This window comes from Microbacterium meiriae, assembly GCF_040686935.1.
Classification (GTDB): Bacteria; Actinomycetota; Actinomycetes; order Actinomycetales; family Microbacteriaceae; genus Microbacterium; species Microbacterium meiriae.
In genome coordinates this window covers 1-55,335 of record NZ_JBFBMF010000005.1, presented here as the reverse complement: position 1 = coordinate 55,335, position 55,335 = coordinate 1, and the positions used below count along the sequence as shown (strand labels likewise).

Genomic DNA, 55,335 nt, shown 5'->3' with positions numbered 1-55,335 from the left:
CGCGGAGCACGGCTCCCCTCCGCTCACCGCGCTGCGGCCGCCCAAGCAGCACGTCGGACGCCGCGCGGTGGAGCTTCTCCGGGATCGGCTGCGCGAGGGGACCACCCGGCCCGCGGAGCGCGTGGAGGTCGCCCCGGCGCTGCACGTGCGCGCCAGCACGGCCCCTCCGCGTTAGGCGCGGTTGCGAGGTCGAGCGTCTCATGCCATGATCTCGGAAAGCGCTTACCAACATTCTCCTGTCAGCGCCGACAGCTTCCACCGAGAGGAACGGACCGAGATGGCACAGGCCCCCACCCGCGAGATCGGGATCATCATGAACGGCGTCTCCGGGCGCATGGGATACCGGCAGCACCTGGTGCGGTCGATCCTCGCGATCCGTGACGACGGCGGGATCGAGCTCCCCGACGGCAGCCGCGTGACCGTGCGGCCGATCCTCGTCGGACGCAGCGAGGCCAAGCTGGCCGAACTGGCGGCGAAGCACGGCATCGAGGACTGGACGACCGACCTGGATGCGGCCCTCGCCGACCCGCAGTGGGAGATCTACGCCGACTTCCTCGTCACGAAGGCCCGGGCATCCGCGATCCGGAAGGCCATCGCCGCCGGCAAGGCGATCTACACCGAGAAGCCCACGGCCGAGTCGCTCGACGAGGCTCTGGAGCTCGCCCGCCTCGCCCGCGACGCCGGTGTGAAGACCGGCGTCGTCCACGACAAGCTCTACCTCCCGGGGCTGCAGAAGCTCAAGCGCCTCATCGACTCGGGCTTCTTCGGCCGCATCCTGTCCGTCCGCGGCGAGTTCGGCTACTGGGTGTTCGAGGGCGACTGGCAGCCCGCGCAGCGCCCGAGCTGGAACTACCGCACCGAGGACGGCGGCGGCATCATCACCGACATGTTCCCGCACTGGAACTACGTGCTGGAGAACCTCTTCGGCGAGGTCAAGAGCGTCTACGCGCAGGCCGCGGTGCACATCGCCGACCGCTGGGACGAGAAGGGCGAGCACTACACGGCCACGGCCGAGGACGCCGCGTACGGCATCTTCGAGCTCGACGGCGGGGCGATCGCCGAGATCAACTCCTCGTGGACGGTGCGGGTCAACCGCGACGAGCTCGTGGAGTTCCAGGTCGACGGCACGCACGGCTCCGCGGTCGTCGGACTGTTCGGTGCGAAGATCCAGCCCCGCAACGCCACGCCCAAGCCCGTGTGGAACCCCGACCTGGAGGACAGCCACGACTACGACGCCGACTGGCAGCAGGTGCCGACGAACGACGTGTTCCAGAACGGCTTCCGGCAGCAGTGGGAGGAATACCTCACCTCGTTCGCCCTCGGGACGGACTACCCGTTCGACCTGCTCGCCGGCGCGCGCGGAGTCCAGTTCGCCGAGGCCGGACTCGCGTCCAGCGCCGCGGGACGCAAGATCGTGCTCGAGCCCCTGACCCTGGACGAGGCATGACCACCCTCCGCCTGCTCGCCGCCGACGGCCGCACCGCCGACACGGAGCTCCGCGAGGTCGCCGGTGTCACGCGGCCGGAGGGCCCGCTCCGCAGCCGGGTGGCCTACGCCGCCGCGCACGTCGTCCCGAAGGTCCACGCGGACAACACCCCGGGGCAGCCGGCCGACATCGACTGGGACGCGACCCTCGCCTTCCGCCGCAACGTGTACTCGTGGGGTCTCGGCGTCGCCGACGCGATGGACACCGCGCAGCGCAACATGGGGCTGGATGCGGCGGCGGTGCGCGAGCTCATCGCCCGCAGCGCCGAGGTCGCCCGCGAGGAGGGCGGCACGGTCGTGGTCGGGGTCAACACCGATCACGTCGACGAGGAGCGCATCCCGCTCGATCAGGTGATCGCCGCCTATCTCGAGCAGCTGCACTTCGCCGAGGAGCAGGGGGCGGGGCCGGTGCTCATGGCCTCGCGGCACCTGGCTCGGGTCGCGGAGACCGCCGACGACTATCGCCGCGTCTACCGCGACGTGCTCTCCCGCGCGTCGGCTCCCGTCGTGCTGCACTGGCTCGGCACCGCGTTCGACCCGGAGCTCGCGGGCTACTTCGCGCCCTCGTCGCCCGCCGGGAGCGGTGGTCCCGCGTGGAAGGAGGCCGCCGGGGTGCTGCTCGACATCATCGGCGAGAACCGCGCCGCTGTCGCCGGGGTGAAGATGAGCCTGCTCGACGCGGACTCCGAGGTGTGGGTGCGCGAGCGGCTGCCGGAGGGCGTGCGCATGTTCACCGGCGACGACTTCCACTACGTCGGCCTCATCGGCGGGGACAGCCTGACCGGGGCTGCCGCGCCCGAGGGGTCCGCGTCGCGCGGCCACTCGGATGCGCTGCTCGGCGCGTTCGCCGCGCTCGCCCCGGTGGCCTCCGCCGCGATCCAGGCCCTCGACGCGAACGACCCGGAGCGGTACCTCGACCTCCTCGGCCCGACGGAGGAGTTGAGTCGGCAGGTGTTCGCGGCACCGACCTACTACTACAAGACCGGGGTCGCCTTCCTGTCCTGGCTCAACGGCCATCAGCCCGCGTTCCAGATGGTCGGGGGGCTGCATTCCGCACGGAGCCTGCCGCACCTCAGCCGCATCGTCGAGCTGGCGAACGGGGCGCTCGCCCTGGAGCGGCCGGAGCTCGCCCGGGAGCGATGGCACGGCCTGCTCCGGCTGAACGGGGTGGACGCATGACCGGCCCCCGGAGCCTGGCGGCGGAGCGCGAGTCCCGGGCAGTCGGCGTCGGGACCGTGCCGCACCCGCGGCTCTCGATCAACCAGGCCACCGTGAAGCACGCGGACCTCGCCACGGCCCTGCGCGTCACGGCGGCGGCGGGGGTCGAGGCCATCGGTTTGTGGCGGGAGCCCGTGCAGGCGGTGGGTCTCGATGTCGCCGCCCGTATGCTCGCCGACTCCGGCCTGCGCTTCACGACGCACTGCCGCGGGGGCTTCTTCACGCTTCCGGCCGGTCCGGAGCGTGACGCCGCGCTCGACGACAACCGCCGGGCGATCGAGGAGGCGGCCACCCTCGCGGCAGCCGGTGCGGAGGGCTCGACCGCGGTGCTCGTCCTCGTCGCCGGCGGTCTGCCCGAGGGGTCGCGTGACCTCGTCGGGGCACGGGACCGCGTCCGCGACGCCATCGGCGCCCTCGCGGACGACGCTCGCGCCGCCGGGGTCACCCTCGCGATCGAGCCGCTGCATCCGATGTACGCCTCCGACCGTGCCGTGGTCTCCACCCTCGGTCAGGCGCTCGACATCGCCGCGGACTTCGACCCTGCCGTGGTCGGTGCCGCGGTCGACACGTTCCACATCTGGTGGGATCCGCAGGTGCTCGACCAGATCGCCAGGGCCGGACGGGAGGGGCGCATCGCCACGTACCAGGTGTGCGACTGGAAGACCCCCCTCGCCGCAGATCCCCTGCTCTCCCGGCACTATCCGGGGGACGGAGTGATCGACTTCGGCACCCTCACGCGGGCGGTGCAGGACACCGGCTACGACCGCGACATCGAGGTGGAGATCTTCCATGCCGACGTCTGGGCCGACGACCCGGCCCGTGTGGTCCGGCGCACGGCCGAGGCCTTCGCGACGGCGGTCGCCCCCCACTTGTGAGCCCCGGTGACCCCCATCCCCGGTCCCTCCGTCTCCGGCCCCTCCTTGGTCCCGGTCCCTCCGTCTCCGGTCCCTCCTTGGTCCCGGCGTGGTTCCGGAGGCACGACCCGTTCCCGGATGCACGACCCGTCCCCGGGTGTCGGTCGTCCCGACGTGCCCGGGTCGTGCATCCGTCCCGGTCCCGTCGTCGTGTGTCGGTCGTCGTGTGTCGGCCGACGGGGGGACACCTGCACGACCCGGGTCCGTGGGCACGATCAGGCCCAGGTTTCGGTCGTGCAGGCGGGACGGCGTCGTGCAGGTGGGACTCGAGGACGGGGAACGGAACGGGCCGGGACGTCCGACCGAGGAGCCCGGGGGTCAACGGGCCGGGACGTCCGACCAAGGAGATCGGGAGGACTGAGAGGATGACGGGATGACGGGGATCCGTGCGGGACTGTGCTCGGTGACGTTCCGCGCCCTGCCGCCGGAGAGGATCGTCGCGCTCGCGGCCGCCGCAGGTCTCGAGGTGATCGAGTGGGGCGGGGACGTGCATGTGCCACCGGGGGAGGTCGGCCGCGCGGCGGAGGTCGCACGGATGACCACGGATGCCGGGCTCGCCGTCGCGTCCTACGGGTCGTACTTCCGCGCCGGATCGGAGGAGTCGCTGACCGCGGTCCTCGACAGTGCCGCGGCCCTCGGAGCCGACCGCGTGCGGGTGTGGGCAGGGAGTCACGGCTCCGCGGAGGTGTCCGCGCAGGAGCGTGCCCGCGTCGTGACGCGGCTCCGCGCGGCGGCGGTCGAGGCGGCTGCCCGCGGCATCGGGCTCGCCCTGGAGTTCCACGGCGGCACGCTCGCCGACACCGCCCCGGCCACCCTCGAGCTCCTGCACGAGGTCGACCACCCGATGCTGTCGACGTACTGGCAGCCCACGGTCGGCGCCGCCGTTCCCGCGGTGCTCGAGGAGTTCCGTCGGCTCAGCCCCCATGTCTCCGCCGCTCATGTCTTCTCCTGGTGGCCGCGCACCGAACGGCACCCGCTGCGCTCGAGGTCCGCGCTCTGGACACGGTTCTTCGCGGAAGCGGCCGCCACCCCGCACCCGCCGCGTGACGCCCTGTTGGAGTTCGTGCCCGACGACGCCCCCGAGCTCCTCGCCGGTGAGGCCGCCGCCCTGCTCGGTTTCCTCGGACGGCGGCCGTGAGCGTCCCTCGAAGCGGATCCGTCCTCGTCGGTAGGCTCGGAGCATGACCCCATCCGCCACACCGGCAGAGCCGCCGACCGCGCGTCGCCCCCGTCACGCCAGGGGACCGGCGCCCACGCTGCATGACGTCGCGCTCGAGGCCGGGGTGTCGCTGGCGACCGCCTCTCGCGTGCTGAACGGTTCCGAGCGCAAGGTCGCGGCGCCCTTCCGGGAACGGGTGGAGGCCGCCGCCGAGGCCCTCGGCTACACCGCCAACGTCTCCGCGCAGGCGACCGCCCGCGGACGCTCGCCGGTGATCGCGCTCCTCGTCGCGGACATCGCCGACCCCTACTTCGGACTCATCGCATCGGGCGTCGCGCGGGGTGCCGACGAGCAGGGTCTCGTCGTAACCGTGGCCATCACCGAGCGCGACCCGGCGCGGGAGGCGCGGATCGTCCGTGCGCTGCGCGGACAGCGACCGCAGGGGCTCATCCTCGCCGCCTCGCGCACGCAGGGGGAGGGGCAGGCGGAGACCGCCCGCGAGCTCGCCGAGTTCACCCGCCTCGGGGGCCGTGTCGTCGCGTTCGGCGCGGACGGCGACGGCGACCGCCGGGTGGAGATCGACAACCGGGCCGGGGCCGCCGCGCTCGGCCGTCGGATGGCGGAACTCGGGTATCGCTCGGTGGTGCTCGTCGGGGCGGCGGAGGGCGTGCGCACCTCGGACGACCGGCTGGCGGGCTTCCGCGCCGGGTTCGCGGAGGGCGGCGGCGAGGTCGCGCAGACCGTCCGCGGAGACTTCCGCCGCGAGTCGGGGGCGACGGCGATGGCCGACGCCCTGGCAGCCGGGGTCCCCGAGGGTACCGTCGTGTTCGGCATCAGCGACGTGGTGGCCATCGGGGCGATGGCGGCCATCCGCGCGGCGGGCCGGGAGGTCGGCGCGGACATCGCCGTCTGCGGTTTCGACGACGTGCCCTCGAGTCGCGATGTGACACCGGCCCTCACCACGGTCTGCGTGCCGCTGAGCGATGCCGGGTATCAGGCCTTCCGCGCGATCGTCGACGAGGACTGGCAGCAGCCGACGCTCCCGCTCGAGGTGGTCGTGCGCGCGAGCACCCCGGGGCTCCGGGCATGACCCGCGTCGTCATCGCTCCGGACAGTTTCAAGGGCACGATCACGGCGGCGGAGGCCGCGGCAGCGCTCGCCGACGGCTGGCGGGAGGTCGAGCCGGCGGCGGACATCGTCCTCCGCCCGATGGCCGACGGCGGGGAGGGGACCGTCGCGGCGTTCGCGACGGCCGTACCGGATGCACAGCGCATGCCGGTCACCGTCGACGGCCCGGCGGGCGCTCCCGTCGAGACGTCCTGGCTGCTCCTGCCGAGCACGACCGATGCTCCCGGCGGCACGGGCGTCGTCGACATCGCCTCGACCTCAGGCATCGAGCTCCTCGACGGCCTGCGGCCCTGGGATGCCGATACGACCGGCTTCGGGCAGGCGATCGCCGCCGCCCTCGATCACGGCGTCTCGCGACTGATCCTCGGCATCGGCTCCAGCGCCTCGACCGACGGCGGCACCGGCATGCTCACCGCCCTCGGCGCGCGCTTCCTCGACGGGGACGGCCGGCCGGTCGCGAGGGGAGCCCGGGGTCTGGCGCACATCGCCACGGCGGATCTCGGCGCGCTGCGCACCGCGCCGGATGTCCGCGTGCTGACCGATGTCACGAATCCGCTCACCGGGTCTCGCGGCGCGGCGGCGGTGTTCGGTCCGCAGAAGGGGCTCACGGAGCCCGGCGACATCGCCCGGGTCGACGACGCGCTCGCCCGTCTCGCCGCCCTCCTTCCCGTCGACCCGCAGCTCCCCGGCACGGGTGCCGCCGGCGGTACGGGGGCGGCGCTCGTGCGCTGGGGCGGAATCCTCGCCCCGGGGGCGGCCGAGGTGGCCGCGCTCGTCGATCTGGCCGGGGCCGTCCGTGGCGCCGAGGCCGTGATCACCGGCGAGGGGTCGTACGACGGACAGTCGGGTGACGGGAAGGTGCCGTCCTTCCTCGCCGCGCTCGCCGTCGAGGCGGGGGCGCGTCCTCTGCTCGCCGCGGGTCGGATCGCGGACGATGCCGACGCCGGTCTGTTCACGCGGGCCGTGTCGCTGACCGCGTTGGCGGGGTCGTCCGCCGCCGCCGTGGCCGACCCCGCGCGCTGGCTTCGCGTCGCGGGCGCGGAGCTGGCCCGGTCGCGGTGACCGACCCGGAGGCCGCGCCGACGCGCGAGATCCGCGCGGGCGCGACACCGTGCGTTGACACGGCAGAACGGTCGGCATAGACTCGCAACACCGAACGGGAATGCGCTTTCCCGAATCCTTCACGAAGATGTCGAGGACCCCATGTCGTCTGCCCCCTCCGCGACCATGACCCTGGCGATCGCCGCCGACCGCCCCGAGCCTCCGGGCATCGTCCGCTGGTGGAGCCGTCACTGGCACCCGCTCGTCTTCGTGCTCGCGGTGCTCGCCCTCTGGTGGGTCTCCACGAGCCTCGGGTGGGTGCCCGCGTTCATCATCCCGTCGCCCGCCGACACCTGGGCGGCCTTCACCGACAACGCCGCCTACCTCGCGCAGAACACCTGGGTCACCACCTACGAGACCGTGATCGGGTTCGTCATCGCGGTCGTCGTCGGCGTCCTCGTCGCCGTGCTCATGGTGTACTCGCGGGGTCTGGAGCAGACGCTCTATCCGGTCATCCTCTTCGCCCAGGTCATCCCGAAGATCGCGATCGCTCCGCTGTTCGTGGTCTGGCTCGGGTTCGGCGCGGAGCCGAAGATCCTCGTGGCCGTGCTCATGGCGTTCTTCCCGGTCGTCATCTCGGGCCTCGCGGGCCTGCGCACCGTCGATCCGGAGATCCTCCAGCTCGCGTCGACCATGGGAGCGAGCCGCTTCAAGACCTTCCTCAAGGTGCGGCTGCCCGCGGCGCTGCCCGAGCTCCTCTCCGGTCTCAAGGTCGCCGCGACGCTCGCGGTCACCGGTGCCGTCGTCGGCGAGTTCGTCGGCGCGAACGAGGGCCTCGGCTACGTGATCCTCCAGGCCAACGGCAACCTCGACACCGCCATGCTCTTCGCCGCGCTCATCATCATGTCGCTGCTCGGCGTCATCCTCTTCGGCATCATCCAGATCGCCGAGCGCTTCCTCATCCCGTGGCACGCCTCCAAGCGTGACGTCGCCGCGGCCACCGTCCGACTCTGACCCCCCCTCGCCCCCACGAAAGAAGGCACTGATGAAGAAGTCAGGCACCATCCTCAGCTCGATCGCCCTCGCGTCCGCCGCGGTGCTCGCCCTCTCCGGCTGCGGAGGATCGACGACCCCGGCGAGCTCCGGCGACGGTGACGGCGGGGAGCTCACGCCCGTCACCCTCATGCTCAACTGGTACCCGTACGGCGAGCACGCGGCGTTCTACTACGGCGTCGACCAGGGCATCTTCGAGGAGCACGGCATCGACCTCACGATCAAGGCCGGCCAGGGCTCGACGAAGACCGCGCAGGCCGTCGGGCAGGGGCAGGTCGACTTCGGCTGGGCGGACACCCCGGCCGTCCTCGCGAACATCGACAAGGGCGTCGGCATCAAGAGCGTCGGCGTCTTCCTGCAGACCACGCCGTCGGCCGTGCAGGTCTTCGCCGACTCCGGCATCTCCAGCCCCGAAGACCTCAAGGGCAAGACCATCGCGGTCTCCGCGGGCGACGCCCCGACCACGACCTTCCCGATGTACCTCGAGGCCGTGGGCCTGGAGGAGGGCGATGTGACGCAGCAGAACCTCGACGCCGCGGGGAAGATCGCCGCCATGCTCTCGGGCAAGGTCGACGGCCTCATCGGCTTCGCGCACGACCAGGGTCCGACCATCGCCGACAAGAGCGGCAAGGACGTCGAGTACCTGCGCTACTCCGACGCCGGCCTGAACTTCTTCAGCAACGGCCTCATCGCGCCGACCGACACCATCGAGAACGACCCGGAGCTCGTCGAGGCCCTCGTCGCCGCGACCTCGGAGGCTTTCGAGGCCGCGCAGGAGGACCCCGAGGCCGCAGTGGCCGCGATGGAGGGCAAGGACCCGCAGATGCCGTCGCAGGAGGTCCTGCTGCACCAGTGGGAGGAGACCATCGAGCTGCTCCACACCGACGCCACCGAGGGCCAGGCTCCCGGCGCGAACGCCACCGAGGACTGGGAGTCCACGTTGGAGGTGCTGTCCGAGGCCGGGCTCATCTCGGGGGACGGCGATGTGGAGACCTACTTCGACGACGCCTTCACCCCCGGGAAGTGAGACCGATCGTCATGGACACTCACGTTCAGCAGGAACGCGGACCCGCGGCCACGAGCACCGCTCCGGCGCTCGAGGTCTCGGATCTCGCGATCACCTTCGCCTCCAAGCGGCGCCAGGTCACGGCCCTCGAGGGCGTCGACCTGCGCGTCGAGGAGGGGGAGTTCCTCTCCATCGCCGGGCCCTCGGGCTGCGGCAAGTCGACCCTCCTGAAGGCCGTCGCCGGACTCACCGCTCCGAGCCGGGGCAGCATCCGCCTGCGCGGCGACGAGGTCCGGGGTCCGCGGCAGGACATCGGCTACGTGTTCCAGCGGGCGGCGCTCCTGGAATGGCGCAGCGTTCGCGGCAACATCCTCCTGCAGGCCGAGATGCGCGGGATGGACATGCGCAAGGCCCAGGCCCGTGCCGACGAGCTCATCGAGATGACCGGTCTCACCGGCTTCGAGAAGTCGCTGCCGCACGAGCTCTCCGGCGGCATGCAGCAGCGGGTGTCGCTGTGTCGGGCGTTGCTGCACGAGCCGCGGGTGCTGCTCATGGACGAGCCCTTCGGCGCCCTCGACGCCCTCACGCGCGAGCGCATGAACGTCGAGCTCAACCGGATCTGGAGCGCCACCGGCACGACCGTGCTGCTCGTGACCCACTCGGTCGCGGAGGCCGTCTACCTCGCCAGCCGCGTCATCGTGATGGGTCCGCGCCCCGGGCGGATCCTGGAGGAGCACCGCGTCGACCTCCCGGCCCGCCGCGGCTACGCCGACGTGCTGGAGACGGAGGAGTTCCACCGCGTCTCCAGCCGCGTCCGCGAACTCCTCGGCTCCTCCACCGACGCCGACTGACCCCGTCCCGCCCCGCCCCACCCCGCCCCGTCCCGTCCGCCCTGCCCCGTCCCGTCCCGTCCGGGATCGTCCGGGATCGAAACCGCCCCTCCGCGACGTCCCCCAGGGACGTTTTCGATCCCGCGACAGGGGTGGCCCGCGGGACGGGATCTAAACCGCTCCTCCGCGGTCTCCCGCAGGGACGTTTTCGATCCCGCGACCGGGAGCGGTGGGCGGGAGACGGACGGCCGACCTGCGACAACGGGAGGACTCGTCGCCACGGCCTTGGGACGTTCGCGCACTCGGCGGATTCGCTCGACCCGGGTCGCGGGATCGATTACGTCCCTCTCCGGCGCGTGCCAGGCGCACTCTCGATCCCGCACGAGGTGTCCACCGGGGTGCGGGATCGAAAACTCCCCTCGGCGGTGGCCGAGGGGAGCGGTTTCGATCCCGCGGCACCCGCGGATCCCGCGGGGGCGGAGTCAGTCGCCGAGGGCGGCGGACACCACGGCGCGGGCTTCGGCCTGCACCGCGGCGAGGTGCTCCGGGCCGCGCAGGCTCTCGGCGTAGAGCTTGTAGACGTCCTCGGTGCCGGACGGCCGCGCGGCGAACCACGCGTGCGGGGTCTGCACCTTCAGGCCGCCGATCGCCGCACCGTTGCCGGGAGCGTGCGAGAGCTTCGCGATGATGTCCTCGCCGGCGAGGGTGGTCGCCGTCACCGATTCCGGAGACAGCTTGCCGAGCGTCGCCTTCTGCTCAGGGGTGGCCGGGGCGTCGACGCGCTGGTAGGCGGACGAACCGAAGGCGTCCTCGAGTTCCGCGTAGCGCTGCGACGGGGTCTTGCCGGTCACCGCGAGGATCTCCGCCGCGAGCAGGCAGAGGAGGATGCCGTCCTTGTCGGTCGACCACACGGAGCCGTCGTGCCGCAGGAACGAGGCCCCCGCCGACTCCTCGCCGCCGAACGCCACGGAACCGTCGAGCAGCCCGGGCACGAACCACTTGAAGCCGACCGGGACCTCCAGCAGACGCCTCCCGAGCGACTCGGCCACGCGGTCGATGATCATCGACGACACCAGCGTCTTGCCGACCGCCGCCTCGCGCGGCCAGTGCTCCCGGTGCGAGAAGAGGTAGTCGATGGCGACGGCGAGGAAGTGGTTCGGGTTCATGAGCCCGGCGTCGGGGGTGACGATGCCGTGCCGGTCCGCGTCCGCGTCGTTCCCGGTGAGGATGTCGTAGTCGCCCTTCTTCGCCACGAGCGACGCCATGGCCGACGGAGACGACGGGTCCATCCGGATCTTCTCGTCCCAGTCGAGGGTCATGAAGCGCCACGTGGGGTCGACCTCGGGATTGACGACCGTGAGGTCGATGTCGTGCATCTCGGCGATCAGCGACCAGTACTCCACCGAGGCGCCGCCCAGCGGGTCCGCGCCGATACGCACGCCGGCGCGGCGGATCGCCTCGATGTCGATGATCGACGGGAGGTCGCGCACGTAGGCGTCGCGGAAGTCGTATCCGGTGATGGCGTCCCAGTCCACGTCGGCGAAGCGCTCGCGGCGCACCTCGGCCAGGCCGCCCGCGATGAGCTGGTTGGCGCGGTCGGCGATCCAGCCGGTCGCATCCGTGTCGGCGGGACCGCCGTGGGGCGGGTTGTACTTGAAGCCGCCGTCGCGGGGCGGGTTGTGCGAGGGGGTCACGACGATGCCGTCCGCACGCCCCGGGTCGTCGGCGGCGCGGTCGCGGTTGTACGTGAGGATCGCGTGACTCAGCGCCGGGGTCGGCACCCAGGAGTCCCGGGCGTCGACGCGCACGTCCACTCCGTTCGCGAGCAGGACCTCGATGGCGCTCCGCTCTGCGGGGAGGGAGAGGGCGTGGGTGTCGCGCCCCAGGAAGAGGGGGCCGGTGATGCCCTGCGCCGCACGGTAGTCGACGATCGCCTGGGTCGTGGCGAGGATGTGGTTCTCGTTGAAGCTCTTGGTGAGCGACGAGCCGCGGTGGCCGCTGGTGCCGAACACGACCCGTTCGCTCGGGACGTCCGGGTTCGGCACGCGGTCGTAGTAGGCGGCGATCAGCTCGTCGACGTCGATCAGGTCACTTTCCTCCGCGGGGAGGCCGGCACGGCTGCTCATGCACTCAGTCTGCCCCGTGCGGCGGATGCTCGCATCCGGCTTGACATGCGGGATTGCGATGAGTCACCGAGGGATAGGCTGAACGCCGTGACTGCACGCCGCACCTACAGCTATCTCGGACCAGCCGGAACCTTCACGGAGGCGGCGCTCGACCAGGTGGCCGAGGCCAGGGGGCAGGACTGGCGGCCGGTGCACAACGTGGGCGAGGCGCTCGCGGATGTGCTCGAAGGACGCAGCGACGCGGCCATGATCGCGATCGAGAACTCCATCGAGGGCGGTGTGTCCACCACGCAGGATGCGCTGGCGACTCTGCCGGGGCTCCGGATCATCGGCGAGTACCTCGTGCGGGTGAACTTCGTCCTCGTCGCACCGCGCGGCACCACTCTCGACCAGGTCGAGGTCATCGCCGCGCACCCTGTCGCCTACGCGCAGTGCCACGGCTGGCTCGGCGAACACCTCCCGACCCACTCGCACGTGCCGGCGGCGAGCAACGTCGCCTCGGCCATCGGTGTCCTCGACGGCAGCTCGCCCGCGCAGGCCGCGATCGCCGCCCCGGGCATCGTGCAGCACTATGACGTGGACGTCCTCGCCGAGGGCATCGGCGATAACGCGGCGGCCGTGACCCGGTTCGTCCTCGTCACGCGGACCACGCGTTCGCCCGCGCCGACCGGTGCCGACAAGACCTCGTTGATCGTGGAGCTCCCGCACGACCACCCTGGGTCGCTCCTCGAGATGCTGGAGCAGTTCTCGACGCGCGGCATCAACCTCTCGCTCATCGAGTCCCGGCCGATCGGCGACGAGCTCGGCCGGTACCGGTTCGTGATCGACGCGGACGGTCACATCGAGCACGAGCGGATGGCCGACGCCCTGCTCGGGATCCGCCGCTTCAGCCCCCGCGTGGTGTTCCTCGGGTCCTATCCCCGCGCCGACCGGCAGATCGTGCAGTACCCCGACCGCTACTCGGACGAGGTCTTCATCGAGGCCCGCGACTGGCTCCGCGGCATCCTCTCCGGCGAACCCGAGGCCTGAGTCTCGCCGCGGCCCGTCCGTCGCGCACCCCCGTGTGCCGTGCGCATGCGGGATCCATCTCGCGCCTCCCCGACGCGGGCAACGCGCGGATTCCGTCCCGCAGTCCCGGAGTCCCGCAGTCCCGGAGCCCCGCAGTCCCGGAGTCCCGGAGGGATGCCGGGTGCGGGATCGAAAACGCACGCCCCCGACCCGATTCGCGCACGTTCTCCATCCCGCATCGCGCCGCATCATCAACGTGGGTTCGAGAATGCGCGTCTCCGGGCGCGGCGAGGAACCCTTTTGATCCCGGCGCCTGAGGCTGTGCGGGACGAGCGCGTCTGATCCCGGCACTCGAGCCCTTGCGGGGCAGCGTCCGGGCACACCCACGCGCAACTACCGCGTCGCTCCCGCGGTAGCGATCACTGCGGGATCAGATTCGCGCCTCTCCCCGTCGCAGGAGGCGCCTTTTCGATCCCGCACGCGTGGTGGGGTGCTCAGTGCTCCTGGAACCGCGGCCAGTCGCTGCCGGGCAGCATGCGGGAATGCAGCGCGCCCTTCGCAGAGGCGAGGCTGGGATAGGTTCCGGCCGCCGCGTCCGCTCCCGCCATGGTCACCACATAGCCGTCCTCATCGTGGCGGATGCTCCCCACCACACCGTTCGTCCCGTAGGCGACCCACAGTGCGAGTGTCTTGGTGCTCATCGTCGAACCCCTCTCTCTGCGGCCGAGGCTACGCCTCAGTGCGGCCCGGGGCCAGCCCCTTCCCGGGGAGAAGCCTTCCCGTTCGGCCCGTGACACGGACCTCAACCCCAGAGGTGGCGTCGAACGTCGAGCGCACGACGGACGCGCGCGGCGAGAACCGTTCCGCCATCGCGAAGATCGAGCTCGGTCATCCGGATCACGAGCCACCCGTGGTCTTCGAGGTCGCGTTGGCGCCGGATATCGGCCCGCCACTGATCGCGGGCCGTCCGGTGGCCGTCGCCTTCGTATTCGATGGCGATGCGGTATTCCGGATAAGCGAGGTCGACCCTGGCGAGGAAGCGTCCGCCCGTGGAGACGACGTGCTGGACGGCGGGCTCCGGCAGTCCGAGGCTCACAAGCAGCAGGCGGGTCTCCGTCTCCTTCGGGGACTCGACACCCGGGCGCGCGAGCGGCAGCGCCTCTCGGATGCGGCCGCACCCGGGGAAGCGTCCCCAGCGCACCAAGTGCCGTTCGATGCTGTCCGCGGTTGCCACAGGCCGGCCCGTCCTCAGCCCCGGATAGACATCGGACGCCGTTAGGAGGGCATCAAGCGCGACGACCATCGGCGTCGACGCGAACTCCCGTGCACACAGGAACAGTGTGCTGACCGGGTCGACCATCGGCACTCCGTTGATGTGCCACGCATCTGCCCGTCCGGGCGCGATACGGCGCCCCCGGACACCGGCCGTCCGGGGCGGTGATGTCCCGGTGGGCACAGCGACATCGAGGGGCTCGCTGGGTGACCAGCGGACGGGTGTGGGAAGGCCCCACAGCCGCAGGGCCGTACGGCCGGCGAAGGCCTGGCCCTGGCGGAGGCGCGGCAGGTAGGAGGCGACTCGATCGTCGAAGGTGGCGGGCTCCACCGTCGACCGCACGCCGGCGAACGGCCGCGAGAGGTCTCGGCTGGAGTACCTCTTCCGACCGACCCCGATGGCAGCGGCGTCACGGACGGCGAAATGAGGGCCGAGGTCAGGTGGAAGAGGGATCCGGTGTCGCATGCGTCCATGCTGTCCGTGGCGTGCCCGCCCTCCGACGGTCTCCTCTCGCTCCGTCCGGCTCCTGTGGAAAACCCGAACCTACACGGACCTGTGGCGGAGACGTCCCCGTCGAGCGGGATCAGAGATGCCCCTCCGGTGGCGGTCCGAAGCACGTTTCTGGTCCCGCGTGCTGAGGCGCGCGGCGCACATGGCGTGAGCGAGGGGGCGGCGGGTGTCAAGGGTGCGGGATCAGAAAGGCGCCGCGCAGGGCAGGCGGGGGACCGTTATCGATCCCGCACCTCGGAAGGGAACCAGGCGCCGGGGACCGTTATCGATCCCGCGACGCGACTCACGCGCCCGCGACGTGACTCACGCGCCCGGGACGCGACTCACGCGCCCGGGACCCGCGACGCGACTCACGCCCCCGCGACGAGCTCCAGCGTCTGGGCGCGCCCCGCAGCCGAGTCCTTCGGCTCCGCGTCGTAGGCTCCGGCGACGGGGGAGAGCATGACCTCGTCCACCCCGTAGGTGGTCGCGAAGGAGCGGACCTCCGCGGCGACGGACTCCCCGGTGCCGACGAACCACCGTGACCGCGCCGCCTCGACCACCTGGTCTGTCGCGGCGTCGTGCTCTGCGGAGAGGGCCTGTTCGACGGTCTCCAGTGCGACGAGCGGCTGGTTGAGCCGGAGTCGCGCCATCATCCGCAGCTGCGGGAGCGCGCGGGCCTCCGCCTCCTCCGCGGTCGGTGCCGCGACGGCGTTCACGGTGAGGAAGGTCCGCGGCTCCGGATGCTCCTCGCTCGGACGGTAGTTCGTGCGGTAGAGGTCGAGGGCGCGTTCCAGGCCCTGTCCGGAGAAGTGGTTCGCGAACACGTACGGCAGGCCGAGGGAGGCGGCGAGCTGTGCGGAGTAGTCGCTCGACCCCAGCAGCCACACCTCGGGCACTCCTGTCGCGGCGGGGGTCGCCCGCACGGTGTACTCCCCGCCGGAGGTGAAGCGCACGGTGGCGCCGTCGGCGGTGAAGAGCGCCGCGATGTCCTGCACGTGCCGGGGGAACTGCTCCACGTCGCTGGTGGTCCCGGACCCCCGGAGGAGCTGGGTGATCACGGGGTCGCTGCCGGGGGCGCGGCCGAGGCCCAGGTCGATGCGTCCGGGCGCGATGGCTTCGAGGGCGGCGAACTGCTCGGCCACGATGAGGGGCGCGTGGTTCGGGAGCATGACGCCGCCGGAGCCGAGACGGATGCGGGAGGTGCGCGTGGCGGCGGCCGCGATGAGGACCGGCGGCGTGGTCGAGGCGACCGCGGGCATGTTGTGGTGCTCGGCGAACCAGTACCGGCGGTAGCCGAGCCGGTCGGCGGTCGCGGCGAGGGAGAGGGAGGCGGAGATGGCCTCGGCGCTGGTCTGGCCGGAGCGGACCGGCACGAGGTCGAGGACGGAGAGGGCGACGTCGTTCATCTCCGGATGCAACCTCGGCCGCCGCTCCGGCATTCCCTACGCGGCGAGGCGCGAGGCGGGGGTGAGTGCGTCGGCGAGGGCGGTGCGGGCGAGGCGGTAGCGGATGAGCCAGGCGGCGCTGTAGCTCTGTTCGGGCAGGTCGCGCAGCGCCGCGCGATCTTCCGCCGGCAGTCCGTCCCGCGCCGCTTCGCGCAGGAGATCGTCGCGGGTCGCCGGGTACTCCATGTCGGCGAGGAAACGGTCGAGGGTCGAGGAGAGTGCCATGATTCGTCCTTTCCGTGAGAAGAGGAGAAGAGCGGGGGCGGCGCGAGTGCACCGCCCCCAGGATGATCAGGCGTCGATCGCCTGGCGCTGTTCGCCGGACTCGACGGTGATCTTGCGCGGCTTCGCCCGCTCGCTGACGGGGATGACGACCGACAGGACACCGCTCTCATACGAGGCGCTGATGTTGTCGAGGTCCACACCGTCGCCGAGCGAGAACTGGCGCAGGAACGACCCGGCCCCGCGCTCGCGGGCGAGCCAGCGCACGCCCTCACGGGTGTCGGCCGTGCGCTGGGCGCGGATCGTGAGCTGACCGCCGTCGAGGTCGACGTCGATGGAGCCCGGGTCGGCGCCGGGGAGGTCGGCGTGCAGGATGTAGCGGTCCCCGTCGCGGTACAGGTCCACCGGCATCGACCGGGGCGCGCGCACGGAGTCCAAGACGCTCGCGGCGAAGCGGTCGAGCTGGCTGAAGGGATCGAAGGTCAGTGCCATGAGGTTTCTCCTTTCGTGCGGCCCTGCAAGGGCTGAGGTGGTGTGCAGATTATCTGCACGTCAGGAATAGATTTGTTATAGAACACTTGCAGGATTCTTCGCAACCCCGACCTGAGGACACCCGGATGACCGCACGCGACTCGCGCACCCCGCTCTACGGCATCGCCGTCGCCGCCCAGCTCGTCGACCTGCCGGAGGCGACGATCCGACTCTTCGAGAGCAAGGGGCTTCTCGCGCCCGCTCGCAGTGACGGCGGCACGCGTCGGTACAGCGACGACGACATCACCCGCCTGCGTCGCGCGGCCGAACTCCGCGGGGACGGCATCAACATCGCCGGGATCGCGCGGGTCCTCGACCTGCAAGACGAGAACGCGGGCCTCCGCGAAGCCCTCGATGCGGACGGGCCGGGACGGGAGCGCCCCGTCCGCGACTGACACCCCGCCCATGCTCCGCGGACCGGGGAGCGCGGACGACGCCGCTACGCTTTCCGCATGGAAGCCGGGATCTTCTACGTCCTCGTCGGAGCCGTCGCCGTGGCCGCCGTCGCGCGGTGGCGAGGATGGCCCGCACCGCTGCTCGTGACCGTCGTCGCGCTGGCCGCGTCGTTCCTGCCGTTCGTGCCGGAACTGGAGATCGACGGGCACCTGCTGCTCGGCCTCGTGCTGCCGCCGTTGCTGTACTCCGCCGCCCTCGACGTGTCGTTCGTCGGGTTCAAGCGCAGCCTCCCGCAGATCCGCCGTCTCGGGATCTGGCTGGTGCTGCTCACCGCGTTCGCCGTCGGACTCGTGGCCTGGTGGATCCTGCCGTCGCTCACGCTGCCGGGCGCGCTGCTGCTCGGGGCCATTGTCGCTCCGCCGGACGCGGTGTCGGCGGCGGCGATCGGTCGTCGTCTCGGTCTGCCCCGCCGCATCATGACGGTGCTGTCGGGGGAGAGCCTCATCAACGACGCGACCTCGCTCACGCTCTACCGGGTGTTCGCCGCGATCCTCGCCGGGGCGACCGTGTCGATCGGGGGCGGCGTCGGTCAGTTCCTCCTCGCGGTCGGCGTAGGGGTGGGGATCGGGCTCGTCTTCGGGATCGTGCTGCATCAGCTCCGGATGCGCATCGGCGACCCGGTCGTGATCGGCACCTTCGGTCTTCTGGCCCCGTTCGGCGCGTACAACATCGCGGAGCATCTGCTCGGCTCCGGCGTGCTCGCGGTCGTGGCCATGGGCCTCTTCGTCGGCTTCAACGCCCCGCGCACCGATTACACGACCCGGCAGCAGGAGGCGCCGCTGTGGCTGTCGGCCGACCTGCTGCTGGAGAGCTTCGTGTTCGCCTACATCGGCCTCCAGTTCCCGCGGGTGCTCAACGACCTCGGCAGCGAGTCGGTGGGGCACATCCTCCTGCTCTCCGGCGCCGTGCTGCTCGTGGTGCTCGTCGTCCGGCCGCTCTACATCTACCCGATCAGCGCGTGGTCGAACTTCCAGGACCGCCGCCGGCTCGCACGCATGGACCGTGGCATCGCGTCCGGGGAGTTCGACGAGCGTCGCCGGCGGTCCCGGCGGTGGCGGGACCAGAGCACGGACGAGCTGCGGACGCAGATCGTGCGGGAGCGCATGGCGGGTCTGCGGCTCACGTGGAAGGACAACGCGGTCATCTCCTGGGCGGGCATGCGCGGCGTGGTGACCCTGGCGATCGCGGTGGCCGCCGCCGATCTGGCCGGGCTCGACACCGAGGCCGCGCACGCCATCGTCGTGGTCGCCTTCATCGTCACCGTCGGCACGCTCCTGCTGCAGGGGCTCACGCTGCCGCTGCTCATCCGGCGCTTGGAGATCGCCGGGGATGAGGAGCACGAGGAGGACGTCGCGGCGTTGGAGACGGTCAAGGCCAAGAGCCGCGAGGCGGGCAAGGCCTATCTCGCCGAGAAGCGTCGGGAGTGGGAGCAGAAGCACGGCGAGGTCGACCTCGGCATGTTCGACGCGTTCACGAAGCGCATGACCCGGGTGGAGAAGGACACCGACGACGCACAGCAGGTCGAGGACACGGTGGCCCGCCCGTCCTACGACGACCTCGTCGCGCTGACCAAGGGATGGCTGCAGGTGCGACGGGAGATCCTCGTCGCGGAGCGCGATGCCGGGGAGCTCGACGAGGAGGTCATGCGGGAGCTGCTTGCCGCGATGGACGCCGAGGAGCTCGCGCTCGACACCCGTGGCGCGACCCGCCCCCTGAGTCGCAGCTGACCCCTCCTTCCCCTCGACCCACCCCCTTCCGGTCGACCCACCCCTCTGCGACCGCCCGCAACGGGCCGGGACGCACGCAAAGGGGTGGGTCGACGGGGGTGGGGAGGGGAGACAAGAGCGCCCCACCTCCGGAAGGAAGTGGGGCGCTCGTAAGGAGACCGGGTCAGCGCGCGCCGGCGGGCTCCGGGGTGGAAGCGGCGTCGGCCTCGGGGGCGTCGTCGCCGGAGTCGTCGGCGAAGGGCAGGCCCTCGCGGGGTGCGTTGTAGAGCTCCTCGTCGAGGATGCCTTCGCGCTTCGCGACGATCGCGGGGACGAGTGCCTGACCCGCGACATTCACGGCCGTACGGCCCATGTCGAGGATCGGGTCGATCGCGAGCAGCAGACCGACGCCCTCGAGCGGCAGTCCCAGGGTCGACAGCGTCAGCGTGAGCATGACGACCGCGCCCGTGGTGCCGGCGGTGGCGGCGGAACCGACGACCGAGACGATCACGATCAGCAGGTACTGCACGAAGTTCAGCTCGATGCCGAAGAACTGCGCCACGAAGATCGCGGCGATGGCCGGGTAGATCGCGGCGCAGCCGTCCATCTTCGTCGTCGCGCCCAGCGGCACCGCGAACGAGGCGTAGGAGCGGGGGACGCCGAGGTTGCGCTCGGTCACGCGCTCCGTGAGGGGGAGCGTGCCGATCGAGGAGCGGCTCACGAAAGCGAGCTGCACTGCGGGCCACACACCCGAGAAGTACTGCTTGATGGAGAGGCCGTGCGTGCGCACCAGGATCGGATACACGACGAACAGCACGAGAGCGAGGCCGATGTAGACCGCGCCCGCGAACCAGCCGAGGGAGGCGAGCTTCTCCCAGCCGTACTTGATGACGGCGGAGCCGATGAGGCCGAACGTGCCCAGGGGCGCGATGCGGATGATCCACCACAGCACGCGCTGGATGACCTTGAGCAGCGACTCGGTGAAGACGAGGAACGGCTCGGCCTTCTTGCCGGCCTTGAGCGCCGCGATGCCGACGACGGCCGCGACCACGATCACCTGGAGGATGTTGAAGCCGACGCTCGAGGTGAACGTACCCTCGGCGGCGCCGGGGGAGGTGCTGACGGTCAGGCCGAGGAAGTTCTGCGGGATGAGACCGAGCAGGAAGTTCCACCAGGTGCCGACCGTGTACGGCTCGCCGGGCTCCAGGCCGTCGCCGGCGTGGCTGCCCGGCTGGATCACGAGGCCGAGGACGATGCCGATGATGACAGCGATGAAAGCGGTGATCGCGAACCACAGGATCGTCTGTCCGGCGAGGCGGGCGGCATTTTGCACGCGACGGAGGTTCGAGATGCTGGCGACGATCGCGGTGAAGATCAGCGGGACGACGGCCGCGCGGAGCAGCGTCACGTAGGAGCTGCCGATCGTGTCGAGGGTGGCCGACAGGGCGGTCGGGTTCTCGGCCGTGGCGCCGAGCTGGCGGCCGATCAGACCGGCGGCGATGCCGAGGACGAGGGCGGCGATGATCTGGAAGCCGAACGAGGTCAGCAGCTTCCGGACCGGCCCGCGGGTGTCTGGCGCCTTCTGGGCGCGTGCGGTGGTGCTCATTGAGGTGGGGACTCCAGAATCGCGGCGCGCCGGGTGCACGCCATGAGGCTCAACGCTAGGAGAGCCTGAGAATTCCCTGGGCGGATATGACGAAGGATGACGGCCGCCCTCCCGAGGCCGTCATCCCTCGCTGCGATCCCGCCCTCAGGGCGTGACGCAGTCTTGGAGGTTGTCCTGGATGATCTGGGTCGTCAGGGCCTTGTCTGCCTCGTCCCGCTGCTTGTCCTCGCCGTCGGCGATGTAGCCGAGCGTCTCATCACTGAGGTCGGAGTCGACCAGGGCCTCGGCCAGGCAGGTGGCGGCATCGTCGGTCATGGCCTCTTCCTGCGGGGTGCCCTCGAAGACCTTCTGGATGCCGTCGGCGACATCGTCGACCGAGGGGCGGCTCTCTCCGGCGCAGGCGGCGAGGGAGAAGGCGAGGGCAGCGGCCGGGACGATCGCCAGGAGGCGGAGGCCGCGACGCGAGGGGGTGCGGGTGCTGATCATGGGACGACCGTATCCACTCACAGCCGACTCATAGAAGGGGCTTGCAATCCACTGTGTGACCGTGCTCGCCCTTCCGCCGACCCACCCCTCTTCGTGCGTCCCGGCCCCCTGCGTGCGTCCGCAAGAGGCCGGGGCGCGCTCAAGGGGGCGGGTCGACGGGAGTCAGCGATCGGCGAGGACGAGGAGGTCGCCGACCTCGCAGTCGAGCGCTTCGCAGATGGCCCGCAACGTGGAGTATCGGATCGCGCGGGCGCGGTCGTTCTTCAGCACGGACAGGTTCACGATGCTGACGCCCACGGCGGCGCTCAGTTCCGTCAGCGTCATCCCGCGGGCGACCAGCAGCTCATCCAGACGGCAGTGGATGCCCGTGAACTCGTCGTCGCTCTCCGCCGGGCTCACACCAGGCCCTCCGTCTCGCGCTCCAGGGCGGCCCGCTCCTGCTCCACGCGCATGCCCTGACGGAACACCGCCGCGAGGGCGAGGAGGCCGAGCGCCGCGGCGAACGGCAGCGGTGTCACGGTGAGCCAGTAGGTCTGCGGATACCAGGTGCTGTCCGCCGGCAGGGCCTCCCGCAGTCCGGTGGTGGCGGCGATGCCGTTGAGGAGGTCCGAGAGAACGCCCAGCACCCCGAACGCGATCGCTCCCCCGACGAGGGCGCGGGTCACGGTGCGGGAGAACGCGCGGCCGCGGAGGGTGTGGAAGCAGATGAGCGCGAGGACCACGGCGGGGATCGTGGTCAGGGCGAGGGTGCTGAGCTGTGCGGCCGCAGCGAGGAGGCGCAGCGCGAGCGAGGCGTTGCCCACCGTGAAGTCCGACAGCTCCGTGCCGCCGCAGGTGAGCATGGTCGTCGTGCTGTCGCCGTATTCCGAGCACGGGAGGCTCGAGGGCCAGTCGAGGAAGACCGTCGTCGCACCGTGCAGCTCCGCCCAGTCCACGGTGAAGGCCTTGACGACGATGACCACCGCGCCTAGCGCGGAGAGCGTGATCCACCACCCGGACAGCGTGAGCGCCGCGTCGAGGGCGACCGTGCGACTGCCACGGCGACGGCTGTTCCAGACCACGAGGGCGACGACGGCCGCGCAGACCGCGAGCGCGATCCCGATGTTGAGCAGAGACGGCCAGACGGCCTCCGAACCGAACGAGATCATCAGACCAGTCCCTCCGTCTCCTTCTCCAGCACGACCTTCTCCTGTTGCAGCCGGATGCCGCGACGGAACGCGACGGCGATGAGGCCGACGGTGACTCCGGTGGCGAAGATCGGCGCGATCGCCCAGAACTCGATCGGGTGCACGGGTTCCCCGTCGCCGAGGCCGAGGGCCGCGGTCACGCCGTTGCGTCCCATCGTCTCGAGCATCACGATCGCCATCGGCGCGAGCACCAGTGTCCAGCCGATCACGTCGAAGGCGCGCGCATTGCCCGGCACGAAGAACCGTCCGCGGAGGAAGTTCCAAGCGACGAGCGTGACCGCGCCGATCACGGCGACGGCGGCCAGGGCCCACAGCGCGATGGCGGCGACGATGGCGGCGATCGACACGCTGTTCACCCCCGTCGCGAAGACCATCGCCTCCTGCGCGATGCCCTCGATCGAGATCTGCCCGGAATCGGTGGTCGCCGAGATCGGCTGCTCGTCGATGGGGAGCGTCCACGCGATCCCATCGTCGCGGAAGGTGCTGCCCACGCGGAGCACCGTCGCGATGCCGACGGTCACGAGGGCCGCCACCGCATAGAGGATGACGGTGATCGCATCGGCCCGCTCGGAGCGGGTGGTGGTGGTGGCCATCAGACCAGTCCCTCCGTGTCGCGCTGCAGGCGGCGGCCGATGGTGAAGACGCCGGCCACGAGAGCCAGCGCGAACGCCCACCCCACGGGTGCGAGGTCGAACTCCATGAGCAGCGTCCACAGCACGTCCTCGACCGCGGGGTCGGTCGCGGCGAGGTCCTTCACGATCTCGGCCCGGCCGATGCCGCCGGCGAGCTGGCCGAACAGCGTGCCCGCCATCAGCAGACAGGCGGCGACGGCGAACATCCACCCGAGGGAGGCGCGGAACGGGCGGGAGCGGATGAGGGAGACGCCCAGCCACCAGACGACCGCGCACAGGGCCACGGTGGCGAGCGCGGGCAGCGCCGTCTCCAGGAGCAGCAGCCAGCGGGCGCCCGTGGGCGGCGCGGTGAGGGTGACGAGGGCGGAGTCGACGGCGGCACCCTCGATCCCGGCCACCCCGTCGAGCGCGGAGAGGTCGACGTCGTGCACCGGCATCGCGACCGTGGGCGACGGGGAGAACAGGGCGCCGGCGGCCTGGGCGACCGCGACGATCGCGCCGATCCCGACGCTGACGGCACCGGTGGCGATGAGCCCGAGCGCGATGCCGTCGGCGAGCGAAGGGCGTCTTTCCGTGGCGAGCATGTGCTCCTCCTGTGGGTCGGTGTTTATCGACTTTCGTTAACATAACGACTGTCGATAAACCCGTCAAGGCCTCGCTATGCCCACGGCGAACACGGGCATACCCGCCATTTCTGGTCGTTACTCTCGATGTACAAGCGCTTCATGCGTCTTCGCCCCGTGCGAATAAGGAGTCAACATGTTCGAGAGATTCACGGACCGAGCCCGTCGAGTGGTCGTCCTCGCCCAAGAAGAGGCGAAGATGCTCAACCACAACTACATCGGCACCGAGCACATCCTGCTCGGCCTCATCCACGAGGGCGAGGGCGTCGCAGCCAAGGCGCTGGAGTCGCTCGGCATCTCCCTCGACGCCGTGCGCGAGCAGGTGCAGGACATCATCGGCCAGGGTCAGCAGCAGCCGACCGGCCACATCCCGTTCACGCCGCGCGCCAAGAAGGTGCTCGAGCTGAGCCTCCGCGAGGCCCTGCAGCTCGGTCACAACTACATCGGCACCGAGCACATCCTCCTCGGCCTCATCCGCGAGGGTGAGGGCGTGGCCGCTCAGGTGCTCGTCAAGCTGGGCGCCGACCTCAACAAGGTGCGGCAGCAGGTGATCCAGCTGCTCTCCGGCGCTCCGGGCCGCGAGCCCGCGTCTGTCGGCGCGCAGTCCAACGACACCCCGTCGGGTGCGCAGGGCGGCTCGCAGGTGCTCGACCAGTTCGGTCGCAACCTCACGCAGGCCGCACGCGACAACAAGCTCGACCCAGTCATCGGGCGCGAGAAGGAGGCGGAGCGGGTCATGCAGATCCTCTCCCGCCGCTCCAAGAACAACCCCGTCCTGATCGGCGAGCCCGGCGTCGGCAAGACCGCCGTCGTCGAGGGCCTCGCCCAGGCGATCGTCAAGGGCGATGTGCCCGAGACGCTGAAGGACAAGCAGCTCTACTCGCTCGACCTCGGTTCGCTCATCGCCGGGTCCCGCTACCGCGGTGACTTCGAGGAGCGGCTGAAGAAGGTCACCAAGGAGATCCGCACGCGCGGCGACATCATCGTCTTCATCGACGAGATCCACACCCTCGTGGGTGCGGGCGCCGCCGAGGGCGCGATCGACGCGGCCAGCATCCTCAAGCCGCTGCTCGCGCGCGGTGAGCTCCAGACCATCGGCGCCACCACGCTCGACGAGTACCGCAAGCACTTCGAGAAGGACGCCGCGCTCGAGCGCCGCTTCCAGCCGGTGCAGGTGAACGAGCCGACGCTGCCGCACGCGATCAACATCCTCAAGGGGCTGCGCGACCGGTACGAGGCGCACCACAAGGTGCAGATCACCGACGGTGCGATCGTGGCCGCGGCGAACCTCGCCGACCGCTACGTCTCCGACCGGTTCCTTCCGGACAAGGCCATCGACCTGATCGACGAGGCCGGCGCCCGCCTGCGTCTGTCGATCCTGTCCAGCCCGCCCGAGCTGCGTGAGTTCGACGAGAAGATCGCCGCCGTGCGCGAGCAGAAGGAGATCGCCTCCGAGGAGCAGGACTTCGAGAAGGCCGCCTCCCTGCGCGATGAGGAGAAGAGCCTCCTCGCCGAGCGCCTGCGTCTGGAGAAGCAGTGGCGTGCGGGCGACGTCGCGACCCAGGCGGTCGTCGACGAGGGTCTGATCGCCGAGGTGCTCGCCCAGGCGACCGGCATCCCTGTGTTCAAGCTGACGGAGGAGGAGTCCAGCCGACTCGTCTTCATGGAGAAGGCGCTGCACCAGCGCGTCATCGGTCAGGAGGAGGCCATCGCGGCCCTCTCCAAGACCATCCGTCGTCAGCGTGCCGGCCTCAAGGACCCGAAGCGTCCCTCCGGCTCGTTCATCTTCGCCGGCCCCACGGGCGTCGGAAAGACCGAGCTGGCCAAGGCGCTCGCGGAGTTCCTCTTCGACGACGAGGCCGCGCTCATCTCGCTCGACATGAGCGAGTTCGGCGAGAAGCACACCGTCTCGCGGCTGTTCGGTGCCCCTCCCGGGTTCGTCGGCTTCGAAGAGGGCGGCCAGCTCACGGAGAAGGTGCGGCGCAAGCCGTTCAGCGTGGTCCTCTTCGACGAGATCGAGAAGGCCCACCCGGACATCTTCAACTCGCTGCTGCAGATCCTCGAGGAGGGTCGCCTCACCGACGGCCAGGGTCGGATCGTGGACTTCAAGAACACGGTCATCATCATGACCACGAACCTCGGTGCGCGTGACATCGCCGGAGGCCCCGTGGGCTTCCAGATCGAGGGCAACAACGCCACGAGCTACGAGCGGATGAAGGGCAAGGTCAACGAGGAGCTCAAGCGGCACTTCAAGCCCGAGTTCCTCAACCGCGTCGACGACATCATCGTCTTCCCGCAGCTGAGCAAGAGCGAGCTGGTGCAGATCGTGGACCTGTTCACGAAGCGCCTCGGCGAGCGTCTGCTCGACCGCGACATGACGATCGAGCTGTCGCAGTCGGCCAAGGAGCGCCTGATCGAGATCGGCTTCGACCCGGCTCTGGGTGCTCGTCCGCTGCGTCGCGCGATGCAGCACGAGATCGAGGACCGTCTGTCGGAGAAGATCCTGCACGGCGAGCTCGACTCGGGCGACCACGTGAAGGTCGACGCGAAGGACGGGGAGTTCCTGTTCGAGCACGGCCCGCGCGGCGAGAAGGTCGCGGTCGGTGTCAACACCGGCGGCGGCGCGATCTCCGGCACGCCCGACCTGGCGATCACCGGCAACGACTGATCCTCGACCCGGTCACCCGAAGGGGCGGATGCGACAGCATCCGCCCCTTCGTCGTCCCCGCTCCGCCGCCCTCCTGGCCACAACTTCGGAGATGACAGACGACACGCGGGGCGCAGCTTCTGGGTGCCGGGGTGTCGGTCGGCATCTCCGAAGCTGTGCCCCGTCTGAGAGCCGACGGGAGGAGCGGGTCCTAGGCTGGTCGGGTGAGCGCGTACATCGTCCGGCCGGCCCGCAGCGCCGACATCGTCAGCATCCGGAACCTGCTCCAGCCGATGGTGGAGCAGCGCATCCTGCTCGGCAAGGACCTCGCCGTGCTCTACGGCGCCGTGCAGGAGTTCGTCGTCGCCGAGGCCGACGGCGAGCTGATCGGCTGCGGCGCGCTGCACGTGATCTGGGAGGACCTCGGCGAGGTGCGCACCCTGCTCGTCCGCGACGACTGGCTCCATCACGGCGTCGGTCGGGCGATCGTCGAGCGGCTCGAGGAGAACGCGCGGGCGCTCGGACTCACGCGCCTGTTCTGCCTCACGTTCGAGGTCGACTTCTTCGGCCGTCGCGGCTTCACCCCCATCGGGGAGCAGGTCGTCGATCCGGACGTGTACTCGCAGCTCCTGCGCAGCGGCGACGCCGGCGTCGAGGAGTTCCTCGATCTCGCGCACGTGAAGCCGAACACGCTCGGCAACACCCGGATGCTCAAGGTGCTCTCAGCCCCGGACGACCGCTCGCGCCTCCCAGGCTCGTGGAGGGGGATCGCTTAACCTGGAGGCATGCCCCGTCACTCCGCCGCCGTCTATCGTCGTCGGCGGTTGGCGGTGCTGTTGGGACTGCTCCTCGTCCTCGCGCTCGTCGGAGCCTCCGTCTGGCTCCTCGTCGCACGACCGTGGGCGGCCGCCGACGGCCAGGGGACCGCACCCGCGCCGACCTCCTCCGCCACCGCCGGTCCGACGCCGTCCGGGTCAGCCTCGCCGTCGCCCTCACCCTCGCCCTCTGCGGACGCCACTCCGGCCGTCGTCGCGTGCGAGGCGAAGGACGTCGAGGTGAAGGCCGTGACGGATGCCGAGTCGTACGCCGACGGTGCTTCGCCGAAGCTCTCCATCTCGCTGACCAACAAGGGGACCAGGGACTGCACGATCGACGTCGGCTCCACGACCCAGGTCTTCACGGTCTCCAGTGGCTCGGACGTGTGGTGGCGGTCGACCGACTGCCAGGAGAACCCCAGCAGCATGATCGCCACACTCACCGCGGGATCCACCGTGGTGAGCAAGGAGCCGGTCGTCTGGGATCGCACGCGCTCCAGCGTCGAGACCTGCGCGCAGGAGAACCGGCAACGGGCTCCCGGCGGTGGGGCCTCGTATCACGTGGGTGTCTCGATCGGCGGTTTCCCCAGCGCCACGACCACCCAGATCCTCTTGTTCTGAGAGCGTGACCGGCACTTGTGCTGACAGGGCTCACTCTTTGGGATACCATAGAGGTGACTCTCCCGATATGCGGCAACATGCCATCCCCAGTGGCGTCGAATCACAGCGTCCCCAGCGCTTCGACACCGCCGCTCGAGAGTCCGAGGGCCCTCTCGAGTACCCCAGTCCCCAATGGAGGACTCGAGAGGGCCCCAATCTTTCCCCGGCGCCGCCGCGTCGCCCCGATGCCTAAGCTGGATGCATGGCAGCGAAGAAGGCGAAGTCCGGGAAGAGCGCGAAGAAGAAGCCCGCCCCCGAGGACTTCCGGTCCGAAGCACTCGCGCTCGCACTCGAGAAGCAGGACGTCGCCGCAGTCGCGCTCGCCCTGCGGCACGGCACCACCGTCGTCCCGCTCATCAAGCCGGGCGCCCGCGACAACCCGCTCGACAGCGGCGAGGTCTGGACCTACCGCGACCCGAACTCGGGTGACCTCGCCCTCCTGCTGTTCAGCGACGCGAAGAACAAGCCGGCGAACCTGCCGCCCGGCGTGGGCATCTACGACGCGACCTGGCTGCGGGCGTTCCTCTCCGCGCACCCGATCACGACCGTGTTCCTCGACATCGCAGGACCGCACCCGATGCAGGCCGACCCGGTGGAGCTGCTCAAGGCCCTCGACGCCTGACCTCAGCCCCGCTCCGGCTCAGAACGGCGGGATGTCCCGGTCGGGCCGACGGGTGCTGTTCCGTGCCCTGACGTCTCCCAGCGCGGCACGCAGCGTCTTCGAACGGTCGTCCACGACCTGCTCGTAGCCGAGTCGCGCGGCTTCGGACCGCCGCTGCGCCGCCTGCGTCACCGGCCGCACCTCACCCGCGAGACTGAGCTCGCCGACGGCGGCGACCGTACGCGGGACCGAGATCATCTGGATGGATCCGGCGACGGCGATCGCGATGGCGAGGTCGGCCGCGGGCTCCGTGAACCGCACGCCGCCGACCGTGGACACGTACACGTCGAGGCTGCCGGTGGGCACGCCCGCCCGGCGCTCGAGGATGGCCAGCACCATGGCCACCCGCGAGGAGTCGAGGCCGTGCACGATGCGGCGGGGGTTCGGGGCATTGCTCGGCACGGTGAGCGCCTGCACCTCGACCGGGAGAGCGCGACGGCCCTCGAGGGAGATGGCCACACAGGTCCCGGGTTCGGAGGCGCCCTGCGACAGGAACAGACCGGACGGGTCGGGGACCTCGGCGATGCCGTCTCCGGTCATCTCGAAGCAGCCGACCTCGTCGGTGGGGCCGAAGCGGTTCTTCAGCGCCCGGATGAAGCGCAGCGAGGTCTGCCGGTCGCCCTCGAAGTGACACACGACGTCGACGAGGTGCTCCAGCACCCGGGGCCCCGCGACCTGGCCGTCCTTGGTCACGTGCCCGACGATGATGATCGGAAGGTCGCGCTCCTTCGCCACCCGGATCAGGGTCGCGGCGACCTCCCGCACCTGGCTGGGCTGACCGGCCGCGCCGTCGGTGAGGGACGACGACACCGTCTGCACGGAGTCGACGATGACGAGCTGCGGCTGCACCTCGTCGATGTGTCCGAGGATGGTGGCGAGGTCGGTCTCGCTCGCGAGGTAGAGCTCGTCGTGCAGCGCGCCCGTCCGCTCCGCCCGCAGCCGCACCTGGGCCGGCGACTCCTCCGCGCTCGCGTACAGCACCCGTCGCCCGCTCCGCGCCGCTTGCGCGGCGACCTCGAGCAGCAGGGTCGACTTGCCCACGCCGGGCTCGCCGCTGAGGAGGATCGCGGCTCCCGGCACGATGCCGCCGCCGAGCACGCGGTCGAACTCGCCGACGCCGCTCGTGCGCCGCGGGGCATCCTGGGTCGTGATCTGCGTGATCGGTCGCGCGGCGCGATCGGCGGTCGGGGCGAGCGCGTTCACGCGACGGAGGATCCCGGTCTGCACGGCCTGCTCCTGGACCGTGCCCCACTGCTGGCATTCCCCGCATCGGCCGACCCACTTGGCCGTCGTCCACCCGCACTCGGTGCAGACGTACGCGGGGGGAGCGGGTTTCCGGGTGGCCATGCCCCCAGGCTATCGGCGGGATCAGACATCCCTATCGACCAGGCGATTATTCACGGCCCGGTTCCCCCGGCGGCCACCGGTCCCGGCCGATAATTGAGACATGTCCAACGGCGGGTCCGTCTGCGGGCCGATCTCCAGCTACTCCCGGGTGCGCATCCTGCACCTCCTCTTCGAGGCCGGTCACTCCGGTGCCCCCGGAGAACTCGCGATCGGCGACCTGTGCGAGGCCACCGGCCTGCACCCGAACACGGTGCGCGAGCACCTCCAGCGGCTCATCGAGGGCGGCTACGTGATCCCGACCGTGGAGCACCGCACCACCCGGGGCCGTCCTCGTACGCTGTACCGTGCCGCCACCGGCGCCCCCGACGCCTCCAGCCCGGTCGCGCGGAACAAGGCCAAGGCCGCCGCCCGTCGCGGCGACCTCCTCCGCAGCGTCCTTCCCGGCACCGGAAGTGCCCTCGGGAGGGACGCCACCTACCAGCTCGACGCCCTCGTCGAGCACCTGGAGGAGAGCGGTTTCGAGCCGGTCGTGGATGACCGCGGGCTGACCGTCGACCTGAGCCCGTGCCCGCACGCGGCCGGCCGGCCGGAGGACCGCCCGATGCTGTGCCAGGTGCATCTCGGCCTGATGCAGGGCATCCTGGCAGAAGCGGGGGGTCCGCTCGAAGCCCAGTGCGTGCGCGAGGCCGCGCTGCCCTCCGAATGCACCGTGCAGCTGCGCGACACCGCCGCGCAGGCGTCGAACAGAACGGGAGTCGCTCATGGAATGGCTTGATCCGCTCGCCCTGGCCCGATGGCAGTTCGGGCTGACGACCGTCTACCACTACCTCTTCGTCCCGCTGACGATCGGTATGGCGCTCGTCGCCGCCATCTTCCAGACGGCGTGGGTGCGCACGGCCAAGGTCCAGTACCTGCACCTCACCCGCTTCTTCGGCAAGATCTTCCTCATCAACTTCGCGATGGGGGTGGTCACCGGCATCGTGCAGGAGTTCCAGTTCGGTATGAACTGGTCGGACTACTCCCGCTTCGTCGGTGACGTCTTCGGCGCCCCGCTCGCCTTCGAGGGCCTGCTGGCGTTCTTCTTCGAGGCGACCTTCATCGGCCTCTGGATCTTCGGCTGGGACAAGCTGCCGCAGAAGATCCACCTCGCCACCATCTGGTGCGTCTCGATCGGCAGCATCCTGTCGGCGTACTTCATCATCGCCGCCAACGCATTCATGCAGAACCCGGTCGGCTACACGTACAACGAGGTGACCAACCGCGCCGAGCTCACCGACTTCTGGGCGCTGCTGACCAACCCCGTCGCCCTCGCCGCGTTCCCGCACACCATCTTCGGCGCGCTCATGTTCGCCGCCGGTGTCGTGATCTCGGTGTCCGCCTGGCACCTGGCCCGCGGGCAGCACTTCGACACCATGCGCGTCTCGCTGAAGTTCGGCCTCTGGGCGATGATCTTCTCCACCGCGGGCGTCGTGCTCACCGGTGACCAGCTGGGCCTGGCGATGTACGCCGCGCAGCCGATGAAGATGGCCGCCGCGGAGGCGACGTTCAACACGGTCTGCGGCGCCGACGCCTCCTTCAGCATCTTCACGCTGGGCACGCCGGACGGCAGCTCCGAGCTGTTCTCGATCCGGGTGCCGTACCTGCTGTCGCTGCTGTCGACCCACACGCTCGACGCCTGCGTGCACGGCATCAACGACCTGAACGCCGAGTACGCCCAGACCTACGCGAGCACCGGCCTCACCGACTTCGCCCCCGTCCTGTGGATCACGTACTGGTCGTTCCGCTGGATGATCGGCCTCGGCATGGCCGCCGCCCTCGTCGCCGTCGCCGGCCTCTGGGTCACCCGCAAGAAGGCCACGAAGCCGGTCGCACCGTGGATGTGGAAGGTCGCGATCTGGTCGTTCCCGCTCGCGCTCGCCGCCAACATCATGGGCTGGGTGTTCACCGAGATGGGCCGACAGCCGTGGATCGTGTTCGGTCTGATGTCCACCCGCGACGGCGTCTCGCCGGGGGTGAGCGGACTCGAGGTCCTGATCTCGCTGATCGCCTTCACCGCGATCTACGCCGCGCTGGCGGTGGTCGAGGTCCGGCTGATCGTCAAGGCCGCCCAGAAGGGGCCGGACACCGACGAACAGCCCCATGAGGAGACGGCTCAGCTGCCGTCGGTCGTGTACTGAGAGGAACGAGCATCATGGATCTCGCAACGATCTGGTTCTGGGTGGTCGCCTTCCTGTTCGTCGGCTACTTCGTCCTCGACGGGTTCGACTTCGGTGTCGGCATGTCGCTGCCGTTCCTCGGCAAGGACGATGTCTCCCGGCGACAGGTCATCAACACGATCGGTCCCGTGTGGGACCTCAACGAGACGTGGGTCATCGTGGCCGGGGCCTCGCTGTTCGCCTCGTTCCCCGAGTGGTACGCCACCCTGTTCAGCGGGTTCTACCTGCCGCTGCTGCTCATCCTGCTCGCGCTCATCCTCCGCGGCGTCTCGTTCGAGTACCGCCACCAGCGGGAGAGCCGGAAGTGGAAGCAGGGCTTCGACCGGATGATCGTCATCGGCTCGGTCGTCCCGGCACTGCTCTGGGGCGTCGCCTTCGGCAACATCGTGCAGGGCGTGGCGATCGACGAGAACCACATCTACGTCGGCGGCTTCTTCTCGCTGCTGAACCCGTATGCGCTGCTGGTCGGCGTCACGACCCTGCTGCTCTTCTTCCTGCACGGCGTGCTGTTCGTCGCGCTGAAGACGGACGGCCAGGTGCACGAGGATGCCCGGAAGCTCGCGAAGAAGGCCGCCATCCCGACGATCCTCGTCGCAGCCGCGACGGTGGTCTGGACTGTCGCGATCGCGATGGGCCGCGAGGCGCCGCTGCTGTGGCTGGTCATCGGAGCCGGTGCGCTCGCGGCGGTCAGCCTGATCGCGGCGGTCGGCTTCTCGCTCGTCCGCCGCGACGGGTGGGCGTTCTTCGCCGGCATGCTCACGGTCATGTTCGCCGTCGTCATGCTGTTCTCCGCCCTCTTCCCGTTCGTGATGCCCTCGACGATCGACCCGGCGTTCAGCCTCACGATCGCCAACGCGTCCAGCACTCCGTATACGCTGCAGATCATGAGCTGGACCGCGCTGATCGCCCTCCCGCTGGTCATCGCGTACCAGACCTGGACCTACTGGGTGTTCCGTAAGCGCGTCACCCGCCGGTCGATCGAGGGGGCTCCGGCGCACGCGTGAAACCCGTCGATCCGAGGCTGCTCCGATACGCGGCCGCCGCCCGGGGTTTCCTCCTGGCGTCGGCCGCGATCGGCGTCTTCCAGACCGCGGTGACGATCGCCTTCGCGTGGCTGCTCACCGAGGCGGTGGTCGGCGCCATCGCGGGTCGCGACGTCACCGCGACCCTGCTCTGGCTGCTCGGGACCGCCCTCCTGCGGGGTCTGCTCATCGCCGCGTCCGATGCGGCGGGCACGCAGGCCGCCGCCCGGACCGGGATGCAGTTGCGCGCGGCACTCGTGGCGGCCGTCGGACGGCTCGGTCCCGGCTGGCTCGCGCAGCGGAATCAGACGCAGATCGCCGTCACCGCCGGTCACGGCCTGGAAGCCCTGGACGCGTACTTCGCGCGGTACATCCCGCAACTCGTGCTCACCGTCATCGCGACGCCCGTGCTCGTCGCGGTCATGTGGTGGCAGGACTGGCCGAGCGGGCTCACCGCCGTCATCACCCTGCCGCTCATCCCGCTGTTCCTCATCCTCATCGGCATCGCGACCCGCACGGTGCAGAAGAAGCAGTGGCAGACGCTGCAGCACCTCGCCGCCCGCTTCGCCGACACGGTGCAGGGGCTGTCGACGCTGCGGCTGTTCGGCCGGGACCGTCGGGCGGCCGACCGCATCGAGGTGACCGCCGACGAGTACCGCCGCGAGACCATGAAGGTGCTCCGGTTCTCGTTCCTCTCGGGGTTCGCGATGGAGCTGCTGTCGTCGCTCGCTGTCGCGCTCATCGCGGTCGCGGTCGGCTTCCGACTGCTGTCAGGAGACCTGAGCCTGGAGGTCGGGCTCTTCGTGCTGCTGCTCGCCCCGGAGGCCTTCCTCCCCATCCGTCAGGTCGGCGTGCAGTTCCACGCCGCGGCCGAGGGCGTCGCGGCCACGGAAGACGTGTTCGATGTGCTCGATGCGGCGCGCGACCGGGACCGCGGCGGGGTGCGCCGGCACGATCCAGACACGGATGCACGACCGAACCCCGTGGACTCGTCCGGCAGCCGTGCCGGAGTCGTGCAGGTGGCACGCGGACTCGTGGTCGAGGGGCTCCGGGTGAGGGACCTGCCGCCGGTGTCGTTCGTCGCGGAGCCGGGGACGGTGACCCTGATCGAGGGACCGAGTGGCTCCGGGAAGTCGAGTCTGCTCGCCGCCCTCCGCGGAGCGGTGGACTACACGGGGACCGCGACCTGGGACGGACGGGACGTCGTCGAGCTCGCGCCGTCGGAATGGCTCGCCTGGGCCGGGCAGACGCCGGGGCTGATGCGCGGCACGGTCGCGGAGAACGTCGCCCTCGGGGATGCGGCTCCCGACCTCGCTCGTGTGCGCCGGGCCCTCGACGCCGCGTGCGCGGAGGGGATCGAGGCCGACCGCGAGCTGGGCGTGCAGGGCGCAGGGCTGTCGGGAGGGCAGGCGCAGCGCGTCGCGGTGGCCAGGGCGCTGTACCGCCACGACGGTGCCCCGGAGCGGATGCTCGCGCTCGATGAGCCTTCCAGCGCCCTCGACGCCGACACCGAGGTGCGGCTGTGGCGGTCGCTGCGCGCGCGGGCGGATGCCGGCGCGACCATCCTCCTCGTCTCGCACCGCCGCTCGGCCAGGGACATCGCCGACCGGATCGTGGCGCTGGGGGTGAGCGCATGACCGAGACGACGCGCAGCGAGCGGGTCCGGGACATGCTCCGGCTCGCGCAGCCGCCGTTCCGCCGCTTCCTCCCCGGGCTGATCTGGGGGGTGCTGTCGGCGGCCGCCGCAGTGAGCCTTCTCGCGGTGAGCGGCTGGCTGATCGTGAGCGCGTCGATCGTCGACTCCCTCGTGCCGCTGTCCATCGCGGTCGTCGGGGTGCGGTTCTTCGCCGTGACCCGGGCTGTCACGCGGTACCTGGAGCGGCTGAGCGGTCACGACGCCGCGCTCCGGCAGCTCGCGACGACCCGCTCCGACATGGTGCGCCGCCTCATCCCGCTCTCGCCGGCGGGGCTCGGCGCGACCGACCGCGGGCAGGTGCTCGCGGCGCTCGTCGACGACGTGGAGAACCTGCAGAACCTCCCGCTCCGGGTCGTGCAGCCGCTTGCCGTCTCGGGCGTCGTCGCCCTCGGAGCGGTGGGCTTCCTCGCCTTCGTCTCGCCACCCGCCGCGCTCACCCTCGCCGTCTGCCTCCTCGTCGCCGCGCTCGCGGCGGTCGGACTGGGCTGGATCTTCGGCTCCCGCGCGGAGGCTGCAGTCTCGGCGCGTCGCGCCGAGGTGTCCGCGGCCCTCGTCGACTACTTCGGCAGTCTCGACGTGCTCCTCGCGTTCGGGGCGGAGGCGCAGGCGCGGGAGCGGATCCGCGTCGCGGACGCCGCGCTGCGTCGCGTGGTCAGTCGGGCGTCGCTCGCGCAGGCCGTCGCGGCCGGAGTGGTGTCGCTGATGGCCGGGGCCGCATCCGTGTGGGCGCTCGCCGTGGCGGCCCCGGGCCTCGCCACGGGAGTCATCGACGCCCCGTGGCTCGCGGTCGCGGTGCTCGTGCCGATGGTCGTGTTCGAGGTGTTCGGCGCCGTGCCGATCGCCGCGGCCTCGTGGCGGAGCGTGCGCGCGAGTGCGGAGCGCATCGTGGACGTGCTGCCCGAACGGATGCCGCCGGAGCTGCGGCCCGACGCGGGGCAGGATGCCGAGGTCGCGGGTGTGCCCGCCCTCGTCCTGCGCGGTGCCACGGCGCACTGGCCCGGAGGCGCGGCGGCGTTGACCGGCGTGGACCTCGACCTCGCGCCCGGGGAGCGGGTGCTCGTCTCCGGAGCGAGCGGGGCGGGCAAGAGCTCGCTGGCGGCCGCACTGGTCGGTTTCCTCCGCGTGGACGGCGAGTACCGGATCGGCGACCTCGACGCGGCAGCCCTGTCCGGACCGGCACTGCGGCGCATCGTCGGTCTGTGCGAGCAGCAGCCGCAGCTGTTCGACGAGGACGTGCGGCAGAACCTGCTCTTCGCGAGGGACACCGCCACCGATGACGAGCTCCTCGCCGTGCTCGACCGTGTCGGCCTCGCGGCGTGGGTCCGCGAGCGCGGGGGTCTCGACGCGCGGGTGGGCGACCGCGGTGCGCTGGTGTCCGGCGGTCAGGCGCAGCGGATCGCTCTGGCTCGGGCGCTGCTCCGCGGCTTCCCGGTGCTCGTGCTGGACGAGCCGACGGCGGGTGTCGACCCCGAGGCCTCCGACGCTCTGCTGCGCGACCTGCTGCAGGCGACGGGGGAGCAGTCGGTGCTGCTCATCTCGCACGTGGCGCCGCCCGCGGGGACGGTCGACCGGGTCGTGCGGATCGAGGGCGGCCGGACGGTCTGAGCCTCAGCCGACGAGGTTCATGTCGGCGGGCGGCTCCATCACGATGCCCTGCGCCTCGAACGCGCGACGGCGCTCCTCGATCCGGCGGTGCATCTCAACCTGGGCCTCGTCGACCAGACGCGGGTCGAGGTCGACCGTCGGGGGATGCGGGTCACCGTGGTGCGCGGCGATGTACGCGTCGAGCTCGGGACCGCTGGTCCAGGAGGTGATGAGCGCGTACCGGGGACCTGTCCCGCGATGCCACACGGCGTGCCAGAAGCGCTGGGTGTCGACGATGATCCGGGAGCCGGCGCGCAGCGGCAGCCGCACCTCCGTGGCCGGGTCGAACCGGTCGGAGCGGAGGATGAGCATCGAGTCGGTGTCGTCGGTGAGGTTGTAATACCCGCGGACCACCCAGCCCGTGCCCGGCTCGTTCAGGCGGTTGTTGTCGTCCTGGTGCAGGTTGTAGATCGCGTCGGCGTAATCGTTCGGCTGGAGCTCGATGATCCGGCAGCGGCCGACGCCGGCGCCCGGGGCGAGGGCGCGGCGCTGCAGGGTCGGGGCGATCGCGACCTGTGAGGGAATCCAGACGCCGTCCTTGTCGGTGCGCGGCGGCGTGTGGTTCCAGAAGCCGTTGCAGTCGATGTCGCCCGCATAGCTCGACAGCGGCGCGAAGCGGGTGATGCCGGAGGAGCGCCAGCCGACGTACTCGAGGTCCTGCCACTCGGACGGGTCCACCGGGGTGGTCTCGTCGTCGAGGACCACGTATCCGGTCTCGGCGAGCGCCGCAGACGTGATGAATCCCATGCTGATTGCATCCTTCCCGTCGTTCTGCCCCCGGAGGCGGCGGGTTCTTAGGCAATCCTAATCCCGACCTCCCTTCGCCGACCCACCCCCTTGCGTATGTCCCACCCCCTTCCGGCCGCACGCAGAGGGGTGGCACGGCCGGAAGGGGGTGGGTCGGCGAGCGATATTCTGAGGGCATGACGCAGCCCCAGGGTGCCCTTCTCGTGGGCAGTGTGAACTTCGACGACGCTGAGACCACGATGCGCACCGCGGCGGAGCTGCTCGGCGACCGCCTGCGCCGCATCCCGGACGGCGAGGTCGGCAAGCGGTTCCACTGGATCATGTTCCAGCCCGACGTCATCGGCCAGGCGGACGGCATCGAGCGGATCGGCGACGAGCCCATCCCGTTCCCCGCCGGCATCGACGCCCGCGGCCTCCGCATCGCCGACGGTGTGGACCCGGCGACGATCGCGCTGCCTCCGCTCGGCTACGCCTCCGCGGCGATCGAGTCGTACGGGCTCTTCGCCCGGCTGCGTGAGGAGGGAGTGGTCGCGGCGGGCACCCGGTTCCAGGTGTCGCTGCCCACCCCGCTCGCCGTCATCTCCTCGTTCTTCCACGGCGACGACCGGGCCGCGATCGAGCCCGTGTACACCGCCGCGATGCTCCGCGAACTCGACGAGATCCTCGCCGCGATCCCGCACGATGATCTCGCGGTGCAGTGGGACGTCGCGAGCGAGATGGGCATCCTCGAGGGGGCCTCCGGCTACGGCGCCGTCATGGAGGCGTGGTGGCCCGGCGACCCGTTCGACGCACTCGTCTCGCGGCTCGCCGCGCTCGTCGACGCCGTCCCGGACGACGTCGAGGTCGGCGTGCACCTCTGCTACGGCGACGCGGGGGAGAAGCACTTCTTCGAGCCGATCGACGCCGGCGCCCTCGTCCGCTACGCCAACGCCGTCATTGCTGCGGCCCACCGTCCGCTCACCTGGCTGCACCTTCCCGTGCCGATCGGTCACGACGACGAGGCCTACTTCGCTCCGCTCGCCGAGCTCGCCCCGGTCGAGGAGCTCTACCTCGGCCTCGTGCACCGGGAGGACGGCGCCGAGGGTGCCCGTCGCCGGATCGCCGCCGCTGTCCCGTTCGCCCCGGAGTTCGGCGTCGCCACGGAGTGCGGCATCGGCCGCGCCCCCGCCGGCTCCACGGAGGGCATCCTCCGCACCCACGCCGAGGTCGCCACCGCCTGGTGACCCGCCGATTCGCGCGCTCGGCCCCGGTGTCGTAAACTGATCCGCGGTGACGTGTCCGAGCGGCCGAAGGTGCAACTCTCGAAAAGTTGTGTAGGGTAACCCCCTACCGTGGGTTCAAATCCCACCGTCACCGCCATGGAAACCCCCGAGAAATCGGGGGTTTTCGCGTATCTGGGGTGCGCGTGGTGCTTTTTGGTGCAGAGTTCGACGACGTAGTTGTTTCATTGCGCCAACGGATCCTGCGCCGATCCTTCGTGATCCGGGAGAAGGGCGCATCCCTGAGCTCATCCGCTGGGACTGGCAGAAGCCAGCAATTGTCCCAAAGGCGCTCCGATCATGGACGCCCGCATCGAGAAGCTCGACACTGGGTTCTGGCTGCCAGCGTTCACTTCAGCGCGCTGCGTAGTCCCAATGCGCGGATACTTCGAATGGACGGGGAGAAGGGCGACACGACCGCGCACTATCTCCACGGCGACGGGCTGGTCTCGGCTGCCGGCTTGACCTGGTCTATGGAGCTCTCGGATGGTGAACGATCCCGATGCTTCGTGGTCGTCACAAGGGAGGCGCGGGACGCTGGCGGTTAGGTGCACGACCGGATGCCCGCATTCCTCTCAGATGACTCACTCGAGGCATGGCTCGGGTGGGCTAGCTCTCGTCAAGCCAGCGACCTTCAGGAGTCGGGGGCCGTCGATGACGCACCCGGCGCGCTCGGTCACTCGGGCGCGTTGGGTGCGTCGGGGTTCTCTTCGGTGGCGAGCCGAACCGACACATCTTGTTCCTCCGCGCTCACGGACAAGTCAGTTGCCCAGAATTCTTCCTCTGCGCTGATAGGCAGCTTGAAGCGGAGGATCGCGTATGCGTGTTGAAGAGGACGGTTGTACCGGAATAGCCCTTCTGAAGTCTTCCGAATGAGTGCCTTGCGTTCCTCCGACTGCAACTTGCGAAGGTAGGTGGTCAGGTTTCCGGCCGGGTAGTCGGGAAGATCTTCGCGGATTTTTGCAAGAATCTGAGCGTGCGTTGCTCCGCGTTCCGGTAACGCAGCAACCGCTCGAAGAATGATCGCGTAGTTGTGGTACTTGCGGGTCTGGGTGACCTCCAGGGCCACGTCAAAGTCTTCCTTCATGTTGCCGCCGCGAGTGCGCGAGTAGGCGCTCTTGGCGATCTCGAGTGCATCGACGGTCACGTACATCCGCTTGCGGCTCGTCTCCAGCACGCCGACAGCCGTGCAGCATTCCCGCGCCAGCGCGTGTGTGATGCTGGCTACCCCGACCGAATGTTTGATGATCCTGTTCCGCACCGCACCGAAGTCAACGTTCAACAGGTCGTTTCCCTTGTCGAGCAGCAAGCCCAGTTCGTCATCGTCCAGGGGAGGGATGGGGATATCAGCCAGACGGCCGCCCATGTTGGAGGGAGCTCTTAGAATCTCGCCGGCTGTCTCCGCTACGCCGAGCACGATCATCCGGAGCTGGGGAAAGTTCGCTGACTCGTCGCTGAACACCTTCATCGCGTCCGCCAGCCGAGTGCGTGTTTCAGGGGATACCTTGTGAAAATCCTCAATCACCCAAACGAGGCCCTTCGCCCCCAGGCGCACGGCCAGCGCTTCGGAAGTCAACTGCGCCGGAACGACTCGCGCATAGTCCGTAGTCGAGCCGACCTCGGTAGAAACGCCTGCTTGCAAAGTCACTGGAGAAACCGGCCCTCCGATGTCCGTGCTCGCGCTGACCGTTTGATTATCCTGGTTGCTCCTGCCTGACTCCGCCATCGCGTTCATCCGATCGAACGCGGACGACAGCACCTGCTCATACGTGGTCGTTGCTTCGCAGCGCGTGGTGATCGATGCCTGTCCGACGTTCTTCAGTACGTTTCTGACAAGCGAACTCTTCCCGGCGCCCGATTCACCCCACACTAGGATCTGGGTTCCTCGCTCAACCAGGATGTTCTGGAGGTCGGCTTCCTGCTGCGGACGGCTGACGAACCCCTTATCCGCGGGCTGCCCAGGCGTGAACACCTCGCCAAGCGAATAGCTCTGCCTACGAGGCGATGCGCTGACAGGCGCCTCCGCCTCCCGCTCCTGGGTCTCGGGCCCTCGCGAAAACAAGTTCTTGAACCAGCTCATGCTGTAGACGATAGCGGTGAGCCGTTCCGGTGTTCGTGACTGCGGCCAGACGCCTCAGCAGGCGCGCGGCTCGAGCTAAGTAAGGCACGGCCGATTCGCTCTCCAACCCGAAAAACGGGCTTGGCGCCGATAGCCCGGATAATTGTGAATATCGGCGGTTACATCAACACCCCTTGAAGTGAGAGGGGGCTGCGTTTGAGTTTCACGCGACCGACGCTCGATTACGAGCGGATCTGCCGTTTCTGCCGGCAACTGACATTGCGATCAAGCGGCGACGTCGATGAATCCCCATAGAAGAGATGCCGGCACATGCCCGGCAGGAACTACGGGGGAGATCATCCGTACCGGAGGCGCGACGACGAGCGCGGGCGATCTCTTGCCACCGACGCGGCCACGCCGAACGAGCTACCAGGCCAGCTGTGGATCTTCCTTCGCCAGGCGGCGGATGGTGCTCCGCGCCATGGTGAGTGCGGATAGTCTCCGTCGATCTTCGACCGGAGCGACAGCATCGAGCTGAGCCTGCTGACGACGGCGGCTGAGCTTGCGCGTGAGCTCGACATCCACCCGATCGCGACGATTCTTCTTCGTCACGGGCTAGCGAAGTCAGGAGGGCGGGGACAGGCCGAGTGGCTGGTGCGTGCAGGTGTGCCGGGCGACAGCTGGCGCCCGTCGCGGATACGTCAGCGTCGCCGCGGACGCGCACATGTGCAGACCACTTTTCGAGCGGACCGTGGACGACTACTTCACCGCAAACGGAATCGCGCATGAGGCTGAGCCGGCCTATCCCTGCGACGCGCAATTCAACGAGACCGGTCTGCGTGCTGCCTGGCTGCTGTCAAATGGTCGGTACGTCGAGGCTGCGGGGATGATGAGCACCGCTGCGTACGCGGAGAAGATGGGGCGCAAGCGGGAGCTCGTCAGCAGTCACGGCATCACGCTGGTCATCCTTGTAAAGGACGGCCTCTCTCGTCTCCGCGAGATCTTCGCCTGACCGGCTGAAGTGCTCAGCGCACGCTGGTCTGCACCGGCTCCAGCTGGAACAGCGGGTCCTCAAATGACTCGACTCGAGCGATGACGCGGACGTTGTCGCCGACGCCGATTGTGCCGGGAGAGTCGTCCGTGAGATGCAGGTCGTTCGTGATGTTGACATCACGGAACTGGAAGCTCGGGCCGCCGTTCGAATGGGTCTCGCTGTAGTCGCCGCTGACGATGAGGATGTCGTACCGGGTGGTGTAGCCCTCGTGGTTGTTCATCGCTCCGATCGCGCCATCGAACTCGATCAGTTGGCCGGAGTACTTCTGTGCGAAGGCCTCGACGGTGGGGCCTTCAGCGGGACCTGTGAGCAAAGCCGCGAGGTCGGCATTGTTCTCGATCGTCAGCGGAGTCTCTTCGGCAGGTGCACTTGCGACGGGCTCTTCCGGCTCCGTCGAAGGCTCGTCACGTGGTGTGACTGATTCCGTGCTTGGAGTGCTCGCCGGCGCCGCGTTGTCGTCCTTGCCGCCGGAGATGGTCGCCATGATGCCGATGAAGACGCCCAGGACCACGAGCACGCCGCCGATGATCGCCAACAGCTTCCACGGCAGCGGCGGCTTCGGGCGGCGGAACACCAGCTCCGTGCGGAGCTTGCCGGGATTCTGGGTGACCAACTCCCAGCCGTCCTTCTCCCACTTGGCGACCATGAGCTTCTCGGTGCCGCGGACGGTCTGGACGGTCTTCGTCTCGTACTTCACGGTCTTGGGTGCGGTGGCAGCCACTGCCTCAGAGGGCGCGTCGGTGTTTGTCATCGGGTCTCCCTCCCAAATCCCCGGGAGGACAGCTCACTGCCGGGTCGTCGTGAGCATATCCGGTGGGTGCTCATTCCGAGGGCCACGGCTGGGTGAGCGGGTATGCGGCCACGTCCGCGAGCCGATACCGCGCCCAACCGTCGCCGTCAGGCGCATCCCACTGGAGACTCCGCCCGGCGCGGTTCAGCCGGTCGTGCTCGTCCTTCGTGACCCAGCACTTCACGAGGAGTCGGTCGAAGATCGACAGTAGGTGCTCTGGTGAGGTTGCGGGCCCTCCGGCGATGGGCTCCTGGCGTGTGTTCGATCGAGGATCAGCCTGGCTCGGGTCGACGATCTCGACGATGATCCGCTTGAACGGGATCACATGCTCGACCTTCCGTTCGGGCTGCGCCAGCTGCATTGCGTCTCGCGTCGCAAACGTCACCGGGTGGCCTTCGTCGAGTGCACCGAGCATCTGCCGGAGTCGGCGCGGGTACCCTCCCGACCCTTTGGTCCAGAGGTTGCCGCCGGCTGCCAGGTGGGACCGGACGTCCGTCTCGATGAGATCAAAGGCGGCGATCGCGGCGCGGGGGCGACGGTCGTCGAGGCGCGAGGTGATCATGGTGCGATCCTTCCACCGAAAGGAGACATGGCCTGTCGGTGAGGGCGGTGTTCGTAGAGTGAGACGCGGGAGCGTCCGATCGCTCGTCGCCAGCACCGATGGGAGCAGCTCTTGATCACCTTCACCGACTTCCTGCCGGTCCCGGAGCCCGAGCGCACGAAGGTGAAGTTCAACATGCGCGCCGGCGACGGCAGCGGTGAAGCGTGGGACTTCCTCATGGATGATCACGACCACTGGCTCCGCCTGAACCAGTGGCGCACGAAGCAGGCGAACAACAACATGGGTGGTGCGCGCTTCCTGCTCGCTTTCGCGCAGTACTACCCCTACGGTCCGCAGTACTTCATGTTCGGCGGCGCCTTCGAGGTGCGGGAGATCAAGCCCGTTCGCTTCGACGACCTCGGGTACGAGCTGATCCCCAGCGCGCTGCATGAGGACTACGTCAAGCGCCTGATCGTCAAGCTCGACGCGACCATCGGCCGGGCCCCGTACCTGCGCCACTACATGGGGCTCCAGGAGAGCCTGCTCGCCCCGGAGATCTACGAGCTCGCGCCCGACGTCAAGCTCGGCACCTTCCCCGGCTACCAGAACGTCCGGCTGCGGCACCACGAGCTGCAGCGCATCATCGCTGGCGACGAGCCCAGCTGGAAGGACGCGCTCTCCAGCGTGAAGGGCGTCTACGTCATCACCGACCTCAGCTGCGGGCGGCTGTACGTCGGGTCAGCATCCGGAGAGGCCAACGGCCTGTGGCAGCGCTGGTCTAGCTACGCGCACCTGAAGAACCTCACCGGCGGCAACCGGGAGCTCGAGCAGCTGCGCCATGATCTCGGCGACGGGCACATCGTGGAGAACTTCCAGTACTCGATCCTGGAGATCTTCGACCCCAAGACGCGGGCCGACACGATCCTGGCGCGCGAGTCGTTCTGGAAGAACGCGCTGGACAGCCGCTCGCACGGGATGAACTGGAACTGAGCATTCAGCTCAGTTGGTCTGAGCGTCGGATGCGAGGAACTCGCGGCGCTTGATCACCTGGTTAACACCGACGATGGCGGCGCGCTTGGCGACGTCACGGCCGCCGGGGACGCGGTTGAGCATGAACTCGGGCGGGAACTTTTCGAGCAGCGGGTTCTCTCCGTCGAACGATCTCGCGGTCTTGGCGGCGAAGATGCGTGTGGTGTCGAGCGCCCTGAAGCTGTCGATCGAGATGATCGACGTCTCGGGATCGCCCCAGACCAATCGGTCGAGCGGCTTCGTCCCAGCCCAGTGCTGCTTGGTGCGCGCCGTGATTCCGCCCGGGTGATCGGTGGCTCCGACATAGGCCTGGCAGTACTCGTCGAGCACCATGACGTAGAGCCCGCGGACGCCGTCCCATTGGGTGAGGTCGGTGACCTCGACCATGCCGCGCTGGCTCTTGACCGCCAGCTGCAGGGCTTGCTCGAACTCGTCGCGATCGAGCGAGGCGAAGTGGGCCATGTTGAGGTCGAAGTTCTCCAGCGCATCGGCTTGGAGCGCCGCACACCATTCGTCGGTGTAGACGCGGTGCTGGGCGTCTTCGTACCTGTCGTCGAGGGTGTCCCAGAGCCCAGGGTCTTCCTCTCGGAACCAGGGGGCGAGCGATGAGCGCTTGTTGATCCGGGCGTAGGTCTCGCGCGTCATGCGCAGGCCGAGTTCCCGGCTGCCACGGATCTTCAGGCCGAAGTGCTCGGCTCTGTCGATGGCGGGCGCCCGCCTGTCCTTCATCGGCGGGATCGCCACGCTGACGCCCCAGATTTTCCGGGCCAACCTCGTCTGCCAGCGATGCCAGACGAGCCTGTGGCCGGAGTCAACCAGCGCCTGCAGGGTCGCATTCGCGTCTGCTCCGATCGTGACGTCGAAGATGCGCGTGGGATCAAACTCGTGCTGTTGGCCCTCGGGAATGAGACCGGCCTCGTCGAGCTCCCAGGGGTCGGCGTCGCGCACGAGGAAGCCATACTCGGTCAGTTCGCGTCGCAGCTCGGATGCGTGCTGGACTGATGGCGCCCACACGTGCGTCGCCCGCGGCGTGCTGGTGATCTTCAGGTCCATGAAGTGCTCAGGCCTCGGGTCGCCAGCGGGATGCTTCGGCGGCCATCTCCGCTCGAGCGGCAGAGAGCCGAGCGAGCTTGCCGGGGTTCTTGTCCAGGTTGATCGGCGGCGTGAAGCGCACGATCACCGCGGTCTCGACCTCGGTCATCGGCACGGGCATGTCCGCCGGCGCCGGCCACACGGCGAGAGTCAGCCGCGCATGCATCCACTCGTTGAGCCGGGCGTCACCGCCGTCCGCGAGGGCGTAGTTGGGGAAGCGCTCGGGACGGACGAGGTTGCGCGGCACGGCATGCAGATCGAGTGCCTCGCGTAGAAGAGCTGCGAACGAGCGCCGGACGGTCGATCCGCCGGTGCGTGGGGCGGACTTCGGGTTCGTAGCGAAATGGCCGTTCAGGTCACGGGAGACCAGGCTCTTCTCGGCCTTGCCGATGTAGAGCGGTGCGTCTGGCCCAGGCTCGAGCTGGAGGTCCCGCCACGCCTGATCATCGCCGTAGATGGCGTACAGGCCCGGACGGGCAGGAACATGCCCCACGGCATCCGTGATCGCCCAGCGCTCGCTGATGAGCGCGGCGACGGCGGTCGCGGTCAGTTCCTCCAGCGATGGCGCACTGATCATGCCCGTGACTCTACTTGTGACGCGCGAGAGTATCGGGTCGTCTCACGTAGCTCTCGACACCGAATCCAGCTATGTCGACACCATCATCAACGTCGACCAGCCCGGCGAAGGAACCGAGGACCTCGGGGTGCGTCGTGGGGCTTTCTACCTCGCTGTCGGTGTGCGCGAGCACGACGTTGAAGGGGTTGCGATCCACGTCGTGGTGGTGCGCCCGGCCGGCGAGTAGCTCAAGGTGAGGGCTCGCTGTCCTCGTCGTCCTCACGCATGATTGATCCATCGCTGTCTGATGCGTCTTCGTCGCGATGCGCGTTGAAGAACGCCGAGTGGACCAGGCGCCAGATGAACCACCACGCGTAGAACGCGGTCGCTGAGTTGATGTGGTCATCATCGACGAGCCCGTGGGCGATCTCATTGCGGAGATTTGGGCCGTGTGCGCTGCAGAACAACGCGCGGATCTCGAAGACAACGTCGGGCCCGAACACTCGCTCGACGTCGTCCCCTTTCATGAGCGCGCTGAGACCTCTCTCCGTTTCGATGCCGTCCTCGATGGTGCTCGTCACCGCGCCGGCGTTCTGGAGCTTCACTCGCACGATGTTCTCCAGCTGCGGGATCAGCAGGTGCGCGGCAGTAAGGAAGTCGCCGCCGTAGCCGTAGTGAAGCCCCCGTGCGACGAGGGATTCTCGTCCAGACGGAACCAGCGAGCTTTCGCGAGCGATGAAGGTGAAGTCAGCGATGTTGAGTGGGTGCTGCGCCGACAGGATCATCCACGAAGGTGCGAGGAAACGTTGAACGCAAAGGTCGACGCGGATACCGAATTCACGGGTCATCACACGCCACAGGTGAGACGGCATTGCGTAGGTCACGTCGTCCTCACTGCCGGAGGAGCGTGCGACGGTCCGTCCATCCTTCGCGAACTGCACGTGAGAGAACAGGTGCGACAACGGGTACTTCTTCACGAGAGCCTGATTGTTGGACTTACTGGCCGCGAAGTCTGTCAGAGGTAGCCATTGCAGGAACAGATTTAGCGCATCGCCGAGCTCTTGACCGTCAATTGCTCCCGCGAGGTCCGGCGTGTCTTTCGGAATCGGGACCTCGCGGCGAGTCGACTTCATGAACGACAACGTGGCGGTGCCGGCGCGACGAATCATCCGGGTGAGTTCCGCGTGGAGCTGATCCATGCCGCGAGACGGCCGTTCGGCGCGGGGAATCGTTGCGAGGCGGTCGAGGGCCAGCTCCAAATCGTTCCCAGCCCGGGCCGCCGAGTCTGTGCGGTGCTCTGCGAGCAACGCAACGGCCTGGTCGCGAAGCATCAGCACTGCAGCGGCAACATCATCGAAGTGCGCCTGACGGTCGCCGGCAAGAAGGTGCCATGCGCCCGCCTCCTCGCGAAGCAACCGTGGCATATACAGGTCGCTGGCCGAGATCGCCACGGACCGCAGGTGGGCTGCGACCTCAGATGCTCGCGACCGGGGTCGACGCTGCTCGCGCAGGTTCTCCGCGAGGCGGAGTACTTCGTTCGCGTTCGTGCACGCGAGTAGGCGATCCAGCAACGTCTGTTCGAGCCTGTCGCCGGGTGCCATGGTGAGCGGACCGAAGCGAGGCGAGAGATCGAAAGCGCGCCCTACCGCGAACGACACGTCGTAATCGAAGGGGCGGCCGGCGTACTCCGCGAGAACGTGCTCGATGACCTTTGCCGACGTCTCGACCCGTTCGAGCCCTTTGGTGCGTGCAGCCAAGAGTTCGAGGACCCTCAGCCGGGTCGGTGCGTCGAGGTCGTGGGCTACCACGTGACGCAGAATTTCGATCTCATGATCTTCCAGGGTGTGCGTGGATACCCATCTCCCGCCTGGGCGAGGACGAATCGGGACGTACGACTCGTCGCCACCGTCCGGATGGGTCATCAGCTCCCGGACGGCATCAATCAGCAAGATCACCTCATGGACTTGAGGGTCGTCAGGCGCCGTCGGCCGCTCATCCTCGGCGACAAGTAAGCCGCCACTGGCCGCGCGGGCGACGACCTCCGCCCAACCTTCAGCCACTTCGTCGCTCATGCTCGCACCCTACTGTGGGCTCGCGACGTTCTTCGCGGTACAGCAACCGCAGCTGCGGCGTGCGGCGTGCGTTCCGTAGAAGTTGCGGGACGCAGAGCGACTGAGCGACGCCAAGGCGCGCGCTCGATGAGGGGCTTCCGCCCTACCCAGCAGATGCGTGATGGCCTCTTGTCCTCTACGTTCGACGTGTGGGGATCAAGAGCGCTGACTTGAACAGTGTGCACTTCGCCGAGTTGGTTGACGCACTGCGAGATGCGGATGACATGGGGGTGCTGCTCCGTGGTCATCTCTGGATCGAGGCTCTGCTCGAATACGTGACGCGCACCAAGCTCGAACGGCCGGACGCTATCGACTGGGGCAACGCTCGCTTTGAACACAAGTTGGCCTTGGCAGAAGCGACAGCTGCCGTGGATGTCCCCCTGGTTCGAGCAATTCGGAGCTTCAACCGGCTCCGGAACAAGAGCGCGCACGAGATGCTCTTCACCATCGAGTTGGATCAGGTCAAGACGTTGGTCGGCCTCACTGATGAGTCAATGAAAGCCTCCATTCACCGTATCGCCGATGAACAGCTCGAGGTCGTCCGCCAACTCGAGAAGTACGAGGCGGAGGGCGTCGAGGTGGACATCGCGCCCGAAGTCCTCCCGTACCTCCGGGTGCTCACTCCAACTCGTACTTTGCTGTTCGCGTTCGTCGTCTGCGCAGTGCGTAGCCTTGCGTTGGACGGAGCATTAGAGGTCGCGTTCGACAGCGGAGAACGCGAGCTGAAGTCCATCTTCAGGAGAATCGACGCGGAGATGGAACGGCTCACCGGTGGACTATTCCGATATCAACCGGGTCAATGAGCCGTTCTCGAGTGCGGCCACGCGTTGCCCCGCTCCCGAGGAGATTAACGCGCAGCCCGCTAGTCAGACTACGGCTCTCGTCAGTGTCCACGCGGTTGCGGCAACGCAACAGTAACAGTCTTCTCGCGCGTGGTTCCGGCACAATTTCGGCGACCGGCCAGTCCTTTCCTCGACCGGGCAAGCGGAGCGGCCGCACGGACTGTCGTACGCCGCCGCTGTTCTCGGCATGCACCCCATGGTGGGGTGGGAACGGGGCTCAGAATGGCAAGTATCGGAGTTGCCAAGGGACAGCGCGATGAGCTCTGCAATCGCATTCGGCGCGTGCGCCAGCCCGACAGCGACGCGCGGCATTAACGCTGCAGTCAACGGAGGCAGTTCGTCGGTACAGGTCGTCGCAGGGCGCGTTGCGATCGGCGCCTCGCTTGCTGCGTTGCACATCGCCACAATCGACCGGGGCGAGACTTGGGGGCCTCGTCAGGTAGCCCGGTGTCGTGCAGGCCAGAGGACGGAGAAGCTGGGGTCCCTTCGATAACCGGCGCGCTCTTCGTTGCTCACGCCGTGATGCGACTGTGCGTCGTTCCTTCCTGCCCCACATCCGTTTGCTACCGTTGCCGACAATGAGCACAACTGTCGAGCGCACAACGTCAAGTTCGCGATTCTTCACGGGCTATATCGTGACTTCTGTCCTTGGCCTTGTTGCCGTCGTTGTCGGCGCATTCTTGGTGGGATCGCTGTCCGACGAGCTCCCCGCCGATGACCCCACGCAGAGCGAGACTCTCGGCTCCTCAGTTCGTGGTGTACCTGCTCAGACCGCAACCTCCTTATGGCCGTCGGGACAGACGGGGTCGCGAACGACGGTGGGATCGCGAGCGTGATAACGTAGATGTCGTTCACGGGCCTATGGCGCAGTTGGTAGCGCGCCTCGTTCGCATCGAGGAGGTCAGGGGTTCGAATCCCCTTAGGTCCACCCAATCGGACGTACTAGAACCGCTGACATCGGTAGATGTTGGTTCGGGTACGAGGGCGGCGAACGGCTCAGCGAGCCGGATCGTCGCCCTTTCGTCTTCGCTGATCTCGATGCCGTTGGTCAGTGCTTGGTTGGCCAGGCGCTTGCCTTGGTCGTCGGTGCGGGCGTAGAGGGTGGCGCAGTCGACCAGCAGGCTGAGCGCGGTGCTCAGTTGCTTGCGTGATCCCTCGTGCTGGTCGTGCTCGGTCGCGAGCCTGCGGTCGATGTCCGCAAGGCCGGTGCGGATGCGGTCTTGGTGACGCTTGAGGGTCTCCAAGTCGATCGCGTCGGCGAAGTGCGCGGCGAGCAGCTTGTCGCTCTCGTTCTGGAGGCGCTGACGGTTCGCGGTCAGTTCGGCCAGTTCGTCAGAGCGGGAGGCGAGGCGTTCATCGAACGCGGCCTCGACCTGTGCCGCGAGCGCGGCGTAATCCTCTTCGGTGATCGCGATCTCGCGGTAGCAGTCAGCAACGAGTTGCTCGGCGATCCCAACCGGCACCGCGCGGCGGGTGCAGCTCTTCCGCTTCGAGGCTCGCCCGGAGCAGACGTAGTAGGCGTAGCGGACGCCCTGACGGTTGGCCGGGAAGTCCAGCTGCATCCGCGACCCGCACGACCCGCAGAACAGCGAGCCTTTCAGGTAGTGGTCGTGGGTGCGTCGCCGTTCGGAGGCTTTCTTGCGCGAGTCGAGCAACCGTTGCACCTGTTGCCAGGTCTCGACATCGACCAACGGCTCGTGCGTGCCGGTCTGTTCCGCGCCTTTGTAGCGGACGATCCCGATGTAGTACGGGTTGCGCAGCAGATCGAAGAACGTCGAGCGCCCAACCGGGCCCGAGGGTCGCTTCGGGGTCGGCACGCTGGTCAGCCCGCGCGCGGTCACGTCCGCGAGCAGATCAACGACGGTGCGTTCCCCGGCGGCGTACTGCTCGAACACCCACCGCACCAGCGGTGCGCGTTCGGCGTCGATCTCGACGGTGCGGTACTCGCGGCCCTGCTCATCACGCTTGCGGACGTTGAGGTAGCCGATCGGGGCGCGCATCGGGGTGCCGCCGGTCTCGAACTTCTGCGTCAACCCCTTGGTGACCTCAGTGGCGAGATTCTTGGAGTAGAACTCCGCGATGGACGACATGATGCCGTGCAGCAGCATCCCCGAGGGCGTCTCGTCGATGTTCTCCGTCGCCGATACCAACGTCACGCCCGCCTCGACCAGACGACGATGAATCTCCACATCATCGAGCCGGTTCCGGGCGAGGCGGTCGACCTTGTGCACGATGCAGTAGGTCACCTGATGGGTGGCGATGTACTCCAGCATCCGTTGCAGGTCGGGCCGGTCGGCGGAGCGTGCGGACTCCCCGGCGTCCACGAACTCGGCCACGATCCGGGCGCCGAGGTCTTCTGCCTTGCGAGCGTTCGCCTGACGTTGGGCGGGGATCGAGAATCCCTCGTCACGCCCGCCCTTGGACGCCTGCTCCTTGGTCGAGACCCGCTGATAGGTCACCGCCGTCAACAGCGGCGCGGTGCCGGTCTCCGTCATAGGCATCGTCAGAGTCATGGTCGTCTCCTTGCTCGTCCGCCGATGTGCAGGCGGGCGTCGAGTTCTCACTGGTGTGCTGGTCACCGATGCGACGCTGCTGCTCATCAAGCTCGTGAGCGTGGAGTTCATCCGCGATGTACAGAACCAGCGCGATCAGTCGCTTGTTGTCAGGCTTCGGGCGCAGCCGAGGTTCGGCTGAGATACGCCGACCCGTGCTCGTCACCCGGTAGTGCTTCATGTACTCCAGGTGCACGCTCGTTCCGCCGCCGCTGGATGCGTTCGTGTCGACGGGCGGCGATGAGGCGGGCGAGGCTGATGGGGCCGTAGATGAGGAACTTGAAGGTGTTGTAGATGCACAGCAGCACGATCAGGTGCAGCCAGCCGGGAGCGCCATTGTCGATGAGGGTGGTGCACCAGTAGGCGATGGCGAAGTAGACGACTGACAGCAGCATCGCTGGTGCGCCCCACTTGAGACCTCGCCGGGTGCGCAGCGCGTCGAGCAGGATGTTGGTAGGCATCCAGGTACGCAGGAACATGCGGATACGGATGCTGGTGTTCCAGATCAGTCGAAGCATGATCAAGTCCTCCCAAGCGGCGACGCCTTGATGGGATGGACTTGCCTGGGCGGTTCCCTGGCTCGTCATGCCGCCTCCACAGGGGTGACGGCCTAGTTGGTAATAAATCGCCTGCGCCTTGATCCTACCCGCTTCGGTCGGACTCGGGAAGAGCAGCCGGGGCGGGCCGTTGGGCGGTGTGCACCTGCCGCGTGGGAGGTGCGGCATGGAGCACGAGGGGCAGTTGGCGTTCGACTTCGAGGAGTTCGAGCGTGAGGAGGCCCGTGCCCGGCTGCACGAGTGGGCGGGCGCGCCGTTGCACTTCACCACGGACTACTACCCACCCGCGATGCTGGATGAGGCGTTCGCGCACTGGCGGTTCCTCAACGGTGACTTCGGTTCGTTCGGCCGCAGCCACATGTGGCATCGCAGCATCAGCGGCGGCACGGTGGAGTTCGGGGAGCACCGCGCCGAGTCGTTCACCGCCGATCTGCGTCCCGAGCCGGGCGCGGAGGGGCCGGGCGATCTGCTGACGATGGTGGTGTGCGAGCCGTGTGAGTGGCACTCGCCCGCCGGCAGCGAGAACGAGGCGGTCGAGGCGTGGCACGACCACGCCGTACCGGGGTGGCGCGAGCTGCCGGTGGTTCCGCGTCAGGTGCGGGTGCGCTCGGAAACGGGACTGACGAAGGTCGCGCTGCGGTGGATCGAACAGCGATACCCGGCGCACATGCAGGTGCCCGGCGCGCCGATCATCACCGAACGCGCACAGTACGGCACCCGGCATGTGGCCGGGTATTCGCCGTGGGGCGGCTACGACCTGTCGGCTACCGCCCTGGAGCGCCCGGCCCGCACGCAGCCGGGCCGCTCCATCCGGCGGGAAGCGGCCTGGTTCGAGTCGGCGCAGCCTGCGGCATCCGCGGCGCGGCGCGGGCGGGTGCTCGGGGACTGACCCCCACACAGGAGCGTGGGGCCGAACCGTGCTGGTTCGGCCCCACCGATGTGCGCGTAGACGTTCAGGTGATCTCGCCGGTGTCGGGGTCGAGGCTGGCGTAGAAGTCCTCCTCGGTCTGGCGGCGACGTTCGACGTCGGCGATGACGAAGGCCACGAAGTCTTCGTCGCGGTCGGTGATCGGGGTGTCCTCGATCGGTTCGGCGTCGTCCTCGCCGGGCCAGACGGTCTGGCGGGTGGGCCGGTCGCGGTCGAGGCGGGTGCCGCACGCGGCGACCCAATCGCGCAGCCGCTGCCGGGCGTCGGCGAAGTCCCGATGCCAGCCGATCGGTGCCGACCCGTTCTGCTGCGGGTCATACGCGCACAGCCAGTGCGTGTGCAACGCGCTCAGTTCCCAGTGCAGTTCCGGATGCCGGTGCCACATCGGAGGGATCACCGATGCGGGCAGGCCATAGGTGGCGCGAAGCCAGTTGACCCACTGGTTCAGCTCCAGCCACGCCGCCTCCGCGTCATCGGCGGTCAGCAGGTTCCAGTTGATCGGGCCGGGCGGCTCATCCAGCATCGGCCCGAGATCGCCGCGTGGGGGCATCGATGCCGGGTCGAGGTCGGGATCGGGCCTGTCCTCGGGCTCCTCGTCCGCCACGGGAGTGTGATCGTCGCTCATGGCTGGCTCCGTTCAGTGGCCCAGCGTCGCAGGCTCGCGTACCTGAGCGGACTGCTCAGGACGCTCGAACGCCTGGCTGCGCTCGGTGCCCATCGCTTCGCGGGCGGCACCACCGCGCGGCTCACGGTTGATGGCCAACCGGGTGGTCACCGGGTTCGGAGTGAGCGTGTCGGCCCGGAACTCCTCTCGTTCCTCGCCGGTGACGCGATCGGTGAACTTCTTGAACTGTCCGGTGGCGATGAAGTCGTCCCCCTTCTTGAACATCTCCATCGCTGCTTCGGCGGCCTTGTAGCGAATCGCGAGGTCGTGGTAAGTCCGGCCCGTGTTGGTGAACCTGCCGTCGTCCTCACGTCGCCAGTGGTCGACGCCGACACGCGCGTAGAACCTTGGCGTGCCGGTTTCCTCGCTGGTAGTCAGTCTCGGGTCGCCGGCGATGTGGCCGACCATGATGACGCCGCTCTTGATGCCCATCGCATTTCCTCCTGCCTGTTCACGCCCGCGTTCGTGCGGTCGTTCTGGCAGCTAGGTGCTCGGTCACAGCCTCCGTGGGCTCAGGTCGTGTGCCGTGCTGTCGGTGGGTACGACAGCCGCCGTCATTGCCGGGCTCCGTTGCGGGTCGGGACGCACGCCGAGCGCGGGCCGATGCGCCCGTACCGCCTCGACGGTGAGCGTCGGTTCACGCCCAGGCTCGGGTTCCGATTCGGGTCGGGAGTCGTGGTCGATGTCGTCTTGCATCGCGGCCAGTTGGGTCTCGATTCGGGCGAGGTCTTTCTCGGCGTCTGCGAGGGCCTCTGCGTGGCGGAAGGGTTGGCCGATGCGTTGCTCGGCGTCGTCGCGTTCTTGCTCGGCGCTGGTGAGGTCGTCGCGGGCTTGGTCGAGTAGCGAGGGGATGCCGGAGGCGCGGTTCTCGATGCGCTGGATGAGTCCGACGCCCCCGTCGAGGAAAGCCTGCCGGGTCATGACGAACCCGCTGCGCGGCACTCCGTCGAGTCTGACGGTCACCATAGGTTCGGCCCCGAGCGCCGGACTGGTTGAGACCGTGACGTCGAAGCCGCTGATCTTGCCGATGGCACCGTAGTCGCGGGAGGCGTAGCGGGGTGCCCATTTCAGATCGGAGTCATGCGCCCAGGCCGCGAGCGCGTGCGCGGCATCGGCACGTGAGGTGTAGGTGCGGCCACGTAGCTCGATGCGGAACTTCTCGCCGGAGGTATCGGTCACGCGCGGCAGCACCGATTCGAGGGCTTCAATGTCGGAGGCAGCGCGACGTGCGTGATCGCTGGCGCGGTCGCGGGCATGGGCGAGCATCGACTCGTTGCGGTGGTAGGCACGCTCCAGGCGACGCAGCCGTTGCACTTCGGTGTGCACGGTGGAGTGCTCCAGCAGCAGAGGGTTGCCTGAACTGATCGCTTTGGCTTCTGCGGCAGAGAGTGCGGATGAGTCGATTTCTTCGATCTCGCGGGAGTCGAGGCTGCCGCGCATGAGTTGCGCGATGAACGTGGCTTTGCGTTCGACGCCTTGCCACATGTAGGAGTCGAACGATCGCTCGGTGACGAACCGGACGATGCCGACTTCGGGATTCTGGTTGCCTTGGCGCAGGATGCGGCCCTCGCGCTGGGCGATGTCGCTCGGTCGCCACGGGCAGTCCAGGTGGTAGAGGGCGACGGCTCTGGCTTGGACGTTGGTGCCGACGCCCATCTTCTCGGTCGATCCCATCAGCACCGCGATGTGCCCGGCGCGGGCGGCGGCGAACAACCTGGCCTTGTCCACGTCGGTCTTGGCTTCGTGCATGTATCGGATCGACTCGGCGGGCATCCCGCGTGCAATGAGTTGCGCCCGGAGTTCGTCGTAGGCGTTCCACCGGGTCGGGTTCGGGGTGCCGATGTCGGAGAACACCAACTGCAACGCGCCGCGCACGGGCGACTCCTGCCCGGTGATCGGGTCGAGGTAGGTGTTGTCTTTCGTCTGTTCCCAGACCCGGTGGATGCTGTCGGCGGCCAGATCGACCTTGGACGGCCCGGAGGGGTCACGCGGCACGATCATGCGGATGTCGAGCGCGGCCTTGCGTCCATCGGTCGAGATGGTGAGCATGTTGTCTTCGCTCGGCGATACCGACCGGGCCGCGACCTTCTCGGCGCGGGTGCCGAGGGTCTCGATAAACTGTTCCAGCTCGACCGTGGGCTGGATCGCCACCGTTGCCGGGGCGCGCCTGCCGTCGTCGCGTTCAGCGAGGTCGGGAATCGGCAGTTGCAGATCCTCGG

At 69.0% G+C, this 55,335-nt stretch carries 54 protein-coding genes, 2 tRNA genes and 1 pseudogene (1 of these 57 only partly in view); 31 read left to right on the top strand and 26 right to left on the bottom strand.

The window, feature by feature from the left end; genetic code table 11:
- The 10 genes from AB0P08_RS15705 to AB0P08_RS15660 all read left to right on the top strand — a co-directional run.
- Positions 1-175, top strand: partial view of a substrate-binding domain-containing protein gene (locus AB0P08_RS15705; protein WP_363590472.1) — the final stretch only. 926 nt of this gene lie to the left of the window's left edge; 175 of the gene's 1,101 nt are visible here — the last part of the coding sequence; the start codon falls outside the window, past its left edge; it ends in the stop codon at positions 173-175.
- Between the two features lie 102 nt (positions 176-277).
- Positions 278-1,447: a Gfo/Idh/MocA family protein gene (locus AB0P08_RS15700; protein ID WP_363590471.1), complete on the top strand. Its 1,170-nt coding sequence runs from the start codon at positions 278-280 to the stop codon at positions 1,445-1,447.
- Complete coding sequence (locus AB0P08_RS15695; protein WP_363590470.1) at positions 1,444-2,664, top strand: DUF993 family protein; 1,221 nt, start codon at positions 1,444-1,446, stop codon at positions 2,662-2,664. Before AB0P08_RS15700 ends, AB0P08_RS15695 begins: the two co-directional genes overlap by 4 nt.
- The gene (locus AB0P08_RS15690) at positions 2,661-3,578 is read left to right on the top strand and encodes a sugar phosphate isomerase/epimerase family protein (RefSeq protein ID WP_363590469.1); all 918 of its coding nucleotides are present in this window, start codon (positions 2,661-2,663) and stop codon (positions 3,576-3,578) included. Before AB0P08_RS15695 ends, AB0P08_RS15690 begins: the two co-directional genes overlap by 4 nt.
- 412 nt (positions 3,579-3,990) lie before the next feature.
- Positions 3,991-4,755, top strand: coding sequence for a sugar phosphate isomerase/epimerase family protein (locus AB0P08_RS15685; RefSeq protein ID WP_363590468.1), 765 nt, complete (start codon positions 3,991-3,993; stop codon positions 4,753-4,755).
- Positions 4,756-4,798: 43 nt separating this feature from the next.
- Complete coding sequence (locus AB0P08_RS15680) at positions 4,799-5,866, top strand: LacI family DNA-binding transcriptional regulator (protein WP_363590467.1); 1,068 nt, start codon at positions 4,799-4,801, stop codon at positions 5,864-5,866.
- The gene (locus AB0P08_RS15675) at positions 5,863-6,966 is read left to right on the top strand and encodes a glycerate kinase (RefSeq protein ID WP_363590466.1); all 1,104 of its coding nucleotides are present in this window, start codon (positions 5,863-5,865) and stop codon (positions 6,964-6,966) included. Before AB0P08_RS15680 ends, AB0P08_RS15675 begins: the two co-directional genes overlap by 4 nt.
- A gap of 141 nt (positions 6,967-7,107) precedes the next feature.
- Positions 7,108-7,959 (top strand): ABC transporter permease, encoded by an 852-nt coding sequence (locus AB0P08_RS15670; RefSeq protein WP_085605959.1) that lies wholly within the window; start codon positions 7,108-7,110, stop codon positions 7,957-7,959.
- Positions 7,960-7,990: 31 nt separating this feature from the next.
- On the top strand, positions 7,991-9,025 hold the full coding sequence (locus AB0P08_RS15665; protein ID WP_268777096.1) for an ABC transporter substrate-binding protein: 1,035 nt from the start codon (positions 7,991-7,993) through the stop codon (positions 9,023-9,025).
- Positions 9,026-9,036: 11 nt separating this feature from the next.
- Positions 9,037-9,855: an ABC transporter ATP-binding protein gene (locus AB0P08_RS15660; protein WP_060922883.1), complete on the top strand. Its 819-nt coding sequence runs from the start codon at positions 9,037-9,039 to the stop codon at positions 9,853-9,855.
- Positions 9,856-10,316: 461 nt separating this feature from the next.
- Here AB0P08_RS15660 and pgm read toward each other — a convergent pair whose 3' ends face one another.
- On the bottom strand, positions 10,317-11,960 hold the full coding sequence (gene pgm / locus AB0P08_RS15655) for a phosphoglucomutase (alpha-D-glucose-1,6-bisphosphate-dependent) (RefSeq protein WP_363590465.1): 1,644 nt from the start codon (positions 11,958-11,960) through the stop codon (positions 10,317-10,319).
- Between the two features lie 45 nt (positions 11,961-12,005).
- Between pgm and pheA the strand changes: the two genes are divergently transcribed.
- On the top strand, positions 12,006-12,989 hold the full coding sequence (pheA, locus tag AB0P08_RS15650) for a prephenate dehydratase (RefSeq protein WP_259953402.1): 984 nt from the start codon (positions 12,006-12,008) through the stop codon (positions 12,987-12,989).
- Between the two features lie 473 nt (positions 12,990-13,462).
- On the opposite strand, the gene AB0P08_RS15645 is transcribed toward pheA, so the two are convergent.
- The 5 genes from AB0P08_RS15645 to AB0P08_RS15625 all read right to left on the bottom strand — a co-directional run bounded on the left by AB0P08_RS15645 (position 13,463) and on the right by AB0P08_RS15625 (position 16,892).
- Positions 13,463-13,669, bottom strand: coding sequence for a methyltransferase (locus tag AB0P08_RS15645; RefSeq protein WP_363590464.1), 207 nt, complete (start codon positions 13,667-13,669; stop codon positions 13,463-13,465).
- 101 nt (positions 13,670-13,770) lie between these two features.
- Positions 13,771-14,328, bottom strand: coding sequence for an endonuclease domain-containing protein (locus tag AB0P08_RS15640; protein ID WP_363590463.1), 558 nt, complete (start codon positions 14,326-14,328; stop codon positions 13,771-13,773).
- 773 nt (positions 14,329-15,101) lie between these two features.
- The gene (locus AB0P08_RS15635; protein ID WP_336500113.1) at positions 15,102-16,139 is read right to left on the bottom strand and encodes an LLM class flavin-dependent oxidoreductase; all 1,038 of its coding nucleotides are present in this window, start codon (positions 16,137-16,139) and stop codon (positions 15,102-15,104) included.
- Positions 16,140-16,175: 36 nt separating this feature from the next.
- Positions 16,176-16,403: a DUF2795 domain-containing protein gene (locus AB0P08_RS15630; protein ID WP_363590462.1), complete on the bottom strand. Its 228-nt coding sequence runs from the start codon at positions 16,401-16,403 to the stop codon at positions 16,176-16,178.
- Between the two features lie 66 nt (positions 16,404-16,469).
- Positions 16,470-16,892 carry an Hsp20/alpha crystallin family protein gene (locus tag AB0P08_RS15625; RefSeq protein ID WP_060922486.1) on the bottom strand — a complete coding sequence of 141 codons (423 nt, stop codon included), beginning with the start codon at positions 16,890-16,892 and terminating at the stop codon, positions 16,470-16,472.
- 125 nt (positions 16,893-17,017) lie between these two features.
- Between AB0P08_RS15625 and AB0P08_RS15620 the strand changes: the two genes are divergently transcribed.
- Together AB0P08_RS15620 and AB0P08_RS15615 are read left to right on the top strand one after the other, a co-directional pair.
- Positions 17,018-17,326, top strand: a complete 309-nt coding sequence (locus tag AB0P08_RS15620; protein ID WP_187662444.1) for a MerR family transcriptional regulator — start codon at positions 17,018-17,020, stop codon at positions 17,324-17,326.
- Positions 17,327-17,383: 57 nt separating this feature from the next.
- The gene (locus AB0P08_RS15615) at positions 17,384-19,114 is read left to right on the top strand and encodes a cation:proton antiporter (protein ID WP_187662443.1); all 1,731 of its coding nucleotides are present in this window, start codon (positions 17,384-17,386) and stop codon (positions 19,112-19,114) included.
- Positions 19,115-19,277: 163 nt separating this feature from the next.
- On the opposite strand, the gene AB0P08_RS15610 is transcribed toward AB0P08_RS15615, so the two are convergent.
- The 6 genes from AB0P08_RS15610 to AB0P08_RS15585 form a co-directional block, all read right to left on the bottom strand.
- Positions 19,278-20,699, bottom strand: a complete 1,422-nt coding sequence (locus tag AB0P08_RS15610; protein WP_363590461.1) for a dicarboxylate/amino acid:cation symporter — start codon at positions 20,697-20,699, stop codon at positions 19,278-19,280.
- A gap of 144 nt (positions 20,700-20,843) precedes the next feature.
- Positions 20,844-21,185 carry a hypothetical protein gene (locus AB0P08_RS15605; protein ID WP_187662441.1) on the bottom strand — a complete coding sequence of 114 codons (342 nt, stop codon included), beginning with the start codon at positions 21,183-21,185 and terminating at the stop codon, positions 20,844-20,846.
- Between the two features lie 162 nt (positions 21,186-21,347).
- Positions 21,348-21,584, bottom strand: a complete 237-nt coding sequence (locus AB0P08_RS15600) for a helix-turn-helix domain-containing protein (RefSeq protein WP_071329944.1) — start codon at positions 21,582-21,584, stop codon at positions 21,348-21,350.
- Positions 21,581-22,333 (bottom strand): hypothetical protein, encoded by a 753-nt coding sequence (locus AB0P08_RS15595; protein ID WP_363590460.1) that lies wholly within the window; start codon positions 22,331-22,333, stop codon positions 21,581-21,583. The genes AB0P08_RS15600 and AB0P08_RS15595 overlap by 4 nt, the downstream gene beginning before the upstream one ends.
- Positions 22,333-22,965 (bottom strand): hypothetical protein, encoded by a 633-nt coding sequence (locus AB0P08_RS15590; RefSeq protein WP_363590459.1) that lies wholly within the window; start codon positions 22,963-22,965, stop codon positions 22,333-22,335. Before AB0P08_RS15590 ends, AB0P08_RS15595 begins: the two co-directional genes overlap by 1 nt.
- Positions 22,965-23,588: a hypothetical protein gene (locus AB0P08_RS15585; RefSeq protein WP_363446514.1), complete on the bottom strand. Its 624-nt coding sequence runs from the start codon at positions 23,586-23,588 to the stop codon at positions 22,965-22,967. Before AB0P08_RS15585 ends, AB0P08_RS15590 begins: the two co-directional genes overlap by 1 nt.
- Positions 23,589-23,763: 175 nt before the next feature.
- Between AB0P08_RS15585 and AB0P08_RS15580 the strand changes: the two genes are divergently transcribed.
- From AB0P08_RS15580 to AB0P08_RS15565, 4 genes are all read left to right on the top strand, one after another.
- Positions 23,764-26,295 (top strand): ATP-dependent Clp protease ATP-binding subunit, encoded by a 2,532-nt coding sequence (locus AB0P08_RS15580; protein ID WP_071329948.1) that lies wholly within the window; start codon positions 23,764-23,766, stop codon positions 26,293-26,295.
- 203 nt (positions 26,296-26,498) lie between these two features.
- A complete protein-coding gene (locus tag AB0P08_RS15575) occupies positions 26,499-27,050 on the top strand; it encodes an amino-acid N-acetyltransferase (RefSeq protein ID WP_363590458.1) in 552 nt (183 codons plus the stop codon).
- A 9-nt stretch (positions 27,051-27,059) separates the two neighbouring features.
- The gene (locus AB0P08_RS15570; RefSeq protein WP_187662437.1) at positions 27,060-27,710 is read left to right on the top strand and encodes a hypothetical protein; all 651 of its coding nucleotides are present in this window, start codon (positions 27,060-27,062) and stop codon (positions 27,708-27,710) included.
- Positions 27,711-27,951: 241 nt separating this feature from the next.
- The gene (locus tag AB0P08_RS15565) at positions 27,952-28,371 is read left to right on the top strand and encodes a dehydrogenase (protein WP_187662436.1); all 420 of its coding nucleotides are present in this window, start codon (positions 27,952-27,954) and stop codon (positions 28,369-28,371) included.
- Positions 28,372-28,389: 18 nt separating this feature from the next.
- Here AB0P08_RS15565 and radA read toward each other — a convergent pair whose 3' ends face one another.
- Positions 28,390-29,757 (bottom strand): DNA repair protein RadA, encoded by a 1,368-nt coding sequence (gene radA / locus AB0P08_RS15560; RefSeq protein ID WP_315636237.1) that lies wholly within the window; start codon positions 29,755-29,757, stop codon positions 28,390-28,392.
- A 100-nt stretch (positions 29,758-29,857) separates the two neighbouring features.
- On the opposite strand from radA, the gene AB0P08_RS15555 reads away from it, so the two are divergent.
- From AB0P08_RS15555 to cydC, 5 genes are read left to right on the top strand one after another with little or no spacing between them, the layout of a single operon-like run.
- A complete protein-coding gene (locus AB0P08_RS15555; protein WP_363590457.1) occupies positions 29,858-30,532 on the top strand; it encodes a helix-turn-helix transcriptional regulator in 675 nt (224 codons plus the stop codon).
- Positions 30,519-31,934, top strand: a complete 1,416-nt coding sequence (locus tag AB0P08_RS15550; protein WP_363590456.1) for a cytochrome ubiquinol oxidase subunit I — start codon at positions 30,519-30,521, stop codon at positions 31,932-31,934. The genes AB0P08_RS15555 and AB0P08_RS15550 overlap by 14 nt, the downstream gene beginning before the upstream one ends.
- 14 nt (positions 31,935-31,948) lie before the next feature.
- On the top strand, positions 31,949-32,977 hold the full coding sequence (gene cydB, locus AB0P08_RS15545; RefSeq protein WP_187662432.1) for a cytochrome d ubiquinol oxidase subunit II: 1,029 nt from the start codon (positions 31,949-31,951) through the stop codon (positions 32,975-32,977).
- On the top strand, positions 32,974-34,632 hold the full coding sequence (cydD, locus tag AB0P08_RS15540; protein WP_363590455.1) for a thiol reductant ABC exporter subunit CydD: 1,659 nt from the start codon (positions 32,974-32,976) through the stop codon (positions 34,630-34,632). Before cydB ends, cydD begins: the two co-directional genes overlap by 4 nt.
- The gene (gene cydC / locus AB0P08_RS15535; protein ID WP_363590454.1) at positions 34,629-36,296 is read left to right on the top strand and encodes a thiol reductant ABC exporter subunit CydC; all 1,668 of its coding nucleotides are present in this window, start codon (positions 34,629-34,631) and stop codon (positions 36,294-36,296) included. Before cydD ends, cydC begins: the two co-directional genes overlap by 4 nt.
- Positions 36,297-36,299: 3 nt before the next feature.
- On the opposite strand, the gene AB0P08_RS15530 is transcribed toward cydC, so the two are convergent.
- A complete protein-coding gene (locus AB0P08_RS15530) occupies positions 36,300-37,082 on the bottom strand; it encodes a hypothetical protein (protein ID WP_363590453.1) in 783 nt (260 codons plus the stop codon).
- Between the two features lie 176 nt (positions 37,083-37,258).
- Between AB0P08_RS15530 and AB0P08_RS15525 the strand changes: the two genes are divergently transcribed.
- The 3 genes from AB0P08_RS15525 to AB0P08_RS15515 all read left to right on the top strand — a co-directional run bounded on the left by AB0P08_RS15525 (position 37,259) and on the right by AB0P08_RS15515 (position 38,806).
- Positions 37,259-38,305, top strand: a complete 1,047-nt coding sequence (locus AB0P08_RS15525) for a hypothetical protein (RefSeq protein WP_363590452.1) — start codon at positions 37,259-37,261, stop codon at positions 38,303-38,305.
- A gap of 45 nt (positions 38,306-38,350) precedes the next feature.
- Positions 38,351-38,441, top strand: a tRNA-Ser gene (locus AB0P08_RS15520).
- 155 nt (positions 38,442-38,596) lie between these two features.
- A complete protein-coding gene (locus tag AB0P08_RS15515; RefSeq protein ID WP_363590537.1) occupies positions 38,597-38,806 on the top strand; it encodes an SOS response-associated peptidase family protein in 210 nt (69 codons plus the stop codon).
- A gap of 211 nt (positions 38,807-39,017) precedes the next feature.
- Here AB0P08_RS15515 and AB0P08_RS15510 read toward each other — a convergent pair whose 3' ends face one another.
- Complete coding sequence (locus tag AB0P08_RS15510) at positions 39,018-40,421, bottom strand: ATP-binding protein (RefSeq protein ID WP_363590451.1); 1,404 nt, start codon at positions 40,419-40,421, stop codon at positions 39,018-39,020.
- Between the two features lie 405 nt (positions 40,422-40,826).
- Positions 40,827-41,012, bottom strand: a complete 186-nt coding sequence (locus AB0P08_RS15505; protein ID WP_363590450.1) for a hypothetical protein — start codon at positions 41,010-41,012, stop codon at positions 40,827-40,829.
- 139 nt (positions 41,013-41,151) lie between these two features.
- Here AB0P08_RS15505 and AB0P08_RS15500 point away from each other — a divergent pair, with 139 nt between their 5' ends.
- Positions 41,152-41,412 carry a hypothetical protein gene (locus AB0P08_RS15500; protein WP_363590449.1) on the top strand — a complete coding sequence of 87 codons (261 nt, stop codon included), beginning with the start codon at positions 41,152-41,154 and terminating at the stop codon, positions 41,410-41,412.
- A 13-nt stretch (positions 41,413-41,425) separates the two neighbouring features.
- On the opposite strand, the gene AB0P08_RS15495 is transcribed toward AB0P08_RS15500, so the two are convergent.
- Together AB0P08_RS15495 and AB0P08_RS15490 are read right to left on the bottom strand one after the other, a co-directional pair.
- Positions 41,426-42,205 carry a DUF4839 domain-containing protein gene (locus AB0P08_RS15495; protein WP_363590448.1) on the bottom strand — a complete coding sequence of 260 codons (780 nt, stop codon included), beginning with the start codon at positions 42,203-42,205 and terminating at the stop codon, positions 41,426-41,428.
- 70 nt (positions 42,206-42,275) lie between these two features.
- The gene (locus AB0P08_RS15490; protein WP_363590447.1) at positions 42,276-42,806 is read right to left on the bottom strand and encodes a hypothetical protein; all 531 of its coding nucleotides are present in this window, start codon (positions 42,804-42,806) and stop codon (positions 42,276-42,278) included.
- A 111-nt stretch (positions 42,807-42,917) separates the two neighbouring features.
- Here AB0P08_RS15490 and AB0P08_RS15485 point away from each other — a divergent pair, with 111 nt between their 5' ends.
- A complete protein-coding gene (locus tag AB0P08_RS15485; RefSeq protein WP_363590446.1) occupies positions 42,918-43,775 on the top strand; it encodes a GIY-YIG nuclease family protein in 858 nt (285 codons plus the stop codon).
- A 9-nt stretch (positions 43,776-43,784) separates the two neighbouring features.
- Here AB0P08_RS15485 and AB0P08_RS15480 read toward each other — a convergent pair whose 3' ends face one another.
- On the bottom strand, positions 43,785-44,867 hold the full coding sequence (locus AB0P08_RS15480) for a hypothetical protein (RefSeq protein WP_363590445.1): 1,083 nt from the start codon (positions 44,865-44,867) through the stop codon (positions 43,785-43,787).
- A 7-nt stretch (positions 44,868-44,874) separates the two neighbouring features.
- Complete coding sequence (locus AB0P08_RS15475; protein WP_363590444.1) at positions 44,875-45,483, bottom strand: GIY-YIG nuclease family protein; 609 nt, start codon at positions 45,481-45,483, stop codon at positions 44,875-44,877.
- A 16-nt stretch (positions 45,484-45,499) separates the two neighbouring features.
- Between AB0P08_RS15475 and AB0P08_RS15470 the strand changes: the two genes are divergently transcribed.
- Positions 45,500-45,709, top strand: a complete 210-nt coding sequence (locus tag AB0P08_RS15470; RefSeq protein ID WP_363590443.1) for a hypothetical protein — start codon at positions 45,500-45,502, stop codon at positions 45,707-45,709.
- A gap of 1 nt (position 45,710) precedes the next feature.
- On the opposite strand, the gene AB0P08_RS15465 is transcribed toward AB0P08_RS15470, so the two are convergent.
- Positions 45,711-47,534, bottom strand: a complete 1,824-nt coding sequence (locus AB0P08_RS15465; RefSeq protein ID WP_363590442.1) for a DUF4209 domain-containing protein — start codon at positions 47,532-47,534, stop codon at positions 45,711-45,713.
- Positions 47,535-47,722: 188 nt separating this feature from the next.
- Between AB0P08_RS15465 and AB0P08_RS15460 the strand changes: the two genes are divergently transcribed.
- Entirely contained in the window at positions 47,723-48,376 is a 654-nt protein-coding gene (locus AB0P08_RS15460; protein ID WP_363590441.1) for a hypothetical protein, read from the top strand.
- An 894-nt stretch (positions 48,377-49,270) separates the two neighbouring features.
- Positions 49,271-49,343, top strand: a tRNA-Ala gene (locus AB0P08_RS15455).
- 511 nt (positions 49,344-49,854) lie between these two features.
- Here the strand turns inward: AB0P08_RS15455 and AB0P08_RS15450 are convergent.
- Positions 49,855-50,910, bottom strand: a pseudogene (locus tag AB0P08_RS15450) (recombinase family protein); the annotation flags it as partial.
- 167 nt (positions 50,911-51,077) lie between these two features.
- Entirely contained in the window at positions 51,078-51,485 is a 408-nt protein-coding gene (locus AB0P08_RS15445; RefSeq protein ID WP_031289822.1) for a hypothetical protein, read from the bottom strand.
- 205 nt (positions 51,486-51,690) lie between these two features.
- Between AB0P08_RS15445 and AB0P08_RS15440 the strand changes: the two genes are divergently transcribed.
- The gene (locus AB0P08_RS15440) at positions 51,691-52,413 is read left to right on the top strand and encodes a DUF6349 family protein (RefSeq protein ID WP_017883445.1); all 723 of its coding nucleotides are present in this window, start codon (positions 51,691-51,693) and stop codon (positions 52,411-52,413) included.
- Between the two features lie 64 nt (positions 52,414-52,477).
- On the opposite strand, the gene AB0P08_RS15435 is transcribed toward AB0P08_RS15440, so the two are convergent.
- The 3 genes from AB0P08_RS15435 to AB0P08_RS15425 form a co-directional block, all read right to left on the bottom strand.
- Positions 52,478-53,077: a hypothetical protein gene (locus AB0P08_RS15435; protein ID WP_017883444.1), complete on the bottom strand. Its 600-nt coding sequence runs from the start codon at positions 53,075-53,077 to the stop codon at positions 52,478-52,480.
- A gap of 12 nt (positions 53,078-53,089) precedes the next feature.
- Entirely contained in the window at positions 53,090-53,548 is a 459-nt protein-coding gene (locus tag AB0P08_RS15430) for a single-stranded DNA-binding protein (RefSeq protein ID WP_017883443.1), read from the bottom strand.
- A gap of 63 nt (positions 53,549-53,611) precedes the next feature.
- Positions 53,612-55,335: helicase-related protein (locus AB0P08_RS15425; protein ID WP_363590440.1), on the bottom strand; the 1,724-nt coding region annotated here is incomplete at its 5' end.

Excerpts from the sequence above, each read along its gene's own strand:
- AB0P08_RS15700 (WP_363590471.1), top strand. The coding sequence starts at position 278 with ATGGCACAGGCCCCCACCCGCGAGATCGGGATCATCATGAACGGCGTC.
- AB0P08_RS15695 (WP_363590470.1), top strand. The coding sequence starts at position 1,444 with ATGACCACCCTCCGCCTGCTCGCCGCCGACGGCCGCACCGCCGACACG.
- AB0P08_RS15690 (WP_363590469.1), top strand. The coding sequence starts at position 2,661 with ATGACCGGCCCCCGGAGCCTGGCGGCGGAGCGCGAGTCCCGGGCAGTC.
- AB0P08_RS15685 (WP_363590468.1), top strand. The coding sequence starts at position 3,991 with ATGACGGGGATCCGTGCGGGACTGTGCTCGGTGACGTTCCGCGCCCTG.
- AB0P08_RS15680 (WP_363590467.1), top strand. The coding sequence starts at position 4,799 with ATGACCCCATCCGCCACACCGGCAGAGCCGCCGACCGCGCGTCGCCCC.
- AB0P08_RS15675 (WP_363590466.1), top strand. The coding sequence starts at position 5,863 with ATGACCCGCGTCGTCATCGCTCCGGACAGTTTCAAGGGCACGATCACG.
- AB0P08_RS15670 (WP_085605959.1), top strand. The coding sequence starts at position 7,108 with ATGTCGTCTGCCCCCTCCGCGACCATGACCCTGGCGATCGCCGCCGAC.
- AB0P08_RS15665 (WP_268777096.1), top strand. The coding sequence starts at position 7,991 with ATGAAGAAGTCAGGCACCATCCTCAGCTCGATCGCCCTCGCGTCCGCC.
- AB0P08_RS15660 (WP_060922883.1), top strand. The coding sequence starts at position 9,037 with ATGGACACTCACGTTCAGCAGGAACGCGGACCCGCGGCCACGAGCACC.
- pgm (WP_363590465.1), bottom strand. The coding sequence starts at position 11,960 with ATGAGCAGCCGTGCCGGCCTCCCCGCGGAGGAAAGTGACCTGATCGAC.
- pheA (WP_259953402.1), top strand. The coding sequence starts at position 12,006 with ATGCGGGATTGCGATGAGTCACCGAGGGATAGGCTGAACGCCGTGACT.
- AB0P08_RS15645 (WP_363590464.1), bottom strand. The coding sequence starts at position 13,669 with ATGAGCACCAAGACACTCGCACTGTGGGTCGCCTACGGGACGAACGGT.
- AB0P08_RS15640 (WP_363590463.1), bottom strand. The coding sequence starts at position 14,328 with ATGGTCGACCCGGTCAGCACACTGTTCCTGTGTGCACGGGAGTTCGCG.
- AB0P08_RS15635 (WP_336500113.1), bottom strand. The coding sequence starts at position 16,139 with ATGAACGACGTCGCCCTCTCCGTCCTCGACCTCGTGCCGGTCCGCTCC.
- AB0P08_RS15630 (WP_363590462.1), bottom strand. The coding sequence starts at position 16,403 with ATGGCACTCTCCTCGACCCTCGACCGTTTCCTCGCCGACATGGAGTAC.
- AB0P08_RS15625 (WP_060922486.1), bottom strand. The coding sequence starts at position 16,892 with ATGGCACTGACCTTCGATCCCTTCAGCCAGCTCGACCGCTTCGCCGCG.
- AB0P08_RS15620 (WP_187662444.1), top strand. The coding sequence starts at position 17,018 with ATGACCGCACGCGACTCGCGCACCCCGCTCTACGGCATCGCCGTCGCC.
- AB0P08_RS15615 (WP_187662443.1), top strand. The coding sequence starts at position 17,384 with ATGGAAGCCGGGATCTTCTACGTCCTCGTCGGAGCCGTCGCCGTGGCC.
- AB0P08_RS15610 (WP_363590461.1), bottom strand. The coding sequence starts at position 20,699 with ATGAGCACCACCGCACGCGCCCAGAAGGCGCCAGACACCCGCGGGCCG.
- AB0P08_RS15605 (WP_187662441.1), bottom strand. The coding sequence starts at position 21,185 with ATGATCAGCACCCGCACCCCCTCGCGTCGCGGCCTCCGCCTCCTGGCG.
- AB0P08_RS15595 (WP_363590460.1), bottom strand. The coding sequence starts at position 22,333 with ATGATCTCGTTCGGTTCGGAGGCCGTCTGGCCGTCTCTGCTCAACATC.
- AB0P08_RS15590 (WP_363590459.1), bottom strand. The coding sequence starts at position 22,965 with ATGGCCACCACCACCACCCGCTCCGAGCGGGCCGATGCGATCACCGTC.
- AB0P08_RS15585 (WP_363446514.1), bottom strand. The coding sequence starts at position 23,588 with ATGCTCGCCACGGAAAGACGCCCTTCGCTCGCCGACGGCATCGCGCTC.
- AB0P08_RS15580 (WP_071329948.1), top strand. The coding sequence starts at position 23,764 with ATGTTCGAGAGATTCACGGACCGAGCCCGTCGAGTGGTCGTCCTCGCC.
- AB0P08_RS15570 (WP_187662437.1), top strand. The coding sequence starts at position 27,060 with ATGCCCCGTCACTCCGCCGCCGTCTATCGTCGTCGGCGGTTGGCGGTG.
- AB0P08_RS15565 (WP_187662436.1), top strand. The coding sequence starts at position 27,952 with ATGGCAGCGAAGAAGGCGAAGTCCGGGAAGAGCGCGAAGAAGAAGCCC.
- radA (WP_315636237.1), bottom strand. The coding sequence starts at position 29,757 with ATGGCCACCCGGAAACCCGCTCCCCCCGCGTACGTCTGCACCGAGTGC.
- AB0P08_RS15555 (WP_363590457.1), top strand. The coding sequence starts at position 29,858 with ATGTCCAACGGCGGGTCCGTCTGCGGGCCGATCTCCAGCTACTCCCGG.
- AB0P08_RS15550 (WP_363590456.1), top strand. The coding sequence starts at position 30,519 with ATGGAATGGCTTGATCCGCTCGCCCTGGCCCGATGGCAGTTCGGGCTG.
- cydB (WP_187662432.1), top strand. The coding sequence starts at position 31,949 with ATGGATCTCGCAACGATCTGGTTCTGGGTGGTCGCCTTCCTGTTCGTC.
- cydC (WP_363590454.1), top strand. The coding sequence starts at position 34,629 with ATGACCGAGACGACGCGCAGCGAGCGGGTCCGGGACATGCTCCGGCTC.
- AB0P08_RS15530 (WP_363590453.1), bottom strand. The coding sequence starts at position 37,082 with ATGGGATTCATCACGTCTGCGGCGCTCGCCGAGACCGGATACGTGGTC.
- AB0P08_RS15525 (WP_363590452.1), top strand. The coding sequence starts at position 37,259 with ATGACGCAGCCCCAGGGTGCCCTTCTCGTGGGCAGTGTGAACTTCGAC.
- AB0P08_RS15510 (WP_363590451.1), bottom strand. The coding sequence starts at position 40,421 with ATGAGCTGGTTCAAGAACTTGTTTTCGCGAGGGCCCGAGACCCAGGAG.
- AB0P08_RS15495 (WP_363590448.1), bottom strand. The coding sequence starts at position 42,205 with ATGACAAACACCGACGCGCCCTCTGAGGCAGTGGCTGCCACCGCACCC.
- AB0P08_RS15490 (WP_363590447.1), bottom strand. The coding sequence starts at position 42,806 with ATGATCACCTCGCGCCTCGACGACCGTCGCCCCCGCGCCGCGATCGCC.
- AB0P08_RS15480 (WP_363590445.1), bottom strand. The coding sequence starts at position 44,867 with ATGGACCTGAAGATCACCAGCACGCCGCGGGCGACGCACGTGTGGGCG.
- AB0P08_RS15475 (WP_363590444.1), bottom strand. The coding sequence starts at position 45,483 with ATGATCAGTGCGCCATCGCTGGAGGAACTGACCGCGACCGCCGTCGCC.
- AB0P08_RS15465 (WP_363590442.1), bottom strand. The coding sequence starts at position 47,534 with ATGAGCGACGAAGTGGCTGAAGGTTGGGCGGAGGTCGTCGCCCGCGCG.
- AB0P08_RS15445 (WP_031289822.1), bottom strand. The coding sequence starts at position 51,485 with ATGCTTCGACTGATCTGGAACACCAGCATCCGTATCCGCATGTTCCTG.
- AB0P08_RS15440 (WP_017883445.1), top strand. The coding sequence starts at position 51,691 with ATGGAGCACGAGGGGCAGTTGGCGTTCGACTTCGAGGAGTTCGAGCGT.
- AB0P08_RS15435 (WP_017883444.1), bottom strand. The coding sequence starts at position 53,077 with ATGAGCGACGATCACACTCCCGTGGCGGACGAGGAGCCCGAGGACAGG.
- AB0P08_RS15430 (WP_017883443.1), bottom strand. The coding sequence starts at position 53,548 with ATGGGCATCAAGAGCGGCGTCATCATGGTCGGCCACATCGCCGGCGAC.